Source organism: Pirellula sp. SH-Sr6A (assembly GCF_001610875.1).
Taxonomy (GTDB): Bacteria; Planctomycetota; Planctomycetia; order Pirellulales; family Pirellulaceae; genus JBKCUI01.
In genome coordinates this window covers 1,034,616-1,086,404 of sequence record NZ_CP011272.1, presented here as the reverse complement: position 1 = coordinate 1,086,404, position 51,789 = coordinate 1,034,616, and the positions used below count along the sequence as shown (strand labels likewise).

Below are 51,789 nucleotides of genomic sequence, written 5' to 3'. Positions count from 1 at the left end.
TTTATCCAGCGGCAAGCGAGGTGTGCTCACATCGGAAGATCAATTGTTATCCGACATGGTGGAATTGCTGGAGGCGAGGGAGTGGGGAGAGAGCGCCACGAGGACCGTTCTACTGGGGCACAGTTTGGGGGGGCTGCTCGTTGCTAGGTTTTTCGCGGAGGCGCTGAGGGTGCCCGATTCGTCGATAGGACGCTTGGCGGAGAGATTCCACTCGGCCGTGTTATCGTCCCCAGCGTTGCAGATTCGACTGAATCGGCTGGAGCGATTTCTTATTCGAACATTGGGTGTGATCCATCCGACCTTTACAGTTTCGAATGGTCTGCGGCCAGACTGGATATGTTCGCGACCGGACGTGGTGGAAGCGTACCGACGAGACGCGAGGGTTCATTCTAGAATCTGCGGGAACTTGGCTCGATTCATGTTGAGCAGCGCAAGAATTGTCCAGGAGATGGAGAGAAAATGGGAGAAGCCAACGTTATGTCTTTATTCCACGATCGACCGCTGTGTTGACCCGGCGGGAACGTCGCGGTTTTGCCGTTCGGTTCCCGCAGGAGTTGTGCAAGCCCATGCGTCGGACCGGTTACGGCATGAAGTCCTCAACGAAGGGGATTTTGAAGTCGAGCAGCAACTCATGCGGTTCTTAGTCGGCTAATTGGGCCAGCGACTGATCGGTCTTTTGGGTACCTTAGATCTCGCGAAGTAGCCAGCGACCCTACTTGCAAATTTCAAAAAACAGCCGATCATTTTGATACACGGGGCGTGGCTCAGCCTGGTAGAGCGCTGCGTTCGGGACGGCTAAAAACAGGCAAATCCCTGTTAAATCACAGGTTTTCCACGGTGTAAAATGGTGCATAACCTGTTCAGAACTAGAACCGTGGTGCCGTTTTGGTGCCACCTCGGTGCAACCTAGGGTTTTGCTTCTTTTATGGTTCTGATCACTGACCTGTGATGTTTCTTGACCGGATCGAAAATTAGTCTTTTGTATTCTTCGAACGATAAATTGCGATCCTTCAAGAAATCGATAACCGAATCACAATCTGGGATCATGGGTTTTCCATATTCCCGTAGCGAGTCATAAACGATGTAAAGCGGAGGATTTGTCATGTCGTTGACGTAACCGACCAACCACAGAGCTAAAAATCCATTACCAGTGTTGTAGTTTGTGCGTAAAGCATGTCGGAACGGAGGATTACTGACCAACGCGCCGTAAACATACTTTCTAGCGAGTTCCATCGAGTCACCATCCTGTAAAACAACTTTGAATAAAAGTCGCTTCGCTATCTCTTTGTCGCTACATGCAAAAGCCACCTTGTTCAGTTCAGCAGCAACTACTCGAAAACCCATCTCTACGCCATCTATGGCTAGTTTCTGTGCTTCTGAATGCATTGAGTCAACCTTGGTCAGAGAAAAGGGCCACCCTCTTAAAAACACGTAAGGTTGAGAACGTTTTTCAAGAGAGTGACGACGGTAGCTACCCGTCTGCCCAGTATCGTTTTAGCAAGATAGCAAAGAAAAGCGAGTGTCGATTTTTTTCCGTCAACTAGGGATCGTTGAAAATGTCCGGAGTCTGGCCAAAATAGCCGGTATTTGTCCGAAGTTTTTCCGGATTTCCACCAAAACGCGGGGTAAATGCGGGGTAGACGCCCCCCAAACGTCCCCCGTAGTCCCCCGTCAGAATCATTTCAGAAATGACACCAAAATGACGGTAGATTGACACCGTAAATTTTGGTAGTTACGGCTTCCGGATAAACCATGTCCAATCGGTATCGAGTTCTACCGGCAAACCCTCGAGCGCGGCGAACTCGTCAACCGCTTCCTTGACGCCTCCTGCGAATCCTGGATGGGCGTAATCGTGCCCCGCGAGCCATCCACCAGAACGAACCTTTGGCCACCATGCGTCGATGTCCTCTGCGCATCCTCTCTTGGAGTGGTCCCCGTCGATGAACACCATATCGAAGTGCCCATTGTCGAACCGTGGAGCCGCTTTGACCGATGTCGACCGGACGAAATCGATTCGCTTCTGCGAGAGGAGAAACCAATTGTGGGCCTGCGCCTCCTGGTAGGCTTGCTCATGGTCCGCATCAGACATGTTGGCCACGTAGTCGCCAGTATGTCGGTAGTCGTCGGTAGAGACGTTTCGCCATGGGTCTACCGCGGTGATGCGCGAGCGGTTCCGTTGCTGGCCGATGATCGCGGTGCTGTATCCCTTGTAGACTCCTACCTCGCAATACTGGTAGGCTCCATGCACATCCGGCAGCCTTTTTAGGATAGCTGAATCCTTACAGCCATCGAAGCCATTCCCCAGCGACCTGCGCGCGAGGAATCCACAAAAAGAGTTATGCAAAAGTAAATCTTCTTGTGGGAAGTGGCCGAACTCCGAGATGATCCGATTGGTGAGGTGGTAGCAATAAGCGTTCGGGTTGTAGAGTCCTCGATCGAACTGGAAATCCCCCCAGTGCCTTGTCTGGTGGAAATAACCAGACCGATACCAGGCAATGTAGTGATGCTCCCAATGCGGCGAGAAGTGGAGCATGTCATCGCCCAAGTGCGTGCGGAGATGGTTGATCGACCACTCGCCTAGGTCGAGATACTGCAATCCCGCTGCGCCTTTGTCTTTCACGAGCTGCGATTGGCGATCCAGGAGGAGCTTTAGGAATCGGTTCCCAGGCTCGGGGCATTGCATGTAGAACTGGGAAATGTCGCGGCAGTGGTAGTCCTGGTAGATGTACCCGACACGTCCTCTCTCCATTGGTACATGCTCCATTTCTCGAAGGTGGAAGCAATCTGCATCGATCCACGCTCCCCCGAAGTGATAGAGATACCAGACTCGGAAAACGTCGGAGAAATGGACCGTGCTGAGTCCTCGGAACTGCGATAGGAATTCCTCGCCTCCAGGCAGTTCCGCAATGGTTGCATAGGTGAACACCTTCGCGCCTGGGTTGTGCCTCAGGAGCGAATCAACGCACATTTTGGCGATTGGCTTGGTGATGTGTTCGGCAAGTGTGATCAGTTGCATTGCAATTCCCTTTCTTGGGCGAGAGCGTCAATCGCGTCGTCGGTTGTTTCTGCGACAACATGGATCCAGCGGGCGAAGTTGAACTTCTGGACCTTTTCCCACGTCAACGCAGGATGGTAGAGGCAGGGAATTTTCTGTTGGTCCCGAACGACCTCCCTCCGCGTCCATTCGAACCATTCGCGAAGCCGGATCTCGGGGTAGAAGTGCCCGACAGCTTCGCAAACTCCCCGATCCAGACCTTCGTCATTTTGCCAATATCCCTTATGCCATCCGCGAAGCTGCAATTCCTTTGCAACCTCCATCGGGGCCTCCAGAAACACGCATCGCGGGTCGAGCAAGATTGGATGATCAACAGCACAATCTTCAGGGTTTGGCCAATAGGTCGGCTTGTTGAACTTGCCCGAAATGTTGCTCCATCCTTCGCCCTGGCCAACTATCCACCGCTTCGGCGCGTAGACCGCGAATTTCCCTTGCTCATGCAACCTTCCGAGGTGGTGGTCTATATGTTCCTCCTTTGCGAAAGGGAGGCTCATGAGGTGGTCATAGATGTCAAAGTACCCTCTCGAATGGACGGCGAAACAATGCGTTCGGTTGACATTGAAGGGCATGAAGATCCAGTCGTTTATCCTCTGGGGTGGATGCTTGATCTCTTTCAGAAGTTGCCCGCCGAGGTAAAGTTGCTGCCAGTCGTTCGGGATGTTCTCCATGATCGATGCGATGTCGTTTTCGAAGTCAGGAGAAAAGATCGCGTCATCTTCGAACACAACATAGGATTCCAGCTTGTTGGCGATCGCATATTCTAGGATTTGCATGTGCGACCTGTAGCATCCCCACGCGCCATTCCCAGCTTTCCAGTATCTCGGGGCCTTCACTGTGTCACCATGGACCGCGGGCCAATGTGTAACGCCTCCGATGCACTCTGGGACCGACCGCATGAAGCGCTCGAGCCTCTCTGTCTTGAACGGAAGGTTGATAACAAATGCCTGGCTAAAGGGTTTTTTCATACTTTCTCGCCTTTTTGATCGCCGCACGAACTAGCCGCCTGGCTAACTCAGCTTGCAATGGTTTTGGAACCCATTTCACTCCGTGCATTTCCGCTCCCTCCATGAGCCACCCAACGATTGTTTCGATTTCTCGTTCGCACTTATCCACCCCCCAATGGTCCATGATCGCGGCGCGACTTCGACAGTAGCACGCTCCATCCTCTGGCTTGGCGATCCACCAAAGCGAGGATGAAAGAATCCTTCCCGTTCCGATCCTGGATCCGATCGCTTTGAGCAAGTATCCATGCTCGGCCCGATCGAATAATCCGTTGCGATGAAGCGTTGACAGCGCCACCGATACGGTGACCTTGTTGAGCGTTTGCTCTTTTCCGTAGGCCATGCAATTCTCGCACGCACTATCTGTGATCTTCGCAATCGGCAATGGCACTTTTGCAAGGTCCGATACCAATTGGCATGAGTCTTCTTTTCGTAGTGGGCATTTCATAGAGGTGAACAGCTATCCTCGATCTGATCCCATGTTTGGTTTGCTTCGTTCCACGAAAACACGCAAAAACCTTCCGCACACGCTTCATCGGGAGTTCCCGGGTCGTTCGATCGACACTCCGATATGAAAATATCCCCATCGAAAGCCCCAGGCGAACCTGGCGCCGATGTACAGGAGCAGAACCCCAGGATTGCCTTTGACGAAGACGACGAAGAGGAAGATGAACTGGAGCTAGAACTTTCGGAACTTGAATCAGAACTGCTTTCGCTCCCGCTGCTTGAATCGCTGCTGCTGTCGCTACTGGAATCGCTATCGGAGCTGCTGCTATCTGAACTGGAGCTATCCGAGCTTGACGAAGCCGAGGACGAACTTAGCGAACTGGAGGACGATGGAGAACTCGACGCGCTCGAGGTGCTACTGGAGGAAGAAGAGCTTGACGAAGTACAGCAACATGGCATCCATGTCATAGGGGCAAACTCCTAGCATGTTGTTCCGTTGCCAGCGTAATCTCCCCCGAGTTCAGTACACGCATCAAGCGTAGTCACGATGCAAATCGTGCCGAGCTCCTCGATATAAGCCTCGCAGGCTCCTGTTGGGTCGGATGGAGCCGGTGTCTGATTGCACTTCGCCTGGATGATGTAATGGCGGTTGTACCGAGTTCGAATCGCCAGCCCCCGATTGCCAGCGGTTAGGATGTCGGTGAATATCCCTTCGGGGTCTTCAAGAATGCCAGCAATCACGGGAAATGCTGGTTCCGATAGGTTGGTGAACGTCGCCGTGCAGATTCCACCGTACCAGTTGGAGGTCATCAGGAAGCGTTCTAACGTATCGCTCACCGACGACGTGCTGAGAGTCGCCACCCACTTAAATTCCGTCGGCCACATCGCAACTCGCGTGTTCGCCGTGATGCTGTCCGGGTATGCAATCGCATAGACGAAATAGCCAGAATCGACATAACTCCCGCCATCGATCGAAACGAAGTATTTCACCTTTGCAATGTCGGAATTGAGCAGGCCGGTATCGGTCGTTTCCCCGACTATGCATGCCTGTAGCTCAAATTCTTTGCGATTGATCCAAGGGAAAGGGGGTGAGTAATTCTTGCACTGCGTTGCGTGCCCCGTCTCATGGTTCGATAGCCACCAAGTAACTTCACGCATGGTGGATCCCGGTGCTATGGCAATCATTCCATAGTAGGTTTCGTCAAACAGTTCACTTTCTGCTTTGAACCAATCCTCGACCGCTTGGAGGATTACCGTTTTCCTCGCTGCCTTCACGGTCTTGGAGGTTTCGTCGGCAATTTCATGATCGCGGATGACGACATACTTTTTGCCGCTTCCGAAGGTTCCTGTATCGCTTTCCACGCTTCGAATTGGAAAGTGTTCCGCTGGCCAAATGATCGCGCCGCCGTGCTTGTCCTTCTCTTCCAGTTCGATCTCTACTTTCTCGATCAACCTTCCCTCGCTCTCGGCGGTCGTCAGAGTTGCGAGACTGTAGGAGGCGGAAAGGCTGACGATGCTTAGGGCGTTAGAAAAAGGGTCGAACTTGAGCGTGCATCCGAGAGTCGCAAGGAATGCATCGAGTACCTCCGCACAGCTTCCTTTGCAATGGATGTTGGCCGGTGTTTCCGTGGGCGATGCGCTAAGGGTTGGAACTGTCAAATCCGTTGCGCCGAATATCTCCTCGACGATCTCAGTATTGCTGTAAGGGACATTTGACGCTTTGCAATACCGCTCATCGTAGAACGTGTACGGATTGTCGGCTCCATCGACTGCTAGGAGAAAAACTTGATTAAAAACCCTGTCTATACCGGCGCGCTCGAGCTTAACCCGCTTGTCGCGAAGCGTCAGCCACACATTACCGAGCTCATCGACCTCGGAGATTTCGCATGCGAGATACCCCTTCCATTCAATTGTTTGGTCCGTCGAGAAGACTTCCGCGTCATCCTCTCGCGACAGAACGGAACAACGAATCGTTAGCTCCTCAGTAGAGTCAATGAGGTCAATTGCATCGGTTTGACGAAAGTAGAGGCAGGCTCGGCCGGACTTCGCGCCCAACGCGCACTCTATGAACATGTCACGCGGGTCGTTGGCTTCGTCTGGAATGATCACCTCTCGCATCCCAAGTGCGTCCGGGTCATCGAGATTCTCTATCCCTACCATCCATTTGTATGCATAGACCTTTGTCATGCTGCTATCGCAACCCTTCCGCGTGTTCCAAAGTTGGGGTTATGTGGAAACGGAATGAAACTATCTCGCCATTCTGGGCGCTCCGGAGGAACACCCGTCTTGAGCCATTGTCGAGCCTCCTCGACTCCTGCGCGTGCGGCCGCATCAACGGTCATTGGCCGAACTCCGCACCTACATTGATAATCCCAAGGGGGTGTAAATCGATCCCAGAAAGGATCATCTCGCCGATAGATGTTTGTACCACTCAGCCCGAATTTCTCTAAGTCCTTATGGGTCTGCCTGGCTCGCTTGTCGTGGACAGCAATGTATCGCTGATAAGGGAACAGCTCTGTTACGATTGGATCACTGACAAGGGTCTCGCGACCATCTCGAAAAGCGGCCTGTACGTTTGTTCGATAGATGTTCTCCACGCGGGCTGGACCTATTCCGGATTTCTCCAGCGTGTCGCCGAGTTTCTTTTTGAACTCCTTGAACGATGCGCCTTCGTTCAGGTCGTTCACGATCACATCGCGAACCTTTGCGATAGTGTCGTTGGTCACATCGCCAGTGATGAAAAACGCTCGCTCTCGCGCGTCGATGCTGGCCGCTTCCCATTGGTCTCGGGTAAGAACGTTTCGCTGGCTCAGTCGCTCCGCTGCTTTCTCTATCAACGGGAATCGCAATCTCGGCTCCGGATCGAACATATCCATCAGCCGGAAGTAGTTTGGCGGGAGAGGTGGAGGAGTTTGGAACGTCCTGATTCCGGTGGTGAACTCTCGCCACAACCACGCGGGGAACTGCTTCGAAAGGTCATTCATGCCGGTGACGAATCCAGCCATGTCGGTATCGGTGAGATGATCGATCATCAGCGGGGACATTCGATTGAGAACCGCTGTTGTGGAACGGATCATGCGGTCTGTGTTGAATGGCTCAAAGCTCGACTCGATGGCGCGCAAAATTTCCCGTCGAGCCTCGGAGTAGATCAATTCTGCCCCGACGATCGATTTACCGAACACCATTTCCAGCGGATCGGATACTAGGTCGCTCATTTCGATTCGACGGTCTCACAGGGGATTGTTGGAGAGTCCTTCTTCTTTCGAACCTTGATGGCCATTCTCGCAGCCCTGACCATCGACCCGGCATCAAGAACGCCACGCCCGACCGCCTGGATAGGGTCGAACGAAGGGATTTGCATCCCATAGCCTGGCTGTGCGTCCTTTCTCTTCGCGCCCTGCATTTCCATTGCCTGGAGGGCAAGCGGCTTGTGGCAAATCTCGTACTCAGGAACACATCCCCAGTTGAGCTCGGCAATCGGGTCGAGCGTTCTCCGAAGGTCTGCAAGAATCTGAGTCACCCACGAATCGAGGCCCGCATAGAATGCTGAAAGCGGGATGGACTTTCCCTCCCAGGCCCCGGAACCATCGTTGCTGATAGCACCGTCAGGGATCTCCATCCCCTTTCGAATTTCTTGGTCGAGGTCTTTGGGATACTGAAGAATGTGAGCTGGGTTGCTGGCTACTGTGGCATCTTCAATTCTCCACTTAGGGTTTCCTTGGTCGTCCATTTCCGACGGCGCCGTTATCACACCTCCAGACATTCTTTGCTCTGCAAGCTGCAAGGCAATGTCCCGAGCTGGAATGATTCTCCCATCGTCCAAAGGTATCCCTTCGTTCGGATAGAACACCTTCATTCCGCCATAAGCATCCTTGTGCATGTAGAGGCGTCGCGTATCGAGGGCCCCACCTCGGAGCCACTTATCGGCCCAAGGGCTGAACGCTCCCAATAGAATCGAGTAGCTGTACTTCTCTCCGTTTTCCGGTCGGAAACGCACGAAGTATGAATACGGGAACGGAACCGGAATTGCGCCACCGCCCTGAACGCCATTGATGCGAACTCCCCAGGGCTTTCCTGTGCTCTTGATCTCCATTAATCGGCAGTCTTGCGGGTGTCTTGGAAGAAGCTGATCGATCTCGATCAAGTTTGCATCGGTGAGCTTTAGAATCACTTCACCTCCAGACCACCCCCAAACCTGGGACGAAAGAACACCTGGAAGGTAGTTGTTCCAAATAGCCTGGAGTTGCCGATTCACCCACTCCCCAACGATCGGATTGCGAGCCTTAACGCCTGGCTTCCATACCGGTTGGCCGTTTTCGTCTTTCCCATCTTTGTAGGCAAACTCCACCGACTGCACCGGGGCGGCTCGCATCGCTAAGCAAAGGCGAACCTCTGGATCTTGCAACATGGCCTGAACGGCTCGGAAGTCGAATGGGGGAAGGTCGCGGAAGTTTCGGAAGTAGACGGTGGGGACATAGGTCCCCGTATGCGCCTTGGTCGTTCGCTTCTTTTCTGTTGGTGGTTCAAATGTGACATTTGTGGGCTGGTTTGCTCCTACAAATGTTTGTGTCTGGAATTCAATTGTCGTCACGACTTAACCCCTTGCTTGCGTGTCTTTTCTTCCACATACGCGGCGAAGGCTTTCGACTTCATCTTTTGCGCGAGCTGTTCATCTTCAAAGGCGGTTAGGTAGAGGTAATAAACACCTTCGTAATCCGTCTTCGCAAAGTCGCCGTCCGCAATGCGTTTTCTGCATCGCAGCTTATCAACATTCTGGATGAATCCTAGCTTCTCAATTTCCGATAGCTTGGAGGCATCGATTCCGTACCAGAACGCAACCTCTGCGTCGGTCTCGATCGTGTCTTTTGAGTGAACGCAAAGACGATTTACGATGATCCAGAATTGCCAAGCCGCTGAAAGCGTCGCATCGTTGAATCCGTTGTCTCGCAGCCATCCGGAGACTTGCCCAAGGAACTTTATGGTTGGTCGAAGGTTCCCTGTTGCGGTAATTTCCAATGACTGTTCGAATTTCGCGATGGCCCGATAAGCCTTCACTAGAGAAATGGTCCCGGTCGTTGTATCGATGGTGATGATCATTCAACGCCCCCGTTTTCGTCTTTAGGGTTGAGTTTGGTCAATGGGCGATCGAGTCGATACTTTTGCTTCCAAACTGCTGCGAACAATGGCTGGCAAAAGTGCGTACCCATGAACTTTTGAGCATAGACGCCCTTACCGATCGGCCTGTAATAGTTGCCTCCGACTAGAATCCTTCCAGGCTTCGGTATCTGATACCCGACTCGCTCAGCATACCCCTGCAAAATGAACTCCTGCGAACCGGCCCTTTCTTCAATCCATCGAGTCGCGCCTTCTTCCTCCACATCTGGCAGGGCTGCGTCGATGTTGCTGGGGCTGAAAGTCTTGTGTAGAAGATCGTTCTCGCGAAGGCTCACAGCGGTATAGGCTGGACTATTTTCGTTGTACTTGAAGACCGCCTCGTATTTGAGCCAGCTCTTATCCGCAGGTGGCTTGGAGTTGCAGAGGGATGGAGGCGGAACCGTAGGCTTGGTCAATACGTTTGGATAATCCCCACCTCCTCCAGGAAAGTTGTCGCATAGGTCAACAATCCTTTCGATTTGGGGCTCATGCTTCAATCCAGAGTATCCGTACTGGACTTGCGATTGCCCACCCTGGAGAGGCTGCAAGACTTTCGTGCTTGTGCTCCATGCAGCCCAGTTATCGAGTTCATCCGAAACCGTTTGGAACAATCCGGACTGATTGAAGACGTTGATAACGTCTAGCTGACTCAGAAAGTAGTAGTTCAGCGAAAACGAAACTCGGTTCGAAAATATTTCCTCTTCAACATCGAGAGAATAGATAAATACGGTGTCAGTGGAAAAGTTGATTCGCTTCTGGAATAGTCCACGAAAAATAAGCCAAGCTCGCGATTTGCTTTCAGTCGGGGCAAGCTCTACCGTCATCGAAATGGAATTCGAGACTCGCGCTAGCTGAACAGCTCTTGACCAGTTAACACGATGTTTCGCCTGAATATCGACGACCCCCTGCGGCCAAGCGTTCGGGCTGCTGATTTCGCGATCGATGATCGTGTAGTTCGCTACCCTCTTATCCAGGGATATGTTCCAATCTACGGTTCGTCGAAAGTTGTCAGGTTTCGCGTGATCGATCAGGTTTCGATAGCGATCGACCGAATCGACTAGAGCCCTTCCCCCGAGTTGTCTTGTAAGAGCAATCTCAACTCGCCCATTGATTGTGCGTGTCGTGTACCCTTTGTCGTCGTAAGAGAATCCAATTTCGTAGTTGTGTGATTTTAGACCCGTGAATTTTGGGGGCGCGTCTCCACTGCAAATCGGTATTCGAAATTCGCACTCCCAAACAACCTCAACAGCGTGCGTATGGCCAACGGGGGTCCATCGAAGAATTCTTGGCTTCGGGCCCCAGGAAACATCCCTAACCCCCCCCGCTGATTGATTGATCTCTAAGTGTGGTCCAAATCCGTCATGGAGGATGCTAAGCTGCCCCCCAGCCTTACTTAGTGCCTGCCTTGCTCGGTGCATGGTAGGTCCAGCGAACGCGGCGATGTTCTGCCATTGTGCATCTGGCTCAAGAGATGAGTTGAACACTGGCGAGTTGTATTGTTCCTCATTGGTGATGAGTGTCGTAACTCGCACAACGAACTTGGTCTCAATGACAGTCCAGTCCGCCTGGTCGTAAACGAATTCCTCATCTACTTCGACATTACTGCGATCTGGGAACTGGTATCCGTTGTATGTGACGATTGAAAGACCCATCCTAGTTCTCTCCCGGCTTTTTACGTCTAGGCTTCGGGTCTCCGTCGTCGTCTATTTCCATAGCAAGAATCGCCATTAACATGGGGTCAGGTTCAGTCTGTTTCAATTTCTCCTTATCCCCCCAAGCAGAAGCCATGTGCTTCATAAGTTCAGCCTGCTCTTTCACGATCTCTCGCCGTTCTTTGACAAGATCGGCAATCTCCGCCGCCGCTTTCGCATCATCGTCCTTTCCTGGAGTCCAGCTCGCTATTGCTAGATCAATTGCAGCCGAAGCCCCTTCGAGACTGTTGATTCCCTTTCGCATTTCCGCCAAAAGGATCGCCGCGCCATCGTTAAGCGAAACCAATATAGGTTCGATAACCTTAATGCTTCCAAGAATGTCGGTCCAAAGCTTTTCCATTTGATTGGAAACATTCCCTCTGGACTCTTCTACTCTTCCAAATGATCCACCGACCTTATTCGCGCGATCGAGCATGTTCATTTCGGTGTTTACCTGTGCCCTCGCGCGAGCAAGTGAGACAGATGCCGAATAGTTCTCGATTTTCCCCGCTTCTTCCGTGAACTTGTCGCTCAACAGTTTGGCAGCCACTGCTGCGGCCGCAAAGGATGCTACCACTGCACCAACAGCAAGCCCTACAGGGTTTGCAACGGCTGCGGCTCCTGCCCCTGCTGCTCCAGCGGTAGCGGCAGCGCCCCCAGCAACGCTGGTTCCCCCGGCTGCTGCCGCCCCGCTGGCTGCTCCAAATCCGAGACGGGTCGCTACTGCGGTCCCGGCTCGTCTGGCAAAGCCTAGCGCTGCCCTGCCTGTTCTTGTTCGTCCTGCTGCTCGAACGGCTCTCTGTGCGAATTGTGAGCCTGTACGGAACGCTCGTTGAGCTGCGCGGCCAACGCGAGTTCTCCCCAGGAACTGGTTCCCGCGATCTCGCACGAAACGGAACGCAGTTCGAAGCCCCGAGGTGGTTCCCGACTCGTTTCTAGTTTCATCGCTCGGAGGTGGTGTTGGATTCACTGGCTGAACGGGCGGGATCACCCGCGGTTGATCGGCGGATCCTGGATTCTGCACCGGAGGCGGAACGGTGGTATTTCCGTCCGCGTCCCGAGGCGCCAAAGCGTTGATAAGTCGTTCGATTGGTATCCGGAAGGACTCGGGCGCAAATCGATCCGCAAGCGTGAGCATTGCATCGCGTAAGCTCGCTAGAAGGTCGGCCGATAAATTACCCGCCTGCCCCGCTGCACTCTCCGCTGGGGCCTGTGGTGCGTTTGGCGATGATGGCGCAGTGGTATCCGTGGAGACTGGAGGAGTCGCAGGGGTTCCGCTGTCCTGGTTGAAGTTCGGCGGTGGCTGGTTGAATGCGGCCTGCTCTTCGGGAGAACCGTCAACGAGCCGGATTACAATCCCGGTCTCTTCCATTCGCTATGCTCCACTCACGATGCGGTCGACTGTTTCCTGAATATCCGTATTCATCGTGGCAAACTGCGTGTTCACCACGTTGTAAATCCGAAACGCTGCGGTGGGTGTGCATCCTTTGCATTCTTGCAATTCCAACTGAGATGCGAGCGCTTGCAAAAACTCGATCGTTGGATTCTTGACGTTCGGTGAGTCATCAACCCGCATCCCTGCGGTTCGCTCCAAGCTTTCGATGATCAGCTTGATTTCCAGAACGTCGTACTCCCAACGCTCGGGCTTGCCATCGACAACGATCTCGAAAGATCTTCGGCCGGTATCAAGTTTGAGCGATGGTTCACTTTTAAGCATGGTGGGGGATTGCATGGTTTGCCTTCTGTTAGGTCTCGGTCCCGAACTCACCGCCGCCAACGCCCGTGGATTGAACGTGAGGCGTCGGGTAGTGCCGGAACTTGATAGGAACATCTCGGAGTTGCGTACCGAACAGCTCCCGAACGGGGTAGTTCTCTGCGAGGATCGATCGAGGGAGGGTACGAGTCAGCGGGTTCACAGATGTCGCGCCCGTTCCGCCGTTGGCGTTGATGACCGTCCCAGTGAGGAGCGACGTGAGTACCAACGATTTCACAACCGCGTGCTGTCGATCCATGACGCCAACAACGGCATTGGTGAGCGTCGTTGCTGCCCCGTTGTAGGGTTTGATAATGTCTGCCATTGCTGCGGCGTCGGCCTCGATAAACGTCACCATCGACGTGAGGTCCATCCCGAGGTAAATGGCATCCTGTGGAGCTTGGCCCATCCAATCGCCAGTGATCAATCGCTTGAACAGTTGACGTTCAAACATGATCCCTTCCGCGGACTGCCCGCAAACCTTCGAGTTGTATCCAATTAAATATGCACCTGCTACGAATCCCATTTTCTTACCTCGCGTGTAAAGCGTGTCCCGTTAAATCTGGAGTAGTGACTTTCAAACAGTCGAGGCAGTTCGCTATTCGCCGATCGCCTGTTGCCAACTCGTGATTCTCGGGGGTTGAGATTACGTGTCGTTTGTTTTCCGTGTCGCATGCTATGCGGTATCGCAAACCACCGGAGCCAACCAAATGGCCCATACGGTCTTGAACCAGTAGATGCGTCTTTGCCAACATGCCAACCAAAGGGGCATGCGTCGCGCCACACTTGGGGCATGGCATCAAGGTATCTTCGATTTGGAAACGGAATTCGAGCCCGTTTTCCGCACATTTCGGATTTGCACAAAACGCGAAGTTTGGTTGCTTGTGTGTTCGTTCGTTGGGGATCACTATCCCCGAGTTCGTCGTTGCATTTGGCAATGGCTTGATCGATGCGAGGATCTCCGAAACTCGCTGTGATTCCTCGGTGAGCTTGCTGGCAAACGCGGGAACGGCCGTAACGCTAGGGCACTTCCAAAGCATGGTTACACCCTCCCCGTTGGCGTTAGCTGGTTGATGTACTCGATTCGTCGCATGCCTCCGAAGTACACGCTTCGCATCATCGCGATGTAGTCCGTGGTTCCGTCCTTGGCGGTATGGCCTCCACCATAGATTTCGCCTGTCACCATCCTTGGTTTTGCATCCACTCGCGACAATCGCAAGGTCTCAATAAACGGTTTGGCTGTTGGGTAGTCTTGATACAGCTTGGCATTTGCAAGGCTCATCACGTCGTTTTGCCAATCAAGTGCGAGCATTACGCGACTTACTTCATGGTTGAGCCCTTTCAATCGAGTCAAGAAAATACTTCGCTTTCGATCGCTGGCAGAAAGGATTCGGCTAATGACAGCGACCTGGACGGAGTGAATAACATCCTGAACGCCACCGGAGGTGTTTTGCTTTGCTCCTGGGGATATTCCTCCAGGGATCACAGCGAAGTAAATATCTCCTGCGATCGCTGGTATCTGTTCGTCCGGTTCGCAGTCGCATTGCAACTCTCCAAGACTTAGCTTTTTTCGAAGTACATCCCGAACAGCTTCGAGGAAGTATGTTTCAGCGTTAAGCATCAAGCGGCCTCCAACGAACGACGAAGGAACGCGGAGACCGCTTGCATGCCCACTTTGGTCCATCGCTCCACCCAAACGGGAGGAACTTTGTCAGGGAATATCTGTCGCTTCGGTACGCCCTTACCCTCGTTGTGCGCCCCGGCGTATTTGACCGTGGTTCCAACAACGATTCCGTCCGTCAGCGGCATAAAGACTTGTTGATCACCCCCTTCCCCTGTTGGTTTCTGATAGTTGGTGCCATCGAAGTATCCAGGCGATATGGAATTGAAAAGAATTCCCGTATCGCGAAGGATGTCCACTTGCCTATTTCCGTAAACTTCGAGCTTCGTTTTCGCGCCCTCTTCCTTGATCGTTTTCCATGCGATCGATGCGGCGATTGCTTTTGCCTCTGCCAACGACTTGCGAGGCGCTAACCAAGCGAGCTTTTGCGAGTAGATCTGCCTCCATCGCTTTTGCTGTGCCGCGGTGAGTAGCCCCGAGTTCTTTCCGATGCCTCGGTTGTTTCCACGGCCAAGCCCCGCGGCTCGCCTTAGTTCGGCTTTCTCCCCCGGTCCAAAGCGTCGGCCGTATGCGAGGTACGCTTGGGATAGTGGGGGCCAGCGAACGCCATCCTCCCCAGTCCCTCCGCGAGCTTTGACAATGAAAGCCTCCTGGATGTCCGAAATGGCCTGGAAGCCGATCGAATAGAAAACGCTGCGAGCCAACCCGCCTTGGTCCGGCGTCTTGCCCGTCAATTGCCCAATCAGAGCCGCGACAGCTCGCCGCGCGTCTTCCTTGCGTCCATGGAATGGTAAATCTCCCATTACCCAGCACCTCCGAAGAATCGTTGGGTGTCGCGTCGTTGCGTGCTATCGACATGCGTCGACGTCTGAGGAACAACGCGAACTCGTTGATTCGGATAGAGGCGATCAATAGTGAGATTCGAGACCGATGGGTATTGCCCCTTCGATCCTGCGAGAAGGTTCCCGTTTTCGTCAATCAAAACAATTTGCTTCGCAATGATCTGATCGAGAAGACCGTCCTTTTCGACGATTTCGAGATACCGGCGCTCGAGTGATTCGGGGATTGGGTTCCCTCGGCGAGTGCAGAGAGTCCGTGCCGCGATGACTGTCGCGAACTCGGTAACGATGGTTGCTCTCGCGATCGAATCGAGAGGGAAACGCGAAGCGAGTCGGCCGTATAGAAAACCGTCCGCGTAGGTGATGCAATCATCGGTGATCAGTCCGTCCGATCCTTGCTGATCGTGCTCGGTGAAGGAAACAAGTCCCTCAGCCGAGAGGAAGCGTTCTAGCGTCTCGCTGTCGGTCAGGGGTGTAAGAGGCATTGGTAACAACCATAGTTGTGGGATGTGTTTGGTTAGAAACCGGACGCCAATTAGCCGAAGACAACGGTTCCGTAGGCGATCGAAGTCGGGATGTGGTTCACGATCAAGGAGTTGTCGAGAACGAACAAATCCGTGGATGTTGGGTTCGATCGATCGACCGACCAAGCCGCCATTCCTCGTTTGACCGTCGCAGGATCTCCATCTCGTTCGCTGATAGGCTCGCTACCGATATAAGCTCCGAGAACGTCGTCTTGGCCTGGTTCGAAGCCAACGAAGATTGCCTTGTTGTCTTCGCAAATCTTTTCGAACGATTCGCTTCCTGGTGCCCCGACTTCCAAGCCTTCATCGGTGATGTACCAAATGACGTTCGGAGCAATCGAGAGACGAGCGCGGAACACGTTTTTCATCGTGCGTGCGATTCGGTCGTCTGTTTCTGGCCCAGTCAACTGAATGAAAGGAGGTGCAGCCGTTCCGTGAACAGCCTGGATGAACGCGTTCTGAATCACGTAGTTCCAGACTCCCCAGTTGGTGATAACCGCCCCGAGATGTCCACCGTTCAGCCGTTGGAAAGCAGCATTGATGTTCCCCAGTTGAAGCCCGATGTCGGTCGAATCGCTCGCCCAAGTCGCGCTGATGATATTCCCGGCTCCCAGCATGTTCAGTTGGCTCTTGTTGGCCGCTGGCATCTGAAAAGGGATCTGCATCGCATTTCCGGCGCTGCTGTAGGTGACGTACTGAGTGTCACCGTTGAAGCCCATGTAGAGCGAGTCACGAAGAGCACCGATCAGCATGGATTTCCTCCAGTTGGCAGCCAATTGCCCGAGCGTCTCGGTTTGGCGGCTGATCATATTCGCCCCTGCTTCGTCGCGTTTGGCAGGATCGTTGATCATTCCGAGGTTATGGATCGTTTCCGCGAGCAGCGAAACCGAATCGTGCATACGCGGATAGGTGAACGCGACTTGCTTCATCGGGTTCGCGGCCCGGCGACCGGCAGCGGCTCCAGGGGCTCGCCCCTGTGCCACCTTCCGAACGTTGTCGTAGATGTTGTACGCCCCGTGCCGCCCGTGTCCAAAGTCCCATTCGTTCACACCGCCCGGCGTAACACCGAACAGATTCGTGAGCCAGTCCGAAGTAGAAGCAACCTGGCTTACTACCTTGGTCAATACCTGTGGCGCGAGCAATGATTGAAGTGAAGCCATTTTGTTTTATCTCTCGTACTGAAGTGAATCTGAAAAAGTGGTTCCGCTGTGCTCGCGTGAATTAGCTTGCAAGAGTGATAGTCATCAAGGTTCCCGTGGTGAACGGAACGACAACGAGTTCTGGAATCCACTTAAGGGTTGTTCCGAAGTACTCGCTTCGAACTCGAATCCGAGCCCCAAGACGATTTCCCGCGCTGGAGTAGGTGATCGAGTCGGCGGATGCGTCGTTACCCACAACCATGTTGTCCCCTTCTGCGGAGGCGACTACCAAGTTGTGATCCGATGTTCGAACGAACTCGAATGACAACCCAGCTCGCAAGGCAGGAAGGGTGAATGTCGCGTTCGCGGTGTCCGCGTAGAAGATCGTTCCGTTGTCCGCGTGAACGACCGTGTAGTCGGTGCTCTTGCTCGCCGATCGAGGGTTCACACCGGCCAAGTAGCCTTGGGGGTCGTCATCGAGACGGAATCCCATTTCGTGCAACGCTCGGCGTGCCTGGAACTCAGCCGTTGAACCAACCAAGGCTGATCCCTCGATGAGAAGCTGGCTTGCTTTGACGGGAGCGGCAACAAAGGTTGGAACAAATCGCTCCACCGCCGTGCCATATCCGTCTGTCGTAGGCGATTCGACAGGCAAGATGCTATCGATGAATTGAGAGCCATCGGTTCCATCGGGATCCCACTGCTTCAACTTTCCGGAAGCCGTGACTTTCCCGAGCAAAAGACCTTTTCGGAGAACCGAGGTCGGAGTGTTTCCAGCATCGACAGCACTGGATAGGATTCGACCTGCCCCGCGAAGAACCTGGATTCGTGATTCGTCACCGCCCCAAAGCAATTCTGCTTCGTAGGTCGACTGTGCTGCGCTAACACCTGGGATACCGAAGTGACCTGCACCTAACATGATTTAGACTCTCTTTGAAAACATTTGGTTTGGGATGGAATTGCTAGATCACTGGTGATTTAGCGGCTGCGCTTCATGAGGGCCTCAACCGCTGCGGCTTCCTCTTTGGCTGAAATGGATCGTGAATGATCAACAGGACCTGGTTGGTCCACATCAGTGACGCCCATTCGCGTGATGCGCTCCTCAGGGCTCCAAACGGCACCCGCCGGGAGAGACTCTCGCGACTCAAGCCACAATGCGACATCGCCAGCCACGACCTTGTTGGACTCATCGAGGCTCATCTTCTGAACGCCAACGCGCTTGAGCATTTGGCCATGCTCGTTCGGGCTGATGCGACCGGATTTCAGGCACGCGTCGAATCGCTTCTTGATGTTCTCGCGACCTTGCTCGATCAGAGTGTTTTCAAAAGCCCGAAGTCGCGCACTCATCGCAGCGATATTCGGGCTCGTAACAACCGTTGGTTCTTCCTCTGGCGGTAGCGAGGAGGCTGGCTCCTCTTCCTTGTCGGGTTGTTCACCATGCGCGATTGCGGTCGACAATGCCGGTCGCAGTCGCTCCAGGAAGTTCTCGGTGGTTGTGTCTTCAGGAAGGATGATTTTCAGAGTTGCGAGCGATGCGAGGACATCTGCAACGCTGGTTCCGCCTGTGGTTGGCTGCTCGGGAGATGGATCGTTCGGCGAGTCATCACTCATCTTGGTGACGTCTTCTGCGCCTTTGGTTTCGTCGTCTTTCTTTTCGTCGTCCATATTCATCTCCGATAACCGGCAAATTTTGGTAGGGGCAGAACTCATTCGGATTACGCAGCTCATTCGCGCATCCGCAACAGGCACGAACGGGCCTTGCTTGTAATCAACCGGGTAATCGACCAAATCGACAGACCCGATGGTGTCGGTGTATTGATTGCCCGCGCCGTCCTTCCACTGCTCGAAGATCACAGGGGAAACGAAAACCGAGTTGGCTTCCATCGATTCTTTTGCGGACTTATTGAGAGCCTCTACGGTGATCTCTGCGGATCTTCCGTCTTGGCTTACATCAAACGCAACGAGCTTTCCGACCGTGTTTTTGGCTGATCGGTCTTTGTTGCGTCTCAGAGTGTCGAGCTTGATTGGCTCCAGAAGGTCCATGTCTTTATTCGAAGCATGGTCCCAGTGCATCGGAATAGCGTACCCGGCACCTTGGAGGCGATCGACTTGTTCTTTCCAGTGCTGCAGGCGCTCAGGAGTAACCACAACCGTTTGATCCGGGCTGTGGTACTCGCCAACCTTCAAGACTGCTTTGGTGAACTTGCTCATGCCTGCAATCATGCAGGTTCATTCGAGCAGTCCAAACAGATAGCGCGAGTTCTTAGAGTTATTAGATAAACTAGAGTTTTTACTGAACCGTCAAGCCTTTGACATTGGTCCCGATCGTGATTGCCGTCGCGGTGATCGTCTTGTAAGGATCGATCACTTGCGCACCTGGTCGAAGCTCGAGCGCCGAGATTGTTCTGGCTCGAATGTCTGAACAATCCAAAACACCTGGGCCAACATCCAAATCAGCGATCGTATCGGACGCCCGATAGACAAAACTGCCCGCGGTGATGTTGGCGTTGGTGACTTGGCCGTAGCAAATGCACTGACCACCCTGCACGACAAGATTGGTGACAGCGGCCGCAAGAGTGGTAGTCCCTCGCGTGGTGACGCTCGTATGGGTGCAAGTGACCCCACAAGTAACGGTCGCATCTGAACCAACGCTGATCGAGGTGAACGCGCTAGCCTCATCGGCTCTTCCGGATATGGATACCGTGCCCGAGGAAATGATAGCCGTCGCAGCCGTGCCGCCTTTGAGTTGTAACGGGTCCTCCTCCTCACTCTCTCGCTGGCCCGTGCTGAACACAGATACCGCGGTCCCGGTCGATTTTAGATCGATCTTGACCAGCGATGATCCTCGCCCGGGGCCCGAGCCAACCTCGAGCGCCGTGATGTTCATCGAAAGATGCTGATCTCGATACTCTCGGTATCCTCTTGCATTTCGCTCTGGTAGACCGATGCGACCAGTGAACCCAGCCTCCACAGTGAACTTGGCGATCACATCCGTGTTTGATGTGAGCCCGTACAAAATATCGGGTGAGTTCGCTTCCACCGTGATCGTGTCGGCTGTCGTCGGCAATGTCCCACCGCTCCAGTTTGCAGCGACGTTGGCGAAGTTCGGACCTGTCGCCGCCGTGGTTGTTGCAACGTTCACGGTTGCTGATCCGCTCGTTCCTGCCGTGATGACGAATGGCTGGCCCGCTGTGACACCTGTCGCGGTGACAACGTTAGATGCAGAGCTCCAAAGCATGTCGTTGAACTGTGATGGCTTCCCCTGAGTGTTTAGGGCTGTTAGGAGCTCACTAGCCGTCGTGGTCGTATTCGAACTGCTCGCAGTCGAAGTGATCGCCGCGGTACCACAGGTAACGGTGAAAGTGTCGCCCGGGTTGACCGTTCCACTGATGGTGATCGTCGAAACTTGTTTAACCGCCGCTACCAGCCCAAGCCATCGTTTAGCCGCCATAGTCCTGAATCCCCGTTATAAATCGCCTTCAAGGTTACTCACGCGATCCAGAATCTCCTTGTTGTCTCTCATGCGAGAAACGCTCAGTAGCTTCTCCAGGTCGCTTTTTCGGATCTTGTACAGCCCGTTGGGGAATCGGGTTGCTGCAATTATGCCATCGTTGACCCAATTGCGAATAGTGGTTGAATGTTTTCCTAGGGCTCGCGCAACCGTTGTTAGGTTCAGAAACGGGTCTTTGTCGTTGGTGTTCAAGTCCTCGACCAATTTCTTTTGCGTCTTCGCCTGTCCGCTCATCTCATCATTCCTTGGTTTGTTTGAATTACACCACCCCAAGCCGAAGCGCCTTTTTTCGACAGGTAGGAAGCGTAAGAGGTCATATCAATTTGGTCCGCGACTTCATCCGGCTTGCCTGTCCACGCCTCAATTTCTCGAAGGTAGGCGGCTAGCCAGTCGCTTGGCTCGCGCGGCACAAATATCTTTCCATGTTCGAACCTAGAAAGCATCCCTGATGCGATCGCTCTTTCGAGTTTAGCACCTTCCCCACGATCTCCCATCCCTGGCAAAACTGGGCCTATTAACTCACATGGGCAAGACTTGATTTCCTGCTTCAAGGCCTGGCCGAAGTGAGCATTTTCAATATAAGCCTTTGTCACGTTCCATGTATCTAGTGTTTCGTCAATTCCTTGCCTTAATCCGTTCCAGTCGACTTGTTTTCGCCACACGTAGCGCAGGAAAATCATTTCGCTGAGCTGCACCGCTCTCCCTTGGTAGTTCACGCTCATGCGCGTCACGATGTCCCAGACTCCGCAAACGCTCCAGGACGGTTCCTTGCCTCGATCCTTCGCGGCCTTTTCCTTCGATGTCCCAGCGGTGTCGATGGTCGCAATTCGCCGCATCATTGCCATCGGTAGTTTTAGAAGCATGTCTTGGAACACACACTCGATTTCCACTGCGTTCGTGGAATACTTCCTGATCCATTCGCCATTGATCTGCGCCCCCTCAGCAACCTTCCAGTTTCCCCCCAGAAGCCTATCCCGCTCGATCTTCGAGAGCGACATAAGCCGAGCCTTGTATCCCGGGTCTTTCTTTTGCAGGATTTTGTTATCGTCCAGCGTGGCGAGGATGAAAGTAACGCTAAGGATGTCCTCGGGGCTGTACTCGGGAAATTCCTCGATGATTTCCTCTTTCGTATCACCCCAGTAAATCTTTTCATCGTTTCCCCGGATGAAATACCGAACGACTCCCGAACGCTCTGGGATCGCCAACCCTGTGCTCTGATCGATCCACCACGCAAGGAAATCGGCGACCCACCCCGGCTCAGGGTTGCAAGTCGCGCGGACGTAGGGCCGGATTCCGCAAGTCGAACGGTTCCGCGACAGCATGTAAAAGAATTGGGACTCGGTGAAATGGGTTAGCTCATCAAACCCTAGGTAGCAGTTCTTGTTTATTAGCCCTGATTCGCTAACGTAGTGTGATTCGTTTGCAACAGTCACATCAACAACAAGGCGCTCACCACATGGTTTCATCTCGCAAGTTTTTACCTCTACCAGACAAGAGCAATGAACGTCCGCCTTCGTATAGGGGTGGGCATACCGTTCTAGTGTCCGGATATGTTTATGAACTTTCCCCTGATCATCCGGCTGCAAATAGCTGGGGATTTGTTGCTCAGCATAGGCTCGTGGCGGAAGACCAGCTTGGTAGATTTTTGGAGAAAGGCGAGGTTGTTCATCATGTCGATGAAGTTCGATCAAACAACGCTCCGGAGAATCTCCAGGTAATGAGTCAGTCCGAGCATCGCAAAATTCACTGCCAGAGGAACGCGGAGAAAATGCGAAGTAGGCTGAATCGAGAGTCCGTTCGTGCAGCAATGCAAGGCAGGTCAATAAAGGAAGCTGCCGCGATGCTTGGATGCCATCATCAAACCCTACGGAATCGCTTCCCTGACATTGTTGCGGAGAGGAAGAGGAAACCACCGACGAACATTGACGATCCGAACGTAATCGAATTGATTCGACAGGTTGCAGCCGATCAGCGCTGGAGCTATCGAAGGATCCAGAATGAGCTCGGGATAGCTCACAAGACGGTAGTTCAGATTTGCGAGCGTCACAACATTCCTTGGGTGCGGAAATCAAAGGTGGGTGAGATTCACAAAACATATCGTCGTAAGATTGCCAGCCATTAACCGTCAAAATTTGATGATCAGTCGTGTGAACCTGCGACTTGTCTCCAACGGTCGCAACAACACACTTCGCTAGCCGAGGCTGCTGTACTCGAAGCACCTTCTGAAATCCTCCAATGGTTTGCACCAGGTCGCCGTCTTTAAGATCCTCAACGGCGACAAGTCCGCGAATGGTTCTAATCCTCGTACCGACTTCACAACAGAATTGGTGTCCTTGGTAGTCATATTTGGTTTTCTCGTGCTGGAGGTGAAGGAATGCAATATTCGCTCCGCTAGGAAATGTCGCATCGAGCTCCTGCCCCTCCCGCATTCGAGCGCCGCAAGCTCTGTAAATCTCCTGGCACTCATCCCAAACCCCGCCCTGGCCTTTTAGCTGGGGGTAAGTACGGCGAAAGATGCCTCCTCGGAAACCTTTATTGTGGATTCTCCGAAGTGGTTCATTAACCAAATACCAAGACTTACCACCTCCCGCCTGACCACCGTAAATGATGATGTCGGCCTTGGAGGTAAACGCAGCTGTCTGGGGCCCTGGCTGTGGCTGTATCGTCTTGATGGGTGGCTTCTCGGGCTTATTCATCCGCTGCTGCCGGATCCTCTCGCCCGTCGTCTGGCAAATGGAGATGAATAACCGCTTGCTGCGATACGTTGGCGTCTACCTTGACCTCTTTCCCGAAGCCTCGATCCTTGCCCTTCCTGTCGAGATACCACGCAGCGGCCTTGTAATCTTCCTTCACAGCGGCTTGAATCGTTTTGTTCGCGTGATCAAGGGTCTCGGCTTCAACGTCCTCGAAGGCTTCCTTAACCCAATCGATTTCGTCTCGGTACTTCGCGACCGTGTTTCGAGAGATGCCAAGCTGCTTGGCGACAAATGTCACCATCCCGCCTTGGTCCTTAATGGCCTTGAGCCATTTTTCTTTATCAATCTCCATCTTTGGCCGAGCCATTTCGCAAAGTCCTTTCGTTTAATACTTTTGACTGTCACCGCTTCGGAAGTAATCCAAATCCGTGCGCAGGAAACCAAGTCTTGTGAATACTTCGTCCAGAACCTCGTACTTTTCCTCAGTCCCACAGCACAAATCAACTTCTATCACCTGCAAACGTTTCTCTACGTCGTACCACACACAAATAACTTCGCATTGCATTCCATCTATTTCCAGACGGTCTCCCTTTCCCACTGGAATAAACTCCATATCGTATTCCTTTTCTCTCTCAAACTCCACCTCCCCGTGATGGCCTTCTAGAGAGACTTCTGCGTATGCAATCACGTTAACCTTTTGCGACATTCCCATGCCCTTTCACTTAACAGTTTTAATCACAACTCACATCCATACCACTCGTCATCATCGTCAGAAACATAAAATCCCAAACCAGTAAACCTGTCTAACATGTCCCGCTGTTTATAGTCTTCATATTCATTTGGAATGCTGAGCTGAATTACCTGTACGTTCTCCTCTGGCTTAAAATAGGAATATTCGACTTCCCACAAAACACCTCCAATAAGCATTCGCGTGCCCTCAACAACTGGAAGAAAGCTAACCAGGTAATCTTTCTTGGCAAAGAAACTCAACAAATTACCTGCTTCGCCAAGTACTCCGCATTGGAGTGCAATTCTAACCGTTTGTTGCATTTGGTTTTCCATTTTAATTTTCCTGCTGTTGCGAGAGCTGCATACCTATCCGATGCCGGAATCGGTTGATCGGTATTTAGAAGACGCCACCTCGCACTTGCGGTAGCGTTTGGAGTCAGTGAGTTTATTTGGTCCGCACTTGTTTTCGAACTAAGGCACGTTCGCAATGTTCCGCAATGTCTTTCATTGCCTTATGCCTTGGCGATGGACTCGATCCGTCGCACCTAGCCCATGTAGCGACAACACGCAGCGCCATCGACTGGTCGTGTATTCTTTCCGCAGCTTCGCGAATCGCTGCTTGTGCGATTCCGTCATCTGATCGAATGTCGCGAGCTAGCTTCCGCATTGCAGCGACTAGCGTTTCGTCGTCGGTCTTTTTCATTTCATCATTGCCTTAAAGTAATCAATCTGCTCGATAGCTCGCTTCAAGTAAACGGCTTGATCAAGGCATTCCTCGTAGGCGTGCTGGAGCCACTCTCGCAGCTCTAGCGGATTCTCTGCGACGGTCTTGCCGTACTTCGCAATCCCCAACGCTTGGCGCTCTGCAATGTCCTCGCAGACTCTCGCTTCGGTCCCTTGTGGTTGTCCTCGCATTGCCGCCAACTCCTGTTCTGGGTCTAGGTTGTTCCAGTTGTTGCCTGGAATTGATCCTATGTTTTTCATTTCTGCACTTGTTCCTGTCTCTCTGCCAGATACTTGGTCACCGTGTATTTGACCTTCCGTCGATCAAGGTGCTTTACCTCTGCGTCCAGATTGGCTTCGTCGCAGAATACTTGCATCCGGCGAACGTCTGGCTTTCCATTGTACTCGCCCTCGATGTGATCCCATTGAACCAGAAACACGAGTTTAGGAGGGTGTACTGATGTCCATGTTGTGTGGGCACTCATTCCAAGCACTCCCTGACCCGCCTTTCGTACTCCGCTTGGCACCATGCCTTGGCGTCCTCTATGTCTAAAAAATCGGGGCAAACGCCACAGTCGAAAGGTGCCATGTACACTATGGCAGACTTGTCTTGGTATCGCTTTATGACGCGAAACTTGCCGAGTGGCGTTTCCGCTGTCCATTCGCTTATGTTTGGGTTTCCTTTGACCCATGCCAATGGCTTGATCTTCACTCCAGACATTCTCGCACCCGCCTTTCGTACTCGACTTGGCACCACGCCTTGGCTGCCTCCACCGTGTTAAACACCGCTTTACCGTCTACAACCCACTTTCCGATGCTGTCTGCGTACAGATAGAAATCACCGACTGATGATTTGGCTACGCAATCGTAGTCCATGCCTGTGTAATGTGCCCACACTAGCGGCTTGATCTTCGGCACTTGCTCAGTCATCGATCCGCCCTCCCTTTGCTTCGTGGATCTTGACCCACACCCAAACCGGAATCGCTCTCGGCTCGCCAACTTCCTTATCCCAATGCACCCACACACCTAGATAGTCCGATACTGCCTTTAGTTTGCGTAACGCTCGCTTTGTGCTGCACCACTGCAAACCATCGATCTCTTTTCCCTGCATAGCATCCCAAGCCAAATGCTCGATTCCGCTGTACCATCCAGCAGCCCAACCATCTTCGCTAATCTCTTGGACCGTTTGCACCATCCACTCAACGAGGCATTGCCGAACAATGTCGGGTATCTTCGGCACGTCTGGCGGGTAATGCTCGCAGCCAGTGGTATAGCCCGCTGGCGAGTCTAAGCATGGTGCACCGCAGTGTTCGCAGTTGAAGCTACTCATTTACGCTCACCGTTACCGAGACAACCTTTCCATACGTCAACAGCCTTTCCCATTCTGTGTCCCTGCAATACCGATCTGGATGCCCGAATCTCCAACCCATGCTTGATTCGAGCATGTTCCACTTAACCTCATCTTCCGTTTTTGCGATCGAATTCAAATCGATACCGCTCGAATCCACGAACGCAAAGCCTCGATAGAGAGGCGGATTGCTTGCTGCGTTTTTTTTGCAACTCATTTTACCCCCAGTGCATTCTTGATTTGTTCCTGGCAAGCGGCGATGCCGTCGTTGTAGGCTTGACGATAGACGGACCTAATGAGGTTTCGAAGTTGTGCCGCGAGAACTTCACCATCCTCTTTTGTGGGCGATTGAACAGGCCATTGAGTACACCAACCATTCACAGAACTGTATACCCAGTAAAGATCGAACTCTTCGACGACTCTGGTTTCGATTCGTGGTGTATGGCTCATCGTCCTACCTTTTTGTTGACGCCGCTAATGCTGATAGGCTCACTCATTAAATGCTCTCCATTCTTCAAATGACTTGACAGCATTGGCGACCAAGGGCGCTATCATTTGCTCTATCCTGGCAATCTCTTCGTTTGTGACGTGGAATCCGCACGTTGGGCACTTGATCCCGAACACGCGAGGCTCACCGGGAATCATCCAGCTTCGTTGCATCAAAACCGGATCGTGTACAGCGTGGCACTTTGGACAGCTACCTTGCGCAAGCTCGCAACGCACAAAGTCCAATACGTCGACATCAACTTTCATGCTTTCTCCATTGCGGATCTCACAACCGCTAGTGCTTATCCGTGTATGATCGTCGCGACTCGCCATGCAGTTCGAATATCCATCAATCCACCCGCTGGAGACTCTCTCCAGACGATTCGCACAAACAGCCAGAAGCGTCGAAATGCTTTTCTACAAAACGATGTCATTATTCCTGTCCTTCCACATTCCCCACGCTGCCAAACAACCACATGCAACAATCATTACTTCAAACGCTAATTGCATTTCATCTCCCTTGCCGTCTTAACAGCCGCTAGTCTTTGTCTTCGTTCAACAGCAACAGTCCATCTTCTGTCACTCTTCCGCGACGCGGCTTTATCTGTTCCATTTCGCGAGTTGATTCAAGCTCGTCGATCCTGGATCGCATCGACAAAGCAAGCCGAATAATCTCACCGACGCACTCAACCGGAAGGTAGAGAGTGTCATCAGTGCACGGCTGGCACTTGTCGAGTTGCTCTACGATCTTCGCCGCATTGTCATCTCTCATTGTTCTCTCCCTTGCCGATACTCAGGCCGCACTGATTACCAATCAATACAAACATCGCATATAGGTGGCTGCGAGTCGTCGAAAATCGGGAGTCGCAACTGAGCTTCGTCTGCTTTCGCTAAAGACTCCCAGCTAAATCGCCTACCCAAACCTTTTGTCGTTGTTAGCGTCCCAGCTTCCTTTGCGTTTCGTTCCATTTCTACTGCCCTTTCGAACAACTCTGGATTGTCTCTTTTCAATTCGAGGATCTCCTGCTTCTTCATCGAAGGACAAAAAAAGCAAGCTGACTTTGGAGGGATCGGCAAACCATTGCATCGAATCGCATCAACGCAGTCTTCTTGACCCCATCCCCATTCGATTAACGGAAATCGCACAAAGGGATCTGTATTTTTCTTGGCTCTTTGAATCTCGCCTTTGTGAATTCCAATCAGCCAGACAACATCCTTCCATCCCGATTCCGCTATCCACTTTTTCTGTGGGCGAACTTTGAAGTGATCGGAACAGCTTGGGAAACCAAAAGCTTTGCTTGGAAGCGTCTCGCGATCCAAGCAATCTTGCTCCAAAGTTATGCCTTTCGATACCGTAACAATCTCGGGAAAACCTACACCAACACACCACTCAGACATGCGTCGAACGTGCTGGTATGTCTCCGGTCTCTCCCCACCAGTGTCAGCGAACAAAACAGCATCCGGTCTTTCTTCGCGTTCATAAAGACCAACGAGCAACGCAGTGGAATTAACCCCACCGCCAAAGCTAACTACGCTTTTTGATTTGCTCATATTGCCTCCCAATTGCGGCACACTTCGGTGCACGTGGTTATTCGAAGCGGCGTTCAAGACCGCTATTCTTTTTTGACTCTTACTGAAAACTTTCCGTCAATCACCGACACGACACAGGGGACAGCGTTTCCTCTGACTCCCATGTTGCATCGCGCTGCAAAAATCCCTACATCAGTCCTGAACTCAACTCCATAACCTCCCCATATACCTTCGTATTCACCATCAGGAATGCGAAAGTTAGCTGACTTGAGCGTGATGTTATGCAACACGGCATCCATCATTCCTCCGATGCGGTGGTTGGGACCGCAATTGCAAACTTGTTAATCTGATCGGCTGCCCACTGAAGCGACTTTTCAGACCAACGCTCCCCGCGAAACCAACGAACAACATCTAGCGGTAGCTCGGAAGCTTTCTTGTCTCCAATCATCGCGTTCTCAAGCTCTTGTTGCGGAATGGGTTCAGCCGCTTCATCCGGTAGGTGATGTCGACACGCATCACCCTCCATAGCCACTGCTATTCCCGCCACGGATAAATAATGCCTTCCCGTGCTAAACTTCACTTCTGCAAACATCACTCCCCCTCAGCGGACTGTGCCGCACTTGTTTCTGCCCTGTCTGCCTGATCGTTGAATACTCGTTCCGATTCAACTGCCATCTCGTATGCGTACTTCAAAAGTCGAGAATTGCTAGAACGCAGGACGTCACGATACGAACGAGCGTGCATTTCAAGACCTTGAGCATGCTCTTCGATGAACTGTCGCATCTCTTGTTCTGTTGGTTCAGCCTTCGCATCAGAAGCACGTAAATCCCACATCACATGATTGCAATTCCAGCATCGCAATAACGGATGGTTTTTGTAACTTTCGTTCGTCAATTCCTTGCAGGAAACGCAGTAGGGTGTTCCTCTCCGAGTAACAGTCCTACCGGATGGGTCCGTGAAATAATCTGCAAACGCACTAACCCCTTGGGTTCCGCAAGGCTTGTTGGCACTTTCCTTTTTTACTTGTATATCTGGCATTGCTTGCCTCTGATTCTCTAAAGTGGTTTTCATCCGTCTCGATACGCATCGCCTGCTTTAAAATCGAACACGGCTCCTTCTTCGTGCGAGTTATGCACGATAAACTCGGATTTACTGCTCGACCTCTCAAACTCCATTTCAGCCAGCTTCATAGCGTGCTTTTTGTTCTGAGCTTTTACGTGAACCGTGCACTCTACAGGTATAAATGCAACTCCGGTTACTACAAACGGAAACATGCTTTCGTCCATCATTCCCCCATGCCGTTATCTAGGCCGCACTAACCAAACGTTTTTGCATCCTATCGAATTGTCGTCGATTCGCCACGACTGACACGATCCAACCACTCGGTGGATTCCAACGAAGACGCCAACTCATAAATTGCTGACGTTGCTCCCCAAGATTATTTAAGCAGCTTTTTGTTACTAATTTTTTCCATCGCTTCTTCAATTTGCGAGGATTTTTAATGCTCGACAACATCTTCATGTGTACTTTCCCTCCATCACTTCCAAAATTCTGAATGTGCCGCAATGACTTGCTATTTGGCATCTATGTCCAGCAAAGCCGGAACAATATGCGGAACCCAAAGCTGATTCCAAAACGCCATGAATTGCGGATCTGGTTTTGTTACTCCGTACTCCCACGCCTCACACAAATTGCTTTCGTCAACGTATCCACGCCAGTCGATGTACCCATCTTCGAGTTGCTCGATCAACTCCCATTCATGCCGCGACTTGTCTTTTGACAGATCGCCTTGCCGCCGCATCTGTAAGACAACTTTGCGAAGTTCGCTCACTGTTCCTTCGTCGTCTCGGACATAGAACTTCCCACCAAGAAACTTGCGACCTATGTAGTCGTAGTCGCAAGTAGCTAAGAACTTGGCAAGAGATTGCTTACCGATGGAGTACCAAGCGTAAGACCAGTCGCCGTATTCACTATCCACAAAGACGCGACCTCCAGACTCTCCCTCCCTGGTAGGCATCAATCCGTCCAGTACCACCCTAGCAACACCTAGCGGGCGTCGAACTCGTACTTCCAGCACAGTTTTCTTTTCGCATTCGACGTGTACTTTTTCTTCGGTATTTGCGGACATGTTTCGAATCCCTGCGGCTGCTAAAGCCTCTGTTGTCGGTGCATCGAATTGTAAGTGGATCGGGCAGGATTCGAACCTGCTTCATTCGACGGAGCGATCAACTCCCCGCCAAACTAGGACTCCCTACGCTAATCACCAGATGCCTCCAGTTTTCACGCCGCCGATCCGTTTGGCCGTCTCTCCGACCTGTCACGCCTCCGAAACCATTTGGCATCCTCGACCTGTACCGCATTGCTTTACATCGCAATGCGGCCCCGAATCGTCGGTTGTTTCGTGCCTCCCAATAACCATTTTTCGTCATCTGCGATCGCTGCGTTCCGATCCCAGCTCCGTCAGCAACTTATCGGTCTCGTCGCTGAAAAGGGGCTCACTTGCGTGCTCACCGTTGCCCTCTCTCACATTTGGTATTTCCACTAGCGGCTGGCTACTCCGCACTTCTAATCAACAATCAACCGAAAAGCATAATTCCGGAACGTGGACCCATAGTCACATTCTTCCGGTCTTTCATGTTGGGCCAACCAACCGTCTTGGCCAGATCGTCTTCTTCATTCTCTGAAGGTAGCTCGCCAAACTCAAAGCATTGAGTCTTTCCATCGCAAAAAGCATATGCGCGATCTGTAGTAAAACTATTATCCCACGGCCAAGGCCAGCCTTGCTGTGGAGATGTCCAGTCCTTGCGTTTTACTGCGATCGCCGCCACCGCTTCGCGAAACTCTTGCTCTGTTGCTGCTTTCATCAAAGGGCAATCATTGTCTTCCTGCCATTCATACCCATCCCACGCAACACTCCCCAACCACTCGGCATTTTCGCCTGTACCAATGTAGAAATCTGCTCGCGTACCCATACCACTCCTCCCCGTGCCGCTAAACCATCCGCTATTCTGATTTCTTCGGTCTATTAGCTGGCGGACGCTCGCTCAGCTTCTTTCGAATCTTCCACGGAAGCCTCTCCACGCACGCCTCGCCAATCCATTCGGATAGGCTTACACCTGCCTTTTGTGCTTCCTCTTCAAAAACCCTCCACCAATCTGGTGGTTGGGTTATGTTCTTTCTCTCGTTCGTCACTACGCAACCTTCAACACTTCGTAAATCCTTGGACTTTCCTTCGACTCTTGGCTTATGACGGCCTCTACCTCGTAATTCTTCCCGATTTGGAAAGAACCAGCAACTCGCGACCGAAAAAGAACTTTGTTGTGTACAGTTGCGTTTGGCTTGATGTCGACAATTTTGACCGCAAAGCACGGTGCACCCAAATCAACTTGTCCAAGATACTCCGCTGTAACGCTGTGCACTTCAGTAATCATTTTGCCGTCTCCTGGTTGGTGTCCGTTGCGGTGATGCTGTAACTATACACACACTATCGGCAAGAGTAAAGAACTATGCGCACACTTTTTAGAAAAAGATTCCAGCACCCACAAAAGAGGGGTGCGAGTCAATTGCGGACGTGTTCGGTGCATCGTCTTGTCTGTGACAGGCTGTCAAAAATCAAGTGAGGATGAACAATCCGCTATTGCCCGTCCGCAACGTGAGCTTCAGACCGCACGCAATCGCGCAGCAACTCCGCGACTCTATCCGATGTCACAATCCCTGCTTGCCCTAAGTAGCCGATTGCTTGCTGCATCTCCGGCGAATCCAGAATGATCGGCCAATCATTTGCTACCCACTGCGTGAGCATACCGACTATCCCCTGGACGGTTTCGTCTTGCGAGCCAGCCAGTGTAAGCATCTCACTCGCTGTGATGCGAGCGACAAACGCTTTGGCTTCCATGATCCTGGGATTCCACGGCAATGCTTCTTCAAGCTCTGCAATGCGAGCTTGTGCTGTCGCGAGTTGTGCCTGCAATGCGTCCCTCTCTGCGACCGCCGCCGCTGCAAACGCTTCTGCGAACTGTGTGAAGGCAGGATCGGAAGTGTCGGATAGAGGTACGGGATCAAGCTCAATCGCTTTCTCTCCGACTGTCAGCAGGTGGCGAACATGAACGCCCGCGATGGTTCCATCTGCATTAAATCGTGCCAATAATTCGTATGGTGTTGTAGTCATTAGTTAACCAACCAATTCAGCCCGTTTGAGAATACCTTCACCCGAGAAGTTCCGCCGCCTGCAACGTTGCTTCTGTACGTAGTAACGCTGCTATCAGTAACCTGTGCTTCTCTTCCTGCGTTAGAGGAGGCGTTTGGGAGCGTTGCCACGGTGTAAGTCCCTACGGAGAATGTTGCTCCGCATGCCAATGTTCCATTTACGGTGGTCGCTGGGGTGATCGTAAATGCGGATGCGGTTAGCGTGATCTGATTCGAGAAATTGATCGCGAAGGCAAGTTGCGTCAAAGCACTAATACGGAGACCTGGCGCCCCGGTAGTACTAAAAACGAGAGCATTGTTCGCGTTATTCCCCATGTCGATGGTCGATGATGTGCCGGACGACTGCACACGAAGATTCTTGTATGCCACCACAGCGCCGGAATTGCAAGACATTGCGGGTTGGCCATCATACAGAATCAATAGATCATTGTCGTAGTAGCCTGGGTATCCCATGATGACTTGGCCAATTTTCCCAAGCGTAGCCGTTGCATCCGACACTCGGATGCCCTGAAAGTTGGAGCCTTCAGATATTACTGATAGCGACTTCTGGACAGTCTGAGGCTGAGAGAATGTGTTGTTCAAGTTCGTTTGTGGAACGGTCGTAATCAAAGCCCAGGAATTTGAGCCAGTACGCTGCGCGAAGCCTGTACCCGACAATGCAGCAATCGCTGATAGGTCGGCGTCGCTCGGTTGCTTCCCGTCTAGTGCCGTTTGAAGATTCGTAACATCGGAAATCGGATGGCTGTGAACGATGGGAGCAAATGCAGCAACAATCTGTGAAGTTGTCGAGTATTCTGCAAGTGCGGCTTGCAGATCCGCAAGTACCAGGTAGCCGAGAAGCTCCTTCACCTGGGAGGTAGTAAGTGCGGTCGGAACGGCAGCCGTCCCTGAGACGTTACCAACCAATCGATCGTCGGCGATCGGCTCCATACCGCTTCCGGCTGGCCCTTGCGGTCCTGTCCCCTTGGCAATCTTCACTGAGTACCGTGGAGACTCTGTTACCTTGATGACGTAGCTGCTCATGGAGTTTCAGGCGACTCCGTGATAGAGCGATAGATCGTCACGCAACCCGTTTGAAACTTCGTTCGATTGCCACTTGGCTCGATGACGAAGAAGTCATACCAGAGCTGGCTCTCTCCGCTGTCAGGCTTCGGGCCTGTATCCACCTCTTCGATAGTCTCCCACGGCACAGATACGGTTATCGACAAGTTATCCACAGAGTGTGTAAACGTGAATTCGAAGGCGAGCGGTGGATCGCTATTTTCCTCGCGACGCGCCTGCCCCTCGAACAGATAGCCTGTAAGGTCGATCGGTGTATCATCGAGTTCAATAGAAAACGACTCGCTCCAATCGGCGCCCTTGTGCATCGTCAAGTTTCGAGTTGCAACACTGAACGTCATTTTTGCTTGTCGACTTCCTTCCTGTCGTCATCATGCTTTGAAGAGTTCGATTGCGAGAAGAATACTCGTCCCGCTTCCCATGCGCGAGTCAAAGCCGCCTTTCCGAGCTTGTCCCGCTCTTCACCGACGGCACCGATCAATGCCGCGATACCAAGTGCAGGCCAATTAAAGGCGCCACTACGAGTAGCACCACCGAAAAAAAGAGTAACAATCCCGAAAGCGATAAACCCACTTGCGCAACCAGTATTAACGATGTCCCAGAGAGAGACACGACCGCGCTTACGGCTGCTCCTACCCAGCGACGCCGCAAAGCCGATGCCCCAGACAAGCGAGTGGAAAATGATTTCCTCTGTTGTGATTCCATGCACTCAAACCTCACTTGCTGCCTAGTGCTTTCTTCCGGGCTACTTCATACGAGTTCTTTGTCAGGTAATCATTGACTTCGAAATGAAGCCCGTCCCCGTCGATGATCTCAAACCACGGATAGCGTTTACCTGCGATAGCGTCCTTTTCTGGCTTGGGGATCTTCCACCCGAGACTCTTCCAGTTTGGCAATTCGACTGCAATCCATCTGTCGCATGCAGGGCAATCGAACGATGCCGAGTGCACGATGATTGTCGGTTCGACCGCCTTTGATCCTGGGATCTCTGCCGCTTGCATCGGTTGCGAAACCGTCGCTGGTTCCACTGGTGGAATAGGCTTCAGGTCAACCGGCTTCGTTGCTGGACAACCAAGCACGACCGTCGCCGCGAGCATGTACATTCCGAGCGGAACTAATCGATCAAGCATGGTTAAACCCTCAGTTTTGACTTCCAGTCTTCGAGTGAGAACTTGCGAGGTTTCGCAGCGGGCATGTCGGAAACTGCGATGAACTCGCTCCAGTTGTGCCGCAGCGCTTGCTCAATAAATTTCGGTGACCATTCAGACCATCCGTTGACTCCAGAACTCAATCCGTGGGAATTCAACATCCACACGTATGGTCTACCTTGCGAGTCCAAACGCTCGCTTAAGCAAATCAACGCAATCGCGTGCCCACCACTTCCGCCGCTAAACGACTCAACGACTGGAGCTGCGTAGGACTGACGCCAAGAAATACCGCAATCCACGAATCCTTGATTCGATCCAAAGAATACACGCATAGCGTCATAGCTTTTGATTTGCTTCGCACTCACAATCTTGTTTGGTGCAGAGTTTTCCAAAACTGCTCGCCAGTTTGAAGGACGTTGCTGTGTGTAACTGTTCGGGTACGGCCAAAGCGACTCCTCGCAGATACCTACCTCGATCATCTGCTTGATGCCGTTGCCAATAGTTGAACCAGCGTCGCGAGTGATTCCGTCGCGTCTCTGTGTCTCAACGTACATCATCATCCGAGAGAGTTGAGGAGATGGTTGCCCCGTTGCAAGCGAGCGAATCCATTCGAGACCAGTGCTACCACTGTGACCTCTGCAACTTCCCATATTCCGCTGGTTTTCAGTCTTCAAAACGACTTTGGGGTCAAGACGAGTTTCGTTGAACTCGCCAACCAGCATCATCAATTCGTCATCAGCGAAAGGAAGCGAATGCAGGAAGTCGAAGTCCTCGTAGTCGCGAGCCCAGTCATTTGGCATGGATAAGTCTATGCTGCTCACTTTCCAGCCTCCAGTGCTTTCGCGAGTTCTTCCGTTTTGCCGGTGTCGATCGCTTCGGATAAACGATCAACATATGGCTGAAAGTCAGCAATTCGCTTCGTTTCGCTTTCTCTGTTGATCCATTCCAGCTTCGCTTGATCGTCTGCAAAAGTGTTTGCGGTGATGCCTTTCATGATCGCAATCTTCGAGACTCGATCAGCCTCATAGCACTTTGCAAGAGTCTTCGAAATCGACTCAACAACGACAGGTTTGTCGTCTTGCTTTCCGCCATCATTTGATGGCCTGGTGAAATATCCCCAACCGAGGACACAGACGACCACCGCGAGGGCGATCGTCTGTCCCGTCCTGGTAGCGAAGTCCCAACCGTTAGTTGGCTGCGAAGTTGTCATAGATGCGCGATGCCTGCTGAAGGACGATGGATTTCAGAGCGGAATCAACCCACGGTTCGACCATGTTGGGGATTCCGGGAATATCGATGGGTCGCACATAGGTTTCGTATGCGTCGTCGACCATCTTCAAAAAGTCGGACTTGGGCGGAAGCGAGATTGAGAGCGAGCTTAGAACCTCGCGAATCTTGTCGAGCAACGCGCCGCCAGCCGCTACTTGGTTGCCTTTGAAATCGCTCGAATCGAGAGCAAAACTATTCGCTTGCATGGACTTCCTCTACATCGGTTGGGGATTGTGCTGGTACAGAAACTGGATTGACCTCGGTCAACTTTGTCGGTTTCTCAACACCGTCTCGCGTCCATCGCGAAAAGCAAAGCATGCAATGGGAAAGCAACTCATCGGCCTCATCCCAGCCGGTACCCTGTGCCCGATTCAAAACCAGTTGCCGAAACTGGACAGCATCGCCTTTGCAAGATTCAAAAGCATCTGCGGCGATTCGGTGAGCATCGATTTCGAATTGCGTAGCCATGGGGTTTTTGTGCGTCCACATGCGAGTTGAGAAACAAACGTTCGCTCACGCATGCTACCGGCCGCAAGCACAAAAGGCCCGACACCTCAAGGGCGATGTCACATAGAGTCACATTGGGCAGATTCCGACCTGATTTGCGGATCGGATGACAACCAGCGAGCAATTTGGGCCTGCGACCAAAACGGCCTGTGTCGATCGTCGACCAGAGGGGGTGGGAGCTTGTTTTGCTTCCGCCAACGGTTGATGGTTCGACGGCTCATCCCGAGCTCTTTAGCGAGCTGGTTCTGGTCTAAGAGGATTGGTTTGCGACGATCCATCGTGAGCTCTGAGCACATAGGGCCGAATCCTGACAATCGCCCTTGGACTTTCGCTTCCGGATGCGATCACCTTTTCCTTGAGGACTCTGCATACTTGCGAGTCATCTACCCAAGCTACACCATTGAGCGCGTCAAGAATAGCCTTTTCCAAATTATCAAGATCTGGTTTCTTTGTATGCTCGATACGGTGCATTGGTTTGTTCTTCCAATGCTGCGATTTTGATCGTGGAAAGATAAATACCAACTGCATTTCGATCGGTCCTTCGATCAACTTCTTGTCCCGCATCGCGGATCGACAGCAAAGTCGAACAACCGCCTTGTAGGAATTAACCGGGGAGTCCTGCGGCGTGTAATTCTGGATAAATGTTTTACCCGCTTTGGTGCTCTGCATCCTATGCCGCTGGCGAGGCTGCGAGTTTGGTACTCCTGGCACTTCGAAACTAATCATCATTTTCAATCGATCGAGAGTTTTTGACGGTGGTTGAAAGCCGAGTGGTAACGGTCATAGATTGTTCAGGGATCTCTGGATCATCAGCATCGCGAACGAATACAACCCAGTCGACTTCCTCGACGCTCATGCAGAACTTTGCGGCCGCAATCGCCTCGGCTTCCGCTGCTTTGATCAATCCAACGTTTCCGTAATCGTTCCATTGGTTGGATTGGGATACTCTTGCCTGCCTATTCATCAAACGGCCTTTCGTTTCGCATTGTTGTCAATTTCTTCGTGGGCTTCACGAACTATCAAATCCCTCTCGCGCTCGAGTTCATCCATGGAGATGAACCCCGCTTCGTACTGGCTCTTCAAGGCGATGATCTTATCCATCACCGCGGAGCACGACACCATGATTTTCGGTCTAGCTGCTCCGATGTTCGCTTTCTCGAAAGCCTCCTCCCTCGCTCTCGCTCCCGACAACTTCGCCCGATCGCTCATTACGACCTGTCGAAGATGAATATGGAAAGTCTCTCGCTGGTAACCCGTCGGAGGATCAATCTCCCCGGTTACCCATCGATTCAAAACCGACATTGCCTCCTTGGCGGTGATGTTCTCCCACGCTCGCGACCAACTCGCAATGGTCTTTGGGGGATCCGGCGATTTGGTGTTAATCCATTCCTCCAGCGATGGGAAGTTAATAAACACCTGGCCCCAAAATTCTGAAATCTCTTGCTGGTTCATACTTTTCCAATTTCCGAAAGTAAATGCGTGCGTCGGGCTGTGCGGTCCTCTGGCGATGGGCTATCACGCGGCGAGGCTTTCACGCGGTGGTCCCCGTTGGTGATCAGGTTCTTGGCTCCTCGCAGGATCGAGAACTCGATCGCGGCAATCTGGCTTTCCTCGTCGTCGGGGAAGCACCTGGCGAGTTCCATCAACGCGGCGTCCTCGGAGGTCGGCGTAAGTCGCTGGAAGTTTTCGTTCCGGTGAGCCCTCCAGCGGTTCCAGGCTTGATCGAACTTTTCCGAACGTGAGTTCGCGAGCGTGTGTGTGCGCTCTCTCTCGTTAGGTTTGGTTAGGTTAGGTTTGGTTAGGTTAGGTTGTTGCCGAGTACAGTCGTCGACTGTAGTCGGGCTCGAACTGGCGTTCAGTGGTGGACTATAGTCCTCGACTACAGTCCCCGAGTGGTCATTTTCGGCTTCAGCCATCTCTTGGTTTGACAGTCCTCGACTACAGTCCCCGATTATAGTCGGCGTCGCGAACCCACCTCGCTTCGCAGCTATTCCGTGAATGTACCGAGGGGCATGGCTCGGCCAATCGTGAATTATCAGGCGGTGAACCTCGCACGCATCGAGCCATTTCGTATCGACCAAAGCGCTGACAAGTTCGTCTGGATCGCCTTCCCACTCAAGCTCAATTGCGAGCTCCTCGTTGTCGAGTTGGTTCCCTATGTCACCGCATGGCGCCGATCGTTGCGCAAGGATCCAAAGGGACTCTAAAAGCCCCATCACATCGCGATCCTTAGTGAGCCCTAGCCGTCGCTTTAGCTTCTTAAATTTCAACAGAGTTGGAGTCTGATGCTTCATCCTAATGACCTTCCATTTCTCGGTCCCAAGTTCTTGTCCTATTAAGCCGCGCCGGTGGGATTTGAACCCACTATTCCCTCATTCATTGAGAGCGTGTTTCCTGGATTACACCACGACGCGGGAGGGGCCTCCGTGCCCAAAGGATCCTATTGATCTTCCCAGTCTTCCTCGGGCTCTTCCCAATTACTGGTTGTGTCTTCTGCAATGCCGATTGCGATCGATTGCATCGGCGTGTTCTTTGTAATAAATGCGAGGATCTCGTTCTCCCATTTATCCGCTGTCGTTTCTCCAACGCCTCTTATCGATCGCAGGCCCTTTGGATAATCCTCGAGCGCTCCGGATCGAAGCTTCTCAAAGTCTCTCACGGTCTTCACGCCGCACTCTTCGAGTTTCTCTTTTTGCTTGTCGGTAAGCTCCAGAACGGTGAAAATCGATTCGTCTAGGTAGGAATCGTCTGGTTGTTGCTCGCCGTCGAGACCAGGAAGAAGCATTTGTGGGTTGGGCTTCTTTGGACCCGTTCGGATCAGCTCTCGAAGGTCTCCAACCTTGTGTTCGAAAGCCTTCTTTGCCTTGTCTGCTTCTCGCTTTGCGTTCGCATAAACGAGTTCTGCTTCGTTGCATGCTTCCTCAGCGTCAGCAATCGCTTGGAGGTATTCCGCGTTCGCCTTCATGGCGTCATATTCAAGTTTCCCAACCGATACAAAACCTGGTTGGTCCTCGACCGCTTCTTCCGTTGCGGTGTCTTCTACATCGTCTGGGGGATCAACGACTTCTGTGCTCATGCTTGTCCTTTCCTAAAACAACGTTCCTTGCCTTGGTGCATCACGCTTCACCTTGGCGATACTCAACATTCCGTCGACTTCATCAAGAGTGCCATCCTTGACAAGTTTCTCAAGCTCTCGCTTCCAATGCTCAGCGCTCGCACGCGGCCAATTCGCTCCGTTCTGGCTCAGCGCGTGAAGCTCTCCTGCGGCCTCGAAAATGTGAATCGGTGCCACCTTCCGCAGGAACTCAACAAGATCCGCTTCCATGCCTAAAACAACTCCAGTTGAGTTTTCTTTTGGGGGACGATCTCGTAACAGGAAACCGGCTTTCCCGTCACGCTACAGACTCGGCGGCCGCAAACTCGGATCAGCCCAAGCTCATCGAGGTCGCTTGCACGCCTGCGAATAGAACCAACCAAGCCGATGTTTCCACCGGCTACAGATACAGCGACTTCGTTAGCCGTCGCTTGGCCGAGCTTCTCCAGCCCCGCTAGGAATTGCTGAGCCCTGGCCGTCAGCTTCAGCCCAATGCCTGCCGCTGCATCGTGGCTGGTCATTGGGTCGGATGTTCTCGCTAGCTTGCTGTAGGCCATCGTTATTGATCTTCCTCGAAGCAGTTCTTGCAAAACTCCGCTGCAATACCGATGAGCCTTCGAAGCGACTCAAAATGCCTAGCACCCTCCTCGGTTGATAACGATGGCAATTCAAGCTCTTCTAAAAAGGTTCCAAATCGAATCATCTTCTCTCGATCTGGCTTCATTTCCTCGATTCTTTTTGCTCGCTCGGCTGCTTCGATCGCGTCAAGTCGCTCTTGCTCTTTTCTCTCTTTCTCTTCCCATATTCGTTGCCTGATGGCGCGTTCTGCCTCCTCTCGCTGCCGTTGCTCGCGCTCTAACCGATCCCTTTCAGCTTCAATCGCAACTCGTTCAGCTTCGAGCTTTTCTCTCTCGATTCTCTGAGCCTCTTCGATCTTGGCTCGCTCTTCTGCAAGTCGCTGCCGTTCTATAGCTCGCTCGGCTTCGATGCGTTCCCGCTCGATCCGTGCAGCCTCCTCGGCCTCTTTCCGTTGCCGATCTAGTTCGGCGCGTTCTGCCGCTAGGCGTGCTTCTTCAATCCGCATAGCCTCGCGTCGTTCAGCTTCTTCCTTGGCCTTCCTCTCTGCCTCTTGCTGTTCAAGACGCTTTGCTTCTTCCCAGGCCTGCTTTGCGGCTGCGAAATGACTATCAAACTCCTCGTCGCTCCATTCGGAGACAACCATCGGATTGATTCGCGAATTGACGGATACCAACAGTTCCAAACGGGCTTCCAGCTTTTTTCGCTTCGCTTCTTCAGCTTCACGTTTGGCACGCTCTTTCTCTTCGTCTACTCGGGCCTTCTCGGCCTTCAGCGGCTCCTCAATCTCCTCCAGCCTCTTAGTGAGTCGCTTCGCTTCTGAATCCACTCGGCGGCCATACTCAAGAGCCTCTTCCTTTAGCTCCTTTCGGCACTTTTCAACATCTGTGCGGAGGGTGCGACACACGGCAATCGCCTTTGTGCATCGCTCATAGTCCTTGTTGTCGAGGATCTTGATACCAGTGAACTCGGCTCGGATCTCGTCGATTTTTGCATCAGAGACACGGTAAAGAATCGGAGTCTTACCCCCGGTTATTAACTGTCCTGAAACTTCATTCGGCTGTTCAATTGTTGCTGACATGTGCGTTGCCCTGCTCTCCTAAAACTCGATCAATCTGGTTCATTGCGTCGGATTCACTTGTGGCGAATCCAGCTCGTCTATCTTTAGAATCACTAGCGCCGTCGTAGTCTGGGTGCCACCATTCGATGGTGTATGGCCCCACTCGGGTTGGGCAGACGAAAAAGCCACGGTAAACATGTGGCTCTGTCATTTCTTCTCTGCTGCGTTTTCCCCAGTTGAATTGGCCGCAGTTGATGACCCTGCAGACTGAATCGGTGCATTCTTTTTGACTGTCTGTGTGCCTGTCTTCTCATCAGGAACAGGGAACCACTCTTTAGCGCTGCTCATGCCGTCTTTAATCGAGTTGTATACCTTGCGAAGACCAATAACATTTGCCTTGGTAATCGCATCGATACTTCTTTGGATGCGACTCTCGATCATTTCTTTAGTGACCCCAAGTGCCGAGAACGCATCTACCATCTTTTTGATGTTATCGGTACTCATGTCGCAGTGCTCTGAAAGCGTTTTGTCGCACTGATCAACAGCCGCTTCAACAACATCACCCGGGATTAGGGCCAAAATACAAGCTCGAACGCGCCTGGAACCTTGATTGGCAACCAGTTCATAGATCTCTCTCTGGTCCTTAATCGTGTAACCACCGCTTTTCGTATCACGATGGTGCCGAACCTGAAAAACCTTGACGCATCGAACATTGTTTTCCAAATCAATCGCAAACGCTTCCACGGTGGACTCACCATGCCTCTGTTCCAGCTCTCGTACTCCAAACTGCATGTTGCCCCAGGCCATTGCCATAGCTTCTGCTAGTCGGATAGAAGGGCCAGTAATCGCCGTCCCTCCTTTCGAATATTCGTAAGTAGCGCTTTCTGCCAAGCTGTTTCTTTGGCAAGCAAGAATGATTCGATCAGCACAAGCCTTCTCGTTTCGAGGAAACTTCTTTGCGATTGCCATTGCTGCTTGAATCTCAGCAACCTCTCTGGCTTGAGTCGCCACAACCATTGCTGCTGGCTCTTCCTTCTCTTCCGTTTGCCCATACGGGTTCATTACTGCAGTGCTCACGCTGCCACCTCCAGTTCCGTTTCTTCCTCATCAGAGTCGACGAGGATGTTTGCGTTGTAATACCGTGGAAGGTCAAGCGAGACGATGCCTCGCGACCAGGTTGATAGCCAGTCGTTAGAATCACGACGGCGTTTGTAATCATCGAGTAGCGCTGCAAGCTCGACGTTGGCGATGTCTATCGAAGCCGGGGACAGCTCGTAGCATGCTGTTTCATGCGGTCTGTTGGTTGAGACCACACACAGAAGGAATCGGAAATCAATCCCGTACTTCTGTCTCGCTCCTTCGCAGTAAAACGCATGCTGACGAGCATATCCCCACTTGGCCACGGATCTGGCGAACGCCTCTGGGCTCGCGTCCGCTGTCGTCTTAACGTCGAGAATCAAACCAAGCTCAGGAATCAACATGTCGGGCTTGCACCGACAATCGACCCCGTGAAGCGTGAAGTTGATTCGCTCTTCGATGACCGCCGAATTTCTTCGGTATGCGAAGAAGTCCCCGAAGTCTGGGTGCCGAATCAAATTCCTCGCGCAAACCATCGCCAACTCAGCTTCCTCTGGATCGACCACCTGGCGATCGCCCGCTCGCTTTACGAACTCTGTCCAGGCGTCTTTCCCAACGTTTGTTCGTCGGTCGTGCTTTTCGGCGGCGATGTATCGCGCATCGAATTCCAAGGGTTCTAAGCTCAGACAGTGGACCATGTTTCCAATTCGAAACGCTTTCTGGTCCTTCTCAACCCAATTCTGAGTGATGTATCGTTCTTGGAACTCTTTCGGGCTCCGCTTCAGCGTCGTCAACATTGTGTTGCTGACGCGTGACAGGTCCGAATGGTATTGGAGGTTCGATTCTTTGCTCACGCTGCGACCTCTTCTGCTTTCACTAGGGGGGCTTGAAATGCGTCAGGTGGGAACGGAAAGCCTGGGTAATCGGGCAGGTGTTCCACCAAGTCCTCAACGCTGTCGCGATGCAGGAAACTATGGGCTGTTCCATCCTCAAGATGCCGATGGAAAAATCCGGTCGAATCAACAGAGATGAGCGGCAAATACAACATCGGGGCAACTCCGATGATGTAAACGATGGTCCCGCAACGCATCTTCCAATACTGGCCTGGCTGGGGCTTCATACTTGCCTCCTCCAATCTCTCTGGATGTTGGCAGAGAGTCGCATATTGCAGGCGTAGCAATACCCTCGAAAATCCACTGTGCTCTCATAGACCAAAGCACCGCACTTGCATCGCTTTTTGGGTTCGCTCGCATTATGGAAGCACTTCGCTGGCTTGTTCTGACGAACAGCCTCAGCGATATAACTTTTGCTATACCCAGCCGCTCGAATCGTGGCATCGTCTACGCCATCAGCGAGAAGAGACTTCACAATATCGAGCTTCTTTTGATTGAATCTTGCCAAAGTAATCACCTCAACACCTCGTTCATTTCTTGTTCAAAGGATGCCAGTTGATGTTGGTAACGATCAAAGGCGGATCGATCAGCTAGGCGCACATCGCAACGGGTGTTGCCTGGGTAAAGCCTCTCGCATAGATCCGCGGCTTCACGATGGATCAGCTCGACATGCTTTGCCTTCGGATAAGAAAGTCGCCTTACCTTTCGGACATCGGTAATCACCTCGCGGAAATAACCGATCGTTGCGGCATCGCATTGATCGTCTGCGTACCAGTCCGATTCAAGTGGAGCCTTTCCGAACTCGCGGACGATGCGAATCGAAACATAGATGTAATCTTCATCATCATCAGTCATCGTTCGTGCTCCTTTTGCCTTCTCGATCGATGGAGTCTTGGACCTCTTTTCGATGGACAGAAATATCCTTAGGAGCATTGAATCCAAGGCGAACCTTATCGCCGCGAATCTCGACAACCACGACTTCGATGAGACCATCCCCGATCACCACCCTCTCGTCCTTGTGCCTCGATAGAACCAACATCACGCACATCCCTTCAACTCAATTCCTAAAGGCGCAGCAACTCAGAACCGTTCCAAGAATACTGCACCTAAAAACCACCCTTGCCACAGGGAGAGGTGGGTGGCGGAATCGAACCACCTGTCTCGGGTTTCCCCGATGCTCTTCCATTGAGCTACCCCACCTTGCGCCCCTAGTCGGTCACTCCCGAAACCCGACCAGGGGCCACCGCGAACGGTGACTACGTTGCGAGCGCACTCGCCTTTTTCGAAACTGCTAGGGTTGGCTTCCTGCCGCCCTTGCTTGCTGGCAACCACTCGCCAGCCTGAACTTGTTGCTCATCCGTAAGCCGCCCGTCGGCAATCATGCGATAGGTCGCCTTTGCACATCGCATGTGACAACCGCGAACGACCGTCTTTCCTGGGTCGAGCGGCTCCAGGCAAGAGAGACAAAGGCCCTCCGCCTGGCACTTCGCAACCCGCTGTATCGCTGCCCTCTTCATGTCCACAAATCCCATTACAAACGTTTGAATTCTCATGGATGCCCCTCGTTAGAAACTGAACTCATCCATGAACCACATGACCAAGAATACAAACCAAATCGGCACTTGTCCACGATTTCGGGAACGATTCCGCGAACGATTCCGTGCAGGAAATACGTAAGTCTTTTGACGGCAAAGGGTTGCGTTTCTAAAAATATTTGCGGAAACTGTGGACATGGACGCAAAAGAAATCGCAAAGAGGCTCGCGACGATCGTCGCGGAGCTGGAACAAATACAGAAGTCGCTTGATGCTGCGCCGGTAAAGAAGCTCAAGGACGTTGAAGCATACGCGAAGGCTGGATTGTGCCTTTACTGCGACCAGCCATTAGACGACGGGACAGGAATCAGAACGATTCGAGGCATTCATCAACGTTGCTACAAAAAGGTTGAAAGATCGCAGTATTCGATGCAGTTCCATGAAGACAGCGGATTGATTGGCCCGCCTGCGATTTCTGGACGCAAGGGTGACGACAAAGCCGCCCAGCTCGCCAAAAGGCTGGAGTCGGAAATGATGAGCCGAGACGCCGCCGAGATGAAAGCCAAAATTGACGCTATGACGAAACCCAACAAAAAGAGCCCAAAGAAATGAGCAACACGCCTAGAAAGCCATTGATCGACCAGCGCAAACTCGAAGCCTATTCGGGCTCCCCTGGCTCGATCCCACCTAAGCAAACAATCGAAGATAGATCATGGATGGTCCAGAGGGTTCATGGAGACACATACGGCCCATATACTCAGAACGAGCTGGAGAACTATGCAACACAGGGCAGAATCGATCTAACATCGATGGTTCTCCACCCCCGCATAACAAAAAACCAGTGGATTGCCGTTGGGAGAATTGCAAAACTGAGGGAACTGATCCTGCAATCGACCAGAGCGAATGCCGAGGTGAACGCGAGTAGGGCTCAAGAAACTTCGACATCCAAAGGAGATAGTTTTTCAACAGCATCTTCTGTGACAATCTTAATTTCCGGTGTATCCAACATTATCTTGGCCATCTTTTGGATGGTTTTTATCATCACGATACCTATAAGTATCGCCCTGGTTGTTCTCGCAATCTTTGAGTTTATGTTCTACTCGGGACGAGATGACATGACCCGAGCTAAGTTTCGATCGTCTGCGACAACCCTTGGTGTTTGCGGAATTGTCTGCGGTCTTTTTAATACTATATCACTCGTGTGTGGCATCATTACACTTGCGAATCTACCCAAAAAGACCAGTAGGAAAAGAGTTGTTCTCTAGGGCGTTTCTAGGAATCGACTTTGACCACTCTCCAACCCTTTGGGATCGGCTTTCCGTGGGGCCACATCACACATCCCCGATCCTGATCAATCCGCATGTAGTGCCGGGTCCGTTTGCAGGCCTCCGCGTGCGAGACCCGCGATCGAAAGAGCATGATATGGCCCGTTCTGTGGTCCACGATCCACACGTCCGCGTATAGCTGAGTAATTTGCACCTTCCATTGCTTTTCTAAGGCTTGGTGGGCGAGGTGGCGAGCGCGATCCATGGTGAACACGATCTTCTTTCGTTGGCGCCCGTCGCTGTGTGTGGCCGTAACTTCGAACATGCTGCGTGACCTTTCGATGATGATTAGGCAAAACATCCTGTGGACTTTTCCTATGGGGACCAGTTTGCAGGCATTCAGTGACAAGGTTGGTCACAATCGATTATTGACTATTTCAAGAAACCACCTATCGTATTTGGAGCACTCAACCACCCTTGCCACCTAACTGGTTGAGGTGCAATATGGCTCTGTCTACGAAATCATGCTTGTCCTACTTCGGATCTGATTCCGAGGTCGCCGCCTCACTAGCGGCACTTCTTGGCGACTGTTCACACATCACCATCCCTTTCGTAGGCGGAGCCTCTATTTTGCCCCACCTACGGGCTCGCTCGCTAATCTGCAACGATCGCAACGGACTGGCAATCAATTTCTACCGTGCACTCGGTGGAGTCTATGGCGACGACGTTTCGGAGCAACTTCGTCAGCGTTGCCAGCTCACTCTGAGCCATCCCGACGAAATGGAGCGAGCTGCATCCATCCTGGAGGACTGGAGCGAATCCAGGGCCCTGGAAAGCCTATCGATCATCGAATCAGCCTGGGCTTACTGGGCGCTATGCTGGATCGGCCGGAAGGGCAAAGGTGGAACCAAGCATCTCGGAGGTATGCCATCAGTCCGAAGGACGGCAAACGGTGGATCGAACGCGACCAGGATCGCGGCGGCCGCCCGAGACTTGAACGACTGGGCGAAACACTTTCGCCGATGCGAATGGACGGATGAGGATTTCCGAGACTGCCTCAGCAAGGTGAAAGACGATCGGAAGACTGGGGTCTATTGCGATCCACCCTGGACGGGGGCTGGTAGAAACTACCTGCACAACTTCACGCACAACGACCACATTGACCTGCAATCGCTACTCGCTCAACTGTTGGATTCGACGGTAGTCGTGCGCTATGGTGATGATCCAATGATCCGCGATCTCTACAAAGACTGGCACATCATCCAGGCATCGAGTCGGACCCAGTCCAACTCGGTGAAGGATGAGTTGTGGATCATCAACAAGGAGCCACGATCGTGACACGACTCGACGACCTCCCCGACGTTCTGACCCCAAAGCAAGTAGCCGAATACCTGCAAATTTCTCATGATGCTGTCCGCGCGCTCCTGCGATCTGGTCGACTCCGGGGGGTGAACGCTGGCGCGAAACAGTCGAAGTATTGGCGGATCACCAAAGAGGCCATACGCGAATTCACATCGACAACGGAGCCAGCCCAGGGCATGAAGAAGCCCAATAAATCCAGCGTCGTCAAAACCTACTTCTGAGACCTGGCCGCGGCGATCTTTGCGGCGTTGTCGGCCAAGTGCCCTTTGTGCTGGTCGAGGTGCCCATAATACCTGGAAACCATTTCCGTTGACGTGTGGCCCATCAGAGCGGCCACCGTCGCAATATCCTGCCCGGCTAGTAACGCATCGGTGGCGAAAGTGTGGCGCAGGTTGTATGGCATCAAATTTGGAATCCCCAGGCGCTTGCGAATCTTCCGCATCCGAAGCCCGACTGCGTTTTTGCTCCAGGGATCCCCGTTGGCGTTCACGAATAGAAAACTCGAGCGCCGAGCCATCAGGATCCGTGTGAGAGTCTGCAAGCACGGACTCAGGGCGATCTGTTGCGGCCGATTGGTCTTCTCTGCCGTCTTGTGTCGCTTCAAGATCCAAAATCGACCGCAGGCAGAAACGTCCGATGCCTTGACGATCCGAACGGCCTGGGGGCGTGAACCGAGGTGGTAGAGGGCAATCATCAGGGGTATGTAGGGCCTCGCTCGCTTCCATCGCTTGCAATCCGCGATGACCGCGGCGAACTGTTCCTGAGTGACCAAGTGAATTCTGGGGGGGGAGCTTCGAAGCTTCATATCGGAAACCAAGTCTTTCGGGATCCATCCGCGGGTGAAAGCCCACTTCATGACCCGCTTGACCGTTCGAAGCCGGTCGCGCCTGGTCGACATCGACCACCTTTTCCCCTTGGCCCACCCATGCAAGGAGATTGGGTCCACATCGACAGCGCGGAAGGAGTCCGGTAAATACTCGCAAAAGTCCTTCAGCGTCGCTACCGCGAGCTTGAACGCATCGGGTGAGGCTTCTGCCTCGTATTCCCTCAGCCACGCTTGGGCGCAAGCGTAGAAGGTCGCGTTGGGTTCTTTGTAGGCCGCAGCCTCGACCATTCTCAGCCAAAGCGTGTGGGCTTTGGTCTCATCGGGATCCAGCCGAATGAACCGGCCCAAGTCGTCTTTTACGAACCAGCAATTTCTAGCCTTTCGGAAAAAGGGCTTCCGCATGTTGCACACTCCAGGGGGATCGGGGGATTTCCCTCAGAATGTATTGCGATCCGTGACACGTTCGGTCACTCGGAAAATAGATTTGGTGCCGTTTTTGGTGCCACCTGCGTGGAGTGGTCTTGTGCAGATGCGAGAAAACCCGAAGAATTACAGGACACGGGGCGTGGCTCAGCCTGGTAGAGCGCTGCGTTCGGGACGCAGAGGTCGCAAGTTCGAATCTTGTCGCCCCGATTCGCCTTAGGCGAATAGAGAGTAGTGGGGAGAAAGTAGATAGTATAAAACCGAGATCGAAGCTTATCGGCATTGCACCGAATGCCACCGTCATGGGTTCTCCAAAGCGAGAAGGTCGGTTCACTGATCTCTAGGGCCTGCCGTATGTCGCCGACATTCTGGCCCGTAGCGAGCATTGCATCGGCGACTCGTAGTTTCTTCATAATCTGATGGGACGAATGCCGATTTCGCTTTCTCGTCATCAAAGTCCTCCTGCCGTTTACGGCGTTAGACTTTCATAACTCCTGGATCAACTTTTGCGGAGCATCTCGATTGCACCTCAATCCAAGGGAAACCGCAGAATTGAGTCAAGCGTACAGAGAACAAACAGGGCCATTGGTAGAGTGTAAAGTTCAGCGTCTTGAGAAAGCAGGAACACTAATCTCCACTCATTCGCACTAATCAAAAGCCGCGACCATCTTGTTGCTCTTCCTTATTAGTGGTGATTAGTGACGATTAGTGTTCTGCTCCTATGCTTCGCGCATCGCGAAGCTTCCACGAGGGCTATCGGCTTGAACCGCTGCGGCTCGCATCCTCCGGGCAAACTTCAGTGCGAAGTCGTCGAGAGCCATCTCAACGCGCTTGGCTTTGTCTTCGACCTCGCGTCCATCGTCAGCCGATGCGTCAATCAATCGCTGCCACTCGAGACGGAGAGATTCGCTGATTCCCTTCACGACTCCACCGTCGAAAGCAATGTTGGGGGTATCGGCCTGGCTCCATGCTTGCAGGGCCTTTTGCGTTCGCTTGAACTGGTCGGAGAGTTCTTTGAGATAGATCTCGGCTTTGGACACGTCGAGGGTACTCTGGGGGTTCCACGGTAACTTGGTGAGCCAGCCAGTCTATCCTGGGAATCCACCCCTGTCGGTCAATAGCACGCTTCGAACCTCGCGGTCTCCATTCAGCAAAGGAGGCTTTTCAGAAGGCCAGCAGGATCAATCCATTGTCTCAAGTGTGGAGACATGCAACGTTAAGACTTGCAAAAGTGCTTCGCTTAGCCGCAGTATGCGGACAAGCACATAGGTGATTTGAAGATGGTGTTGTGTGCCCGGCAACCGGCATCCTTACCCGATTCGTCGGTTCTCGTTGTACTTCCGAACACAATCAATCACACTTTACGGGACAAGTTCCTGACCACCGGATGGCAAATGCCTTACGACGTTTGATCCAGGAGTGAGACGCTGGTGCTGCAACGACTCGAAGCCGACTATGTCGCCGCGCGCGATCTTGTGTCCCTCTGACACGACCACGATCATGTTTATCTCTTGCGTTTCACTCACGAGCCTGAATTTCAAGCTTTCTTGGTCGATCTTGCCGTAAAAGGGGCAGACTTTGAGCAAATGCGATTGATAGCCGTTAGCGGCGTCTCGAACCGGATTCGACTCCAAGACTAGGAACCGTTGATGCAACGCATCTACTTTTGAGATGTCCGATTTGTCCGCACCGAGAACAACAATGAATGCTGAAGCGAACAGGGCGCCAAATATCAGGCTCTTGCCGTCGAACTTGATGACAGGGGGAGTGTTCATGTGTGTCTCTTGTCTGTTTTGGGGCTTGGACGACGAACAACCCGATTAACCGCGCCGACGAATCTTGTTTTCAAATCATTTTGACCGCGCCGTCGGCTTCGGGTCAACCCATTGTTTATGCCCGGCACGGGCGTTGGTCAATGGGGTTCAAGTCTCCTGTGCGAGAATAGGAGACTTGAGGAGATCAGTATACCAAATGACCACTACGAAAGTGCAAGCATGTTCGGTGGTGTGGGGTGGGTGTCAGGCAACGGGCATCCTTACCCGATTACGTCTTGCGAATTAGGTATCTAGTCCAAGCGTTGAGAAATCCACGCCACCCGATGTATCCCCTATTCTCGATTCGCAATCGAAAAGCCAATTCATCCATGACGCGTAAGAGGTTGTCACATGGTTTCGTCGATGGAAAGTGAATGGCCGAGAAAAGGAAAAGCGGTTTTGTTCGGCAAAGGTAGATGCGGTGAAAGCAGCCGGTTCCATGCTCATCCTCTGTTGTAGTAACAGCAAGAAAATCGTCATCGCAAATCACAATCGTTTGGTACCAGAATTTCTTCCCGATAAAATAGTATTCGCGAGTTACGGTACGCGTCCGAGTGTTGATGACGGTCGCATCGACACACCAACACGCATATGAGACTACGCTGATGACCGTCACGGTAAACGCAAACAGAACGAGTTTCATGAATACAGGATTGACAGGCCCCTCTCCGTACAAGGCCAACACTGTACACATCATGATGCAGGGAATGCCGAACCCCGCAACCACCAGTAAACCTGGCCAAAGACTTCGGGTAGTGTCGTGTCCGAAGCGAATCAAATCGTCACTCAGTTCGGTCAACTCAGGTACAGTGTTTTCGCCCAGCCACACGCCCGGCATTAGCTTCCTCTCATGACATAACGAATAAGATCACGCGGTCGCCGCGCAGGATCATCTATTGACAAATCAGCCGTTCGGCGACTTGGGACCAACCCTTTGTTCATCATTGACGAGTCCGGTCTGTTTCGCATGGAGTGCCAGCTGGCTACCAATGGCCACTAGGTTTATGTTCGGTGATTGCATACACCATCCACCGGACGAGGAACGTCCAGAAATGAGTTGCAGCGACATGCCATTGTCGAAGTCAAATTGAACATCATTGGTAATCGGCCGAACCGTGGCTGAGTGTATCCTCGCATTATAAAGGCAGCGACTCAACTCTTGGCCCGCATCCCGGAAAACAACTGCTACCTCGTCGTTTCCGTTGCGATTTACCCAAATGGTCGATCTTTGTCCTTCATCGATGCTAGCGACAATTATTTGCACAGAGTCTACAAGGCGCCAAAGACACTCGATGATCAGTGAAGTGTCGCCTTCAAATCGAATCATCCAGTCGTCAACCCGCTTGGAGGCCTCGAGCAACTGTTGTCCGATAAGCCATGTTAGTTGCCTAGTGCCACGATTGGTGAAAGGCAGAATTCAGCGATTGCGA

At 52.4% G+C, this 51,789-nt stretch carries 77 protein-coding genes, 3 tRNA genes and 2 pseudogenes (1 of these 82 cut by a window edge); 9 read left to right on the top strand and 73 right to left on the bottom strand.

The window, feature by feature from the left end:
- Positions 1-652, top strand: the 3' portion of a protein-coding gene (locus VN12_RS04180) for an alpha/beta fold hydrolase (RefSeq protein ID WP_146675644.1). It extends 224 nt beyond the left edge of the window; only the last 652 of its 876 coding nucleotides appear in the window; its start codon lies beyond the left edge, outside the window; it ends in the stop codon at positions 650-652.
- Positions 653-906: 254 nt separating this feature from the next.
- On the opposite strand, the gene VN12_RS04175 is transcribed toward VN12_RS04180, so the two are convergent.
- The 5 genes from VN12_RS04175 to VN12_RS04160 form a co-directional block, all read right to left on the bottom strand.
- Complete coding sequence (locus tag VN12_RS04175; protein WP_146675643.1) at positions 907-1,386, bottom strand: hypothetical protein; 480 nt, start codon at positions 1,384-1,386, stop codon at positions 907-909.
- Positions 1,387-1,540: 154 nt separating this feature from the next.
- The gene (locus VN12_RS25675) at positions 1,541-1,717 is read right to left on the bottom strand and encodes a hypothetical protein (RefSeq protein WP_168164209.1); all 177 of its coding nucleotides are present in this window, start codon (positions 1,715-1,717) and stop codon (positions 1,541-1,543) included.
- A 15-nt stretch (positions 1,718-1,732) separates the two neighbouring features.
- The gene (locus VN12_RS04170; protein WP_146675642.1) at positions 1,733-3,016 is read right to left on the bottom strand and encodes a class I SAM-dependent methyltransferase; all 1,284 of its coding nucleotides are present in this window, start codon (positions 3,014-3,016) and stop codon (positions 1,733-1,735) included.
- Positions 3,007-3,951, bottom strand: a complete 945-nt coding sequence (locus VN12_RS04165; RefSeq protein ID WP_256388134.1) for a glycosyltransferase family 25 protein — start codon at positions 3,949-3,951, stop codon at positions 3,007-3,009. Before VN12_RS04165 ends, VN12_RS04170 begins: the two co-directional genes overlap by 10 nt.
- Positions 3,952-4,003: 52 nt before the next feature.
- Positions 4,004-4,504: a hypothetical protein gene (locus tag VN12_RS04160; protein WP_146675640.1), complete on the bottom strand. Its 501-nt coding sequence runs from the start codon at positions 4,502-4,504 to the stop codon at positions 4,004-4,006.
- Between the two features lie 123 nt (positions 4,505-4,627).
- Between VN12_RS04160 and VN12_RS25670 the strand changes: the two genes are divergently transcribed.
- Complete coding sequence (locus tag VN12_RS25670) at positions 4,628-4,987, top strand: hypothetical protein (protein WP_168164207.1); 360 nt, start codon at positions 4,628-4,630, stop codon at positions 4,985-4,987.
- Here the strand turns inward: VN12_RS25670 and VN12_RS04150 are convergent.
- From VN12_RS04150 to VN12_RS04110, 8 genes are read right to left on the bottom strand one after another with little or no spacing between them, the layout of a single operon-like run.
- Positions 4,984-6,690: a hypothetical protein gene (locus VN12_RS04150; RefSeq protein ID WP_146675639.1), complete on the bottom strand. Its 1,707-nt coding sequence runs from the start codon at positions 6,688-6,690 to the stop codon at positions 4,984-4,986. The two genes, VN12_RS25670 and VN12_RS04150, sit on opposite strands and share 4 nt — an antisense overlap.
- Positions 6,687-7,718 carry a phage minor head protein gene (locus VN12_RS04145; protein ID WP_146675638.1) on the bottom strand — a complete coding sequence of 344 codons (1,032 nt, stop codon included), beginning with the start codon at positions 7,716-7,718 and terminating at the stop codon, positions 6,687-6,689. Before VN12_RS04145 ends, VN12_RS04150 begins: the two co-directional genes overlap by 4 nt.
- On the bottom strand, positions 7,715-9,094 hold the full coding sequence (locus VN12_RS04140) for a hypothetical protein (protein WP_146675637.1): 1,380 nt from the start codon (positions 9,092-9,094) through the stop codon (positions 7,715-7,717). The genes VN12_RS04145 and VN12_RS04140 overlap by 4 nt, the downstream gene beginning before the upstream one ends.
- Positions 9,091-9,600: a hypothetical protein gene (locus VN12_RS04135; protein ID WP_146675636.1), complete on the bottom strand. Its 510-nt coding sequence runs from the start codon at positions 9,598-9,600 to the stop codon at positions 9,091-9,093. Before VN12_RS04135 ends, VN12_RS04140 begins: the two co-directional genes overlap by 4 nt.
- Entirely contained in the window at positions 9,597-11,309 is a 1,713-nt protein-coding gene (locus tag VN12_RS04130) for a hypothetical protein (RefSeq protein ID WP_146675635.1), read from the bottom strand. Before VN12_RS04130 ends, VN12_RS04135 begins: the two co-directional genes overlap by 4 nt.
- 1 nt (position 11,310) lies before the next feature.
- A complete protein-coding gene (locus tag VN12_RS25665; protein WP_168164206.1) occupies positions 11,311-12,720 on the bottom strand; it encodes a hypothetical protein in 1,410 nt (469 codons plus the stop codon).
- Positions 12,721-12,723: 3 nt separating this feature from the next.
- Positions 12,724-13,080 (bottom strand): hypothetical protein, encoded by a 357-nt coding sequence (locus VN12_RS04115; RefSeq protein ID WP_146675633.1) that lies wholly within the window; start codon positions 13,078-13,080, stop codon positions 12,724-12,726.
- Between the two features lie 13 nt (positions 13,081-13,093).
- Positions 13,094-13,627, bottom strand: a complete 534-nt coding sequence (locus tag VN12_RS04110) for a hypothetical protein (protein ID WP_146675632.1) — start codon at positions 13,625-13,627, stop codon at positions 13,094-13,096.
- Positions 13,628-13,854: 227 nt separating this feature from the next.
- Here VN12_RS04110 and VN12_RS04105 point away from each other — a divergent pair, with 227 nt between their 5' ends.
- Positions 13,855-14,175: a hypothetical protein gene (locus VN12_RS04105; protein ID WP_146675631.1), complete on the top strand. Its 321-nt coding sequence runs from the start codon at positions 13,855-13,857 to the stop codon at positions 14,173-14,175.
- On the opposite strand, the gene VN12_RS04100 is transcribed toward VN12_RS04105, so the two are convergent.
- The 9 genes from VN12_RS04100 to VN12_RS26380 form a co-directional block, all read right to left on the bottom strand.
- The gene (locus VN12_RS04100) at positions 14,144-14,722 is read right to left on the bottom strand and encodes a hypothetical protein (protein WP_146675630.1); all 579 of its coding nucleotides are present in this window, start codon (positions 14,720-14,722) and stop codon (positions 14,144-14,146) included. The genes VN12_RS04105 and VN12_RS04100 overlap by 32 nt on opposite strands.
- Positions 14,722-15,525, bottom strand: a complete 804-nt coding sequence (locus VN12_RS04095; RefSeq protein WP_146675629.1) for a hypothetical protein — start codon at positions 15,523-15,525, stop codon at positions 14,722-14,724. The genes VN12_RS04100 and VN12_RS04095 overlap by 1 nt, the downstream gene beginning before the upstream one ends.
- Entirely contained in the window at positions 15,525-16,046 is a 522-nt protein-coding gene (locus tag VN12_RS04090) for a hypothetical protein (protein WP_146675628.1), read from the bottom strand. Before VN12_RS04090 ends, VN12_RS04095 begins: the two co-directional genes overlap by 1 nt.
- 50 nt (positions 16,047-16,096) lie before the next feature.
- Entirely contained in the window at positions 16,097-17,245 is a 1,149-nt protein-coding gene (locus VN12_RS04085) for a major capsid protein (RefSeq protein WP_146675627.1), read from the bottom strand.
- 61 nt (positions 17,246-17,306) lie between these two features.
- Entirely contained in the window at positions 17,307-18,143 is an 837-nt protein-coding gene (locus VN12_RS04080) for a head decoration protein (protein WP_146675626.1), read from the bottom strand.
- Between the two features lie 59 nt (positions 18,144-18,202).
- On the bottom strand, positions 18,203-19,435 hold the full coding sequence (locus tag VN12_RS04075) for a hypothetical protein (RefSeq protein WP_146675625.1): 1,233 nt from the start codon (positions 19,433-19,435) through the stop codon (positions 18,203-18,205).
- 79 nt (positions 19,436-19,514) lie between these two features.
- Entirely contained in the window at positions 19,515-20,675 is a 1,161-nt protein-coding gene (locus VN12_RS04070; protein WP_146675624.1) for a hypothetical protein, read from the bottom strand.
- Between the two features lie 15 nt (positions 20,676-20,690).
- Positions 20,691-20,969 carry a helix-turn-helix domain-containing protein gene (locus VN12_RS04065; protein ID WP_146675623.1) on the bottom strand — a complete coding sequence of 93 codons (279 nt, stop codon included), beginning with the start codon at positions 20,967-20,969 and terminating at the stop codon, positions 20,691-20,693.
- A complete protein-coding gene (locus VN12_RS26380) occupies positions 20,966-22,168 on the bottom strand; it encodes a terminase large subunit domain-containing protein (RefSeq protein ID WP_240491317.1) in 1,203 nt (400 codons plus the stop codon). Before VN12_RS26380 ends, VN12_RS04065 begins: the two co-directional genes overlap by 4 nt.
- Before the next feature lie 23 nt (positions 22,169-22,191).
- On the opposite strand from VN12_RS26380, the pseudogene VN12_RS26750 reads away from it, so the two are divergent.
- Positions 22,192-22,461 (top strand): annotated as a pseudogene (locus VN12_RS26750) (HNH endonuclease); the annotation flags it as partial.
- Positions 22,462-22,599: 138 nt separating this feature from the next.
- On the opposite strand, the gene VN12_RS26375 reads toward VN12_RS26750, so the two are convergent.
- The 46 genes and pseudogenes from VN12_RS26375 to VN12_RS03845 form a co-directional block, all read right to left on the bottom strand.
- Positions 22,600-22,782 carry a hypothetical protein gene (locus VN12_RS26375; protein ID WP_240491316.1) on the bottom strand — a complete coding sequence of 61 codons (183 nt, stop codon included), beginning with the start codon at positions 22,780-22,782 and terminating at the stop codon, positions 22,600-22,602.
- A gap of 641 nt (positions 22,783-23,423) precedes the next feature.
- Positions 23,424-23,798: a hypothetical protein gene (locus tag VN12_RS04055; RefSeq protein ID WP_146675621.1), complete on the bottom strand. Its 375-nt coding sequence runs from the start codon at positions 23,796-23,798 to the stop codon at positions 23,424-23,426.
- Between the two features lie 18 nt (positions 23,799-23,816).
- A complete protein-coding gene (locus VN12_RS04050; protein WP_146675620.1) occupies positions 23,817-24,143 on the bottom strand; it encodes a hypothetical protein in 327 nt (108 codons plus the stop codon).
- 23 nt (positions 24,144-24,166) lie between these two features.
- The gene (locus VN12_RS04045) at positions 24,167-24,493 is read right to left on the bottom strand and encodes a hypothetical protein (protein ID WP_146675619.1); all 327 of its coding nucleotides are present in this window, start codon (positions 24,491-24,493) and stop codon (positions 24,167-24,169) included.
- 112 nt (positions 24,494-24,605) lie between these two features.
- Positions 24,606-24,863, bottom strand: coding sequence for a hypothetical protein (locus VN12_RS04040; protein WP_146675618.1), 258 nt, complete (start codon positions 24,861-24,863; stop codon positions 24,606-24,608).
- Entirely contained in the window at positions 24,860-25,144 is a 285-nt protein-coding gene (locus VN12_RS04035) for a hypothetical protein (RefSeq protein ID WP_205855166.1), read from the bottom strand. Before VN12_RS04035 ends, VN12_RS04040 begins: the two co-directional genes overlap by 4 nt.
- On the bottom strand, positions 25,141-25,368 hold the full coding sequence (locus VN12_RS04030; protein ID WP_146675271.1) for a hypothetical protein: 228 nt from the start codon (positions 25,366-25,368) through the stop codon (positions 25,141-25,143). The genes VN12_RS04035 and VN12_RS04030 overlap by 4 nt, the downstream gene beginning before the upstream one ends.
- Before the next feature lie 223 nt (positions 25,369-25,591).
- Entirely contained in the window at positions 25,592-25,813 is a 222-nt protein-coding gene (locus tag VN12_RS04025; RefSeq protein WP_146675617.1) for a hypothetical protein, read from the bottom strand.
- Positions 25,806-26,213, bottom strand: a complete 408-nt coding sequence (locus tag VN12_RS04020; protein WP_146675269.1) for a hypothetical protein — start codon at positions 26,211-26,213, stop codon at positions 25,806-25,808. Before VN12_RS04020 ends, VN12_RS04025 begins: the two co-directional genes overlap by 8 nt.
- Positions 26,206-26,448, bottom strand: a complete 243-nt coding sequence (locus VN12_RS04015; RefSeq protein WP_146675268.1) for a hypothetical protein — start codon at positions 26,446-26,448, stop codon at positions 26,206-26,208. The genes VN12_RS04020 and VN12_RS04015 overlap by 8 nt, the downstream gene beginning before the upstream one ends.
- Positions 26,445-26,681, bottom strand: a complete 237-nt coding sequence (locus tag VN12_RS04010) for a hypothetical protein (RefSeq protein WP_146675267.1) — start codon at positions 26,679-26,681, stop codon at positions 26,445-26,447. The genes VN12_RS04015 and VN12_RS04010 overlap by 4 nt, the downstream gene beginning before the upstream one ends.
- Positions 26,682-27,255: 574 nt before the next feature.
- Positions 27,256-27,489, bottom strand: a complete 234-nt coding sequence (locus VN12_RS04005) for a hypothetical protein (protein ID WP_146675264.1) — start codon at positions 27,487-27,489, stop codon at positions 27,256-27,258.
- Positions 27,490-27,524: 35 nt separating this feature from the next.
- Positions 27,525-28,268, bottom strand: a complete 744-nt coding sequence (locus VN12_RS04000) for a phosphoadenosine phosphosulfate reductase family protein (protein ID WP_146675616.1) — start codon at positions 28,266-28,268, stop codon at positions 27,525-27,527.
- Positions 28,269-28,545: 277 nt separating this feature from the next.
- On the bottom strand, positions 28,546-28,839 hold the full coding sequence (locus VN12_RS03995) for a hypothetical protein (RefSeq protein WP_146675615.1): 294 nt from the start codon (positions 28,837-28,839) through the stop codon (positions 28,546-28,548).
- A gap of 475 nt (positions 28,840-29,314) precedes the next feature.
- Positions 29,315-29,521 carry a hypothetical protein gene (locus VN12_RS03990; RefSeq protein WP_146675614.1) on the bottom strand — a complete coding sequence of 69 codons (207 nt, stop codon included), beginning with the start codon at positions 29,519-29,521 and terminating at the stop codon, positions 29,315-29,317.
- Positions 29,522-29,820: 299 nt separating this feature from the next.
- Positions 29,821-30,375, bottom strand: coding sequence for a hypothetical protein (locus VN12_RS03985; protein ID WP_146675262.1), 555 nt, complete (start codon positions 30,373-30,375; stop codon positions 29,821-29,823).
- Between the two features lie 55 nt (positions 30,376-30,430).
- Positions 30,431-30,498 (bottom strand): annotated as a pseudogene (locus VN12_RS25660).
- A 325-nt stretch (positions 30,499-30,823) separates the two neighbouring features.
- Positions 30,824-31,219, bottom strand: a complete 396-nt coding sequence (locus VN12_RS03980) for a hypothetical protein (RefSeq protein WP_146675613.1) — start codon at positions 31,217-31,219, stop codon at positions 30,824-30,826.
- 219 nt (positions 31,220-31,438) lie between these two features.
- Positions 31,439-31,678: a hypothetical protein gene (locus VN12_RS03975; RefSeq protein WP_146675257.1), complete on the bottom strand. Its 240-nt coding sequence runs from the start codon at positions 31,676-31,678 to the stop codon at positions 31,439-31,441.
- Between the two features lie 203 nt (positions 31,679-31,881).
- On the bottom strand, positions 31,882-32,415 hold the full coding sequence (locus tag VN12_RS03970; protein ID WP_146675256.1) for a hypothetical protein: 534 nt from the start codon (positions 32,413-32,415) through the stop codon (positions 31,882-31,884).
- A complete protein-coding gene (locus VN12_RS03965) occupies positions 32,415-33,476 on the bottom strand; it encodes a hypothetical protein (protein WP_146675612.1) in 1,062 nt (353 codons plus the stop codon). Before VN12_RS03965 ends, VN12_RS03970 begins: the two co-directional genes overlap by 1 nt.
- Positions 33,473-33,853: a hypothetical protein gene (locus VN12_RS03960; protein ID WP_146675611.1), complete on the bottom strand. Its 381-nt coding sequence runs from the start codon at positions 33,851-33,853 to the stop codon at positions 33,473-33,475. The genes VN12_RS03965 and VN12_RS03960 overlap by 4 nt, the downstream gene beginning before the upstream one ends.
- Positions 33,850-34,221, bottom strand: coding sequence for a hypothetical protein (locus VN12_RS03955; RefSeq protein ID WP_146675610.1), 372 nt, complete (start codon positions 34,219-34,221; stop codon positions 33,850-33,852). The genes VN12_RS03960 and VN12_RS03955 overlap by 4 nt, the downstream gene beginning before the upstream one ends.
- 7 nt (positions 34,222-34,228) lie before the next feature.
- Positions 34,229-34,642: a hypothetical protein gene (locus VN12_RS03950; protein ID WP_146675609.1), complete on the bottom strand. Its 414-nt coding sequence runs from the start codon at positions 34,640-34,642 to the stop codon at positions 34,229-34,231.
- 2 nt (positions 34,643-34,644) lie between these two features.
- Complete coding sequence (locus tag VN12_RS03945) at positions 34,645-35,481, bottom strand: hypothetical protein (RefSeq protein WP_146675608.1); 837 nt, start codon at positions 35,479-35,481, stop codon at positions 34,645-34,647.
- The gene (locus tag VN12_RS03940) at positions 35,478-35,870 is read right to left on the bottom strand and encodes a hypothetical protein (RefSeq protein WP_146675607.1); all 393 of its coding nucleotides are present in this window, start codon (positions 35,868-35,870) and stop codon (positions 35,478-35,480) included. The genes VN12_RS03945 and VN12_RS03940 overlap by 4 nt, the downstream gene beginning before the upstream one ends.
- Positions 35,848-36,135 (bottom strand): hypothetical protein, encoded by a 288-nt coding sequence (locus tag VN12_RS03935; protein ID WP_146675606.1) that lies wholly within the window; start codon positions 36,133-36,135, stop codon positions 35,848-35,850. The genes VN12_RS03940 and VN12_RS03935 overlap by 23 nt, the downstream gene beginning before the upstream one ends.
- A complete protein-coding gene (locus VN12_RS03930) occupies positions 36,122-36,397 on the bottom strand; it encodes a hypothetical protein (protein ID WP_146675605.1) in 276 nt (91 codons plus the stop codon). Before VN12_RS03930 ends, VN12_RS03935 begins: the two co-directional genes overlap by 14 nt.
- Positions 36,398-36,495: 98 nt before the next feature.
- Positions 36,496-36,714: a helix-turn-helix transcriptional regulator gene (locus VN12_RS26745; protein WP_409994268.1), complete on the bottom strand. Its 219-nt coding sequence runs from the start codon at positions 36,712-36,714 to the stop codon at positions 36,496-36,498.
- A complete protein-coding gene (locus tag VN12_RS03920; RefSeq protein WP_146675603.1) occupies positions 36,668-37,165 on the bottom strand; it encodes a RusA family crossover junction endodeoxyribonuclease in 498 nt (165 codons plus the stop codon). Before VN12_RS03920 ends, VN12_RS26745 begins: the two co-directional genes overlap by 47 nt.
- Positions 37,155-37,400, bottom strand: coding sequence for a hypothetical protein (locus tag VN12_RS03915; RefSeq protein ID WP_146675602.1), 246 nt, complete (start codon positions 37,398-37,400; stop codon positions 37,155-37,157). Before VN12_RS03915 ends, VN12_RS03920 begins: the two co-directional genes overlap by 11 nt.
- Positions 37,400-37,888, bottom strand: a complete 489-nt coding sequence (locus VN12_RS03910; RefSeq protein ID WP_146675601.1) for a hypothetical protein — start codon at positions 37,886-37,888, stop codon at positions 37,400-37,402. The genes VN12_RS03915 and VN12_RS03910 overlap by 1 nt, the downstream gene beginning before the upstream one ends.
- The gene (locus VN12_RS03905; RefSeq protein ID WP_146675600.1) at positions 37,885-38,730 is read right to left on the bottom strand and encodes a hypothetical protein; all 846 of its coding nucleotides are present in this window, start codon (positions 38,728-38,730) and stop codon (positions 37,885-37,887) included. The genes VN12_RS03910 and VN12_RS03905 overlap by 4 nt, the downstream gene beginning before the upstream one ends.
- Before the next feature lie 46 nt (positions 38,731-38,776).
- Positions 38,777-38,850: transfer RNA gene (locus tag VN12_RS25655), tRNA-OTHER, on the bottom strand.
- Positions 38,851-38,876: 26 nt separating this feature from the next.
- Positions 38,877-39,512 carry a hypothetical protein gene (locus tag VN12_RS03900; protein WP_146675599.1) on the bottom strand — a complete coding sequence of 212 codons (636 nt, stop codon included), beginning with the start codon at positions 39,510-39,512 and terminating at the stop codon, positions 38,877-38,879.
- Positions 39,513-39,524: 12 nt separating this feature from the next.
- The gene (locus VN12_RS03895) at positions 39,525-39,761 is read right to left on the bottom strand and encodes a hypothetical protein (RefSeq protein ID WP_146675598.1); all 237 of its coding nucleotides are present in this window, start codon (positions 39,759-39,761) and stop codon (positions 39,525-39,527) included.
- Between the two features lie 2 nt (positions 39,762-39,763).
- Positions 39,764-40,087: a hypothetical protein gene (locus VN12_RS03890; RefSeq protein ID WP_146675597.1), complete on the bottom strand. Its 324-nt coding sequence runs from the start codon at positions 40,085-40,087 to the stop codon at positions 39,764-39,766.
- Positions 40,088-40,089: 2 nt separating this feature from the next.
- Positions 40,090-41,187 (bottom strand): hypothetical protein, encoded by a 1,098-nt coding sequence (locus VN12_RS03885; protein WP_146675596.1) that lies wholly within the window; start codon positions 41,185-41,187, stop codon positions 40,090-40,092.
- 186 nt (positions 41,188-41,373) lie between these two features.
- Positions 41,374-42,243, bottom strand: a complete 870-nt coding sequence (locus VN12_RS03880; protein WP_205855180.1) for a hypothetical protein — start codon at positions 42,241-42,243, stop codon at positions 41,374-41,376.
- Positions 42,240-43,097 (bottom strand): PD-(D/E)XK nuclease-like domain-containing protein, encoded by an 858-nt coding sequence (locus tag VN12_RS03875; protein WP_146675595.1) that lies wholly within the window; start codon positions 43,095-43,097, stop codon positions 42,240-42,242. The genes VN12_RS03880 and VN12_RS03875 overlap by 4 nt, the downstream gene beginning before the upstream one ends.
- A complete protein-coding gene (locus VN12_RS03870; RefSeq protein ID WP_146675594.1) occupies positions 43,094-43,363 on the bottom strand; it encodes a hypothetical protein in 270 nt (89 codons plus the stop codon). Before VN12_RS03870 ends, VN12_RS03875 begins: the two co-directional genes overlap by 4 nt.
- Positions 43,360-43,653 (bottom strand): hypothetical protein, encoded by a 294-nt coding sequence (locus VN12_RS03865; protein ID WP_146675593.1) that lies wholly within the window; start codon positions 43,651-43,653, stop codon positions 43,360-43,362. The genes VN12_RS03870 and VN12_RS03865 overlap by 4 nt, the downstream gene beginning before the upstream one ends.
- On the bottom strand, positions 43,650-43,991 hold the full coding sequence (locus tag VN12_RS03860) for a hypothetical protein (protein WP_146675592.1): 342 nt from the start codon (positions 43,989-43,991) through the stop codon (positions 43,650-43,652). The genes VN12_RS03865 and VN12_RS03860 overlap by 4 nt, the downstream gene beginning before the upstream one ends.
- A complete protein-coding gene (gene csrA, locus VN12_RS03855; protein WP_146675591.1) occupies positions 43,984-44,175 on the bottom strand; it encodes a carbon storage regulator CsrA in 192 nt (63 codons plus the stop codon). Before csrA ends, VN12_RS03860 begins: the two co-directional genes overlap by 8 nt.
- 93 nt (positions 44,176-44,268) lie before the next feature.
- Positions 44,269-44,336: transfer RNA gene (locus VN12_RS03850), tRNA-OTHER, on the bottom strand.
- A 56-nt stretch (positions 44,337-44,392) separates the two neighbouring features.
- Positions 44,393-44,689: a hypothetical protein gene (locus VN12_RS03845; protein ID WP_146675590.1), complete on the bottom strand. Its 297-nt coding sequence runs from the start codon at positions 44,687-44,689 to the stop codon at positions 44,393-44,395.
- A gap of 178 nt (positions 44,690-44,867) precedes the next feature.
- Between VN12_RS03845 and VN12_RS03840 the strand changes: the two genes are divergently transcribed.
- Complete coding sequence (locus VN12_RS03840; protein WP_146675589.1) at positions 44,868-45,281, top strand: hypothetical protein; 414 nt, start codon at positions 44,868-44,870, stop codon at positions 45,279-45,281.
- The gene (locus VN12_RS03835) at positions 45,278-45,934 is read left to right on the top strand and encodes a DUF4339 domain-containing protein (RefSeq protein ID WP_146675588.1); all 657 of its coding nucleotides are present in this window, start codon (positions 45,278-45,280) and stop codon (positions 45,932-45,934) included. Before VN12_RS03840 ends, VN12_RS03835 begins: the two co-directional genes overlap by 4 nt.
- Before the next feature lie 7 nt (positions 45,935-45,941).
- Here VN12_RS03835 and VN12_RS03830 read toward each other — a convergent pair whose 3' ends face one another.
- Positions 45,942-46,259, bottom strand: coding sequence for a hypothetical protein (locus tag VN12_RS03830; protein ID WP_146675587.1), 318 nt, complete (start codon positions 46,257-46,259; stop codon positions 45,942-45,944).
- Positions 46,260-46,438: 179 nt separating this feature from the next.
- On the opposite strand from VN12_RS03830, the gene VN12_RS03825 reads away from it, so the two are divergent.
- Together VN12_RS03825 and VN12_RS03820 are read left to right on the top strand one after the other, a co-directional pair.
- The gene (locus VN12_RS03825) at positions 46,439-47,272 is read left to right on the top strand and encodes a DNA adenine methylase (RefSeq protein WP_146675586.1); all 834 of its coding nucleotides are present in this window, start codon (positions 46,439-46,441) and stop codon (positions 47,270-47,272) included.
- Positions 47,269-47,517, top strand: a complete 249-nt coding sequence (locus tag VN12_RS03820; protein ID WP_205855179.1) for a helix-turn-helix domain-containing protein — start codon at positions 47,269-47,271, stop codon at positions 47,515-47,517. Before VN12_RS03825 ends, VN12_RS03820 begins: the two co-directional genes overlap by 4 nt.
- Here VN12_RS03820 and VN12_RS03815 read toward each other — a convergent pair.
- Positions 47,508-48,524 (bottom strand): tyrosine-type recombinase/integrase, encoded by a 1,017-nt coding sequence (locus tag VN12_RS03815; RefSeq protein WP_146675585.1) that lies wholly within the window; start codon positions 48,522-48,524, stop codon positions 47,508-47,510. The genes VN12_RS03820 and VN12_RS03815 overlap by 10 nt on opposite strands.
- 157 nt (positions 48,525-48,681) lie before the next feature.
- On the opposite strand from VN12_RS03815, the gene VN12_RS03810 reads away from it, so the two are divergent.
- Positions 48,682-48,755: transfer RNA gene (locus tag VN12_RS03810), tRNA-Pro, on the top strand.
- 509 nt (positions 48,756-49,264) lie between these two features.
- On the opposite strand, the gene VN12_RS03805 is transcribed toward VN12_RS03810, so the two are convergent.
- From VN12_RS03805 to VN12_RS03795, 3 genes are all read right to left on the bottom strand, one after another.
- Positions 49,265-49,585, bottom strand: a complete 321-nt coding sequence (locus VN12_RS03805) for a hypothetical protein (RefSeq protein WP_146675584.1) — start codon at positions 49,583-49,585, stop codon at positions 49,265-49,267.
- Between the two features lie 321 nt (positions 49,586-49,906).
- The gene (locus tag VN12_RS03800; RefSeq protein ID WP_146675583.1) at positions 49,907-50,320 is read right to left on the bottom strand and encodes a hypothetical protein; all 414 of its coding nucleotides are present in this window, start codon (positions 50,318-50,320) and stop codon (positions 49,907-49,909) included.
- 268 nt (positions 50,321-50,588) lie between these two features.
- Positions 50,589-51,197 (bottom strand): hypothetical protein, encoded by a 609-nt coding sequence (locus VN12_RS03795; RefSeq protein ID WP_146675582.1) that lies wholly within the window; start codon positions 51,195-51,197, stop codon positions 50,589-50,591.
- Between the last annotated feature and the right edge of the window lie 592 nt (positions 51,198-51,789).

Excerpts from the sequence above, each read along its gene's own strand:
- VN12_RS04105 (WP_146675631.1), top strand. The coding sequence starts at position 13,855 with ATGCCAACCAAAGGGGCATGCGTCGCGCCACACTTGGGGCATGGCATC.
- VN12_RS03980 (WP_146675613.1), bottom strand. The coding sequence starts at position 31,219 with ATGGGTACGCGAGCAGATTTCTACATTGGTACAGGCGAAAATGCCGAG.
- VN12_RS04065 (WP_146675623.1), bottom strand. The coding sequence starts at position 20,969 with ATGAGCGGACAGGCGAAGACGCAAAAGAAATTGGTCGAGGACTTGAAC.
- VN12_RS03905 (WP_146675600.1), bottom strand. The coding sequence starts at position 38,730 with ATGAAGCATCAGACTCCAACTCTGTTGAAATTTAAGAAGCTAAAGCGA.
- VN12_RS04115 (WP_146675633.1), bottom strand. The coding sequence starts at position 13,080 with ATGCAATCCCCCACCATGCTTAAAAGTGAACCATCGCTCAAACTTGAT.
- VN12_RS03795 (WP_146675582.1), bottom strand. The coding sequence starts at position 51,197 with ATGCCGGGCGTGTGGCTGGGCGAAAACACTGTACCTGAGTTGACCGAA.
- VN12_RS03895 (WP_146675598.1), bottom strand. The coding sequence starts at position 39,761 with ATGGAAGCGGATCTTGTTGAGTTCCTGCGGAAGGTGGCACCGATTCAC.
- VN12_RS04100 (WP_146675630.1), bottom strand. The coding sequence starts at position 14,722 with ATGCTTAACGCTGAAACATACTTCCTCGAAGCTGTTCGGGATGTACTT.
- VN12_RS03960 (WP_146675611.1), bottom strand. The coding sequence starts at position 33,853 with ATGACGTTCAGTGTTGCAACTCGAAACTTGACGATGCACAAGGGCGCC.
- VN12_RS26745 (WP_409994268.1), bottom strand. The coding sequence starts at position 36,714 with ATGGATCGTCGCAAACCAATCCTCTTAGACCAGAACCAGCTCGCTAAA.
- VN12_RS04165 (WP_256388134.1), bottom strand. The coding sequence starts at position 3,951 with ATGCGGTCGGTCCCAGAGTGCATCGGAGGCGTTACACATTGGCCCGCG.
- VN12_RS04005 (WP_146675264.1), bottom strand. The coding sequence starts at position 27,489 with ATGAGAGATGACAATGCGGCGAAGATCGTAGAGCAACTCGACAAGTGC.
- VN12_RS03940 (WP_146675607.1), bottom strand. The coding sequence starts at position 35,870 with ATGACAACTTCGCAGCCAACTAACGGTTGGGACTTCGCTACCAGGACG.
- VN12_RS03950 (WP_146675609.1), bottom strand. The coding sequence starts at position 34,642 with ATGCTTGATCGATTAGTTCCGCTCGGAATGTACATGCTCGCGGCGACG.
- VN12_RS03910 (WP_146675601.1), bottom strand. The coding sequence starts at position 37,888 with ATGAACCAGCAAGAGATTTCAGAATTTTGGGGCCAGGTGTTTATTAAC.
- VN12_RS04130 (WP_146675635.1), bottom strand. The coding sequence starts at position 11,309 with ATGGGTCTTTCAATCGTCACATACAACGGATACCAGTTCCCAGATCGC.
- VN12_RS04070 (WP_146675624.1), bottom strand. The coding sequence starts at position 20,675 with ATGGCGGCTAAACGATGGCTTGGGCTGGTAGCGGCGGTTAAACAAGTT.
- VN12_RS03825 (WP_146675586.1), top strand. The coding sequence starts at position 46,439 with ATGGCTCTGTCTACGAAATCATGCTTGTCCTACTTCGGATCTGATTCC.
- VN12_RS04000 (WP_146675616.1), bottom strand. The coding sequence starts at position 28,268 with ATGAGCAAATCAAAAAGCGTAGTTAGCTTTGGCGGTGGGGTTAATTCC.
- VN12_RS04145 (WP_146675638.1), bottom strand. The coding sequence starts at position 7,718 with ATGAGCGACCTAGTATCCGATCCGCTGGAAATGGTGTTCGGTAAATCG.
- VN12_RS03990 (WP_146675614.1), bottom strand. The coding sequence starts at position 29,521 with ATGTTTCCGTTTGTAGTAACCGGAGTTGCATTTATACCTGTAGAGTGC.
- VN12_RS04135 (WP_146675636.1), bottom strand. The coding sequence starts at position 9,600 with ATGATCATCACCATCGATACAACGACCGGGACCATTTCTCTAGTGAAG.
- VN12_RS03870 (WP_146675594.1), bottom strand. The coding sequence starts at position 43,363 with ATGAAGCCCCAGCCAGGCCAGTATTGGAAGATGCGTTGCGGGACCATC.
- VN12_RS04055 (WP_146675621.1), bottom strand. The coding sequence starts at position 23,798 with ATGGCTCGGCCAAAGATGGAGATTGATAAAGAAAAATGGCTCAAGGCC.
- VN12_RS04010 (WP_146675267.1), bottom strand. The coding sequence starts at position 26,681 with ATGAGCCATACACCACGAATCGAAACCAGAGTCGTCGAAGAGTTCGAT.
- VN12_RS03830 (WP_146675587.1), bottom strand. The coding sequence starts at position 46,259 with ATGTTCGAAGTTACGGCCACACACAGCGACGGGCGCCAACGAAAGAAG.
- VN12_RS03915 (WP_146675602.1), bottom strand. The coding sequence starts at position 37,400 with ATGAATAGGCAGGCAAGAGTATCCCAATCCAACCAATGGAACGATTAC.
- VN12_RS03890 (WP_146675597.1), bottom strand. The coding sequence starts at position 40,087 with ATGGCCTACAGCAAGCTAGCGAGAACATCCGACCCAATGACCAGCCAC.
- VN12_RS04160 (WP_146675640.1), bottom strand. The coding sequence starts at position 4,504 with ATGAAATGCCCACTACGAAAAGAAGACTCATGCCAATTGGTATCGGAC.
- VN12_RS03975 (WP_146675257.1), bottom strand. The coding sequence starts at position 31,678 with ATGATTACTGAAGTGCACAGCGTTACAGCGGAGTATCTTGGACAAGTT.
- VN12_RS04175 (WP_146675643.1), bottom strand. The coding sequence starts at position 1,386 with ATGCATTCAGAAGCACAGAAACTAGCCATAGATGGCGTAGAGATGGGT.
- VN12_RS03860 (WP_146675592.1), bottom strand. The coding sequence starts at position 43,991 with ATGACTGATGATGATGAAGATTACATCTATGTTTCGATTCGCATCGTC.
- VN12_RS03920 (WP_146675603.1), bottom strand. The coding sequence starts at position 37,165 with ATGATGATTAGTTTCGAAGTGCCAGGAGTACCAAACTCGCAGCCTCGC.
- VN12_RS04150 (WP_146675639.1), bottom strand. The coding sequence starts at position 6,690 with ATGACAAAGGTCTATGCATACAAATGGATGGTAGGGATAGAGAATCTC.
- VN12_RS04085 (WP_146675627.1), bottom strand. The coding sequence starts at position 17,245 with ATGGCTTCACTTCAATCATTGCTCGCGCCACAGGTATTGACCAAGGTA.
- VN12_RS03835 (WP_146675588.1), top strand. The coding sequence starts at position 45,278 with ATGAGCAACACGCCTAGAAAGCCATTGATCGACCAGCGCAAACTCGAA.
- VN12_RS04050 (WP_146675620.1), bottom strand. The coding sequence starts at position 24,143 with ATGGGAATGTCGCAAAAGGTTAACGTGATTGCATACGCAGAAGTCTCT.
- VN12_RS03900 (WP_146675599.1), bottom strand. The coding sequence starts at position 39,512 with ATGAGCACAGAAGTCGTTGATCCCCCAGACGATGTAGAAGACACCGCA.
- VN12_RS04075 (WP_146675625.1), bottom strand. The coding sequence starts at position 19,435 with ATGAGCAAGTTCACCAAAGCAGTCTTGAAGGTTGGCGAGTACCACAGC.
- VN12_RS04090 (WP_146675628.1), bottom strand. The coding sequence starts at position 16,046 with ATGCCTCTTACACCCCTGACCGACAGCGAGACGCTAGAACGCTTCCTC.
- VN12_RS03970 (WP_146675256.1), bottom strand. The coding sequence starts at position 32,415 with ATGACTACAACACCATACGAATTATTGGCACGATTTAATGCAGATGGA.
- VN12_RS04045 (WP_146675619.1), bottom strand. The coding sequence starts at position 24,493 with ATGGAAAACCAAATGCAACAAACGGTTAGAATTGCACTCCAATGCGGA.
- VN12_RS04035 (WP_205855166.1), bottom strand. The coding sequence starts at position 25,144 with ATGAAAAACATAGGATCAATTCCAGGCAACAACTGGAACAACCTAGAC.
- VN12_RS04080 (WP_146675626.1), bottom strand. The coding sequence starts at position 18,143 with ATGTTAGGTGCAGGTCACTTCGGTATCCCAGGTGTTAGCGCAGCACAG.
- VN12_RS03965 (WP_146675612.1), bottom strand. The coding sequence starts at position 33,476 with ATGAGCAGCTACGTCATCAAGGTAACAGAGTCTCCACGGTACTCAGTG.
- VN12_RS04025 (WP_146675617.1), bottom strand. The coding sequence starts at position 25,813 with ATGACTGAGCAAGTGCCGAAGATCAAGCCGCTAGTGTGGGCACATTAC.
- VN12_RS03930 (WP_146675605.1), bottom strand. The coding sequence starts at position 36,397 with ATGGCTACGCAATTCGAAATCGATGCTCACCGAATCGCCGCAGATGCT.
- csrA (WP_146675591.1), bottom strand. The coding sequence starts at position 44,175 with ATGTTGGTTCTATCGAGGCACAAGGACGAGAGGGTGGTGATCGGGGAT.
- VN12_RS03800 (WP_146675583.1), bottom strand. The coding sequence starts at position 50,320 with ATGAACACTCCCCCTGTCATCAAGTTCGACGGCAAGAGCCTGATATTT.
- VN12_RS04015 (WP_146675268.1), bottom strand. The coding sequence starts at position 26,448 with ATGAGTTGCAAAAAAAACGCAGCAAGCAATCCGCCTCTCTATCGAGGC.
- VN12_RS03885 (WP_146675596.1), bottom strand. The coding sequence starts at position 41,187 with ATGTCAGCAACAATTGAACAGCCGAATGAAGTTTCAGGACAGTTAATA.
- VN12_RS04170 (WP_146675642.1), bottom strand. The coding sequence starts at position 3,016 with ATGCAACTGATCACACTTGCCGAACACATCACCAAGCCAATCGCCAAA.
- VN12_RS03845 (WP_146675590.1), bottom strand. The coding sequence starts at position 44,689 with ATGAGAATTCAAACGTTTGTAATGGGATTTGTGGACATGAAGAGGGCA.
- VN12_RS03985 (WP_146675262.1), bottom strand. The coding sequence starts at position 30,375 with ATGTCCGCAAATACCGAAGAAAAAGTACACGTCGAATGCGAAAAGAAA.
- VN12_RS04095 (WP_146675629.1), bottom strand. The coding sequence starts at position 15,525 with ATGGGAGATTTACCATTCCATGGACGCAAGGAAGACGCGCGGCGAGCT.
- VN12_RS04020 (WP_146675269.1), bottom strand. The coding sequence starts at position 26,213 with ATGAGTAGCTTCAACTGCGAACACTGCGGTGCACCATGCTTAGACTCG.
- VN12_RS03840 (WP_146675589.1), top strand. The coding sequence starts at position 44,868 with ATGGACGCAAAAGAAATCGCAAAGAGGCTCGCGACGATCGTCGCGGAG.
- VN12_RS03815 (WP_146675585.1), bottom strand. The coding sequence starts at position 48,524 with ATGCGGAAGCCCTTTTTCCGAAAGGCTAGAAATTGCTGGTTCGTAAAA.
- VN12_RS03935 (WP_146675606.1), bottom strand. The coding sequence starts at position 36,135 with ATGCAAGCGAATAGTTTTGCTCTCGATTCGAGCGATTTCAAAGGCAAC.
- VN12_RS04030 (WP_146675271.1), bottom strand. The coding sequence starts at position 25,368 with ATGAGTGCCCACACAACATGGACATCAGTACACCCTCCTAAACTCGTG.
- VN12_RS04110 (WP_146675632.1), bottom strand. The coding sequence starts at position 13,627 with ATGGGATTCGTAGCAGGTGCATATTTAATTGGATACAACTCGAAGGTT.
- VN12_RS03995 (WP_146675615.1), bottom strand. The coding sequence starts at position 28,839 with ATGTTTGCAGAAGTGAAGTTTAGCACGGGAAGGCATTATTTATCCGTG.
- VN12_RS04040 (WP_146675618.1), bottom strand. The coding sequence starts at position 24,863 with ATGAAAAAGACCGACGACGAAACGCTAGTCGCTGCAATGCGGAAGCTA.
- VN12_RS25670 (WP_168164207.1), top strand. The coding sequence starts at position 4,628 with ATGAAAATATCCCCATCGAAAGCCCCAGGCGAACCTGGCGCCGATGTA.
- VN12_RS25665 (WP_168164206.1), bottom strand. The coding sequence starts at position 12,720 with ATGGAAGAGACCGGGATTGTAATCCGGCTCGTTGACGGTTCTCCCGAA.